We start from the raw sequence: 57,671 nt of genomic DNA on the forward strand, positions 1-57,671 counted from the left end.
CCTGAGCGTGTCTGTCGGCGATGGAGCCAACCCGGTGATCAGCGCCGTGACCGGCACCGAGATGACCGAGGCCAATCAGGGGGCCAAGGATGTGGTCAGCCACATGAGCTTCACCGTGAGTCACGGCGCCGATGCCCTCGATGCGACCAGTTTGAAGTTCGATATCGGTGCCATCCAGCAGAGTCTGGACGGCAAATACAGCAGCCACGGCAGCCCTGTGACCTTCACCCTGGACGCTGACGGCTCCCTGGTGGGCACCAGCGCCGACGGCCGCACCGTGCTGCGCGCCGAGCTGGATCTGGTGGATAACAACGGTAACTGGAGCGTCACGGCCAAGGTGACCCTGAGCGGTGAGCTGGATCATCAGGGCAACGAGTCCCTGGATCTGCCGCTGACCGTGACCCTGACCGACAAGGACGGTGACAGTGTTTCCACCGACTTGCCGCTGGTCATCAAGGATGGCAACGCGCCTGGCTTCGTGGCGGGCAGCGGGGTGAGCCTGGATGAGGGCAACCTCGATGGCAGCAACACCCTGACCGGCACCGGCCACTTCACCGTGGACGCCGGCTCGGATCGGGTGAGCGAAGTGTCGTTTGCCGATATCGCGGAGCAGCCAGCCCTGACCGCGCTGGGCCAGAGCGTGAAATACGAACTGGTGGACGGCGATGCCAGTATCCCGGGCAATCAGATCCTCAAGGGCTATGTGGAAGTCAATGGCCAGCGGGTCGAGGTGCTGCAGGTCGAAATCAGCGGCAAGCTCGACAACGCCGCCAACAACGGCTTCGACTACAAGGTGACCCTGTTCGAAGGGGTGCACCAAGCCAACGGCAGCAGCACGGATCTGCCGTTCAAGATCAATGTCGTCGACAGTGACAAGGGTGCGGGCAACAACGACAGCACCAGCGGCACCCTCAACGTCAGCATCGGCGAGGGGAACAACCCGACCATCACCCTGACCGGGGTGACCCTGAAAGAAGGGCGCTTCGACGGCGCCGCCAGCGGTGCGACTGGCGACGATCAACACGCCACCGGCCACCTGACCATCACCGCCGACTCGGATCCCGTGGTGGACGTGCGGCTGACCCTTTCCGGCCAAGTATTGGATGCGAGCGGCAACCCCATCACCCACAACGGTGAGGCCCTGACCTGGCAGGAAGTGCCGGGCAGCAACGGCCACAGCTTCCAGGCGATCAGCCAAAGCGGCACCCTGGTGTTGACGGTCACCCTGCCGAATGTGCCGGGCCGCATCGAAGCTCACAGCGACGCGACCCTGGACTACCAGGTGACGGTGCACACCAACCTGGATCACGGGGCGAGCGACAACCTCAACCTGAGCCTGCCAGTACAGGTGACCGACAGCGACGGCTCGGTGATCAATGGCAGCACTAACGTGGTGATCACCGATGCCGCCGATCCGTTGATCTCGAATATCGAGTCCGTGCGGGTTGAAGAGGCGGATCTGGATGCGAGCAACACCCAGCACCCCGGCACTACCCCGACCGAAAGCGGGGAGGCCGCAGGGGGCAAGGTGACCATCGGCGCCGGCTCGGACAGGGTTGCCTCCCTCGAGCTGGATGTGGCGGCCTTCAATCAGGCGAATCACCTCACCTCCGGTGGCAAGGAGATCACCCTGGCCGCCCATAGCCCGGGTTGGTATCTGGCGAGCGCCGAGGGTGGCAAGCCGGTGTTCTGGATCCACCTCGACGTCAACGGCAGCTACAGCTTCCATCTGGTAGGCCAGCTCGATCACGGTGCCCAGGGCAAGGATGAGCTCGGCATCGAGATCCCCCTGTATGTGACCGACCATGACGGGGATCGCAGCCCCAACGTGACGGTCGAAGTGCAGGTGCAAGATGACATGCCGATTGGCACCAGCCTGGCCCATAACCTGAGCGAGACCGGCAGCGTCGTAAACGGCGATCTGCTGCCCCCCGCCAACGAGGGGGCCGACGGCGCCAGGGTGGCCTCGGTCACCGTCAACGGTGAGGTGCATGCCATCAACGGCAGCCTGACCCTGGATGTGATGAGCCCGGATGGCAAGCAGGTGATGGGATCCCTGACCATAGGTGAGGACGGCAACTACAGCTTCACACCAAGGCCAGGTTTTGATCACGATGCCGCCAGCCTCAGTCAGCGCATCACCGCCCAGATCGTTGACGGCGATGGCGATACCGCCGAGAGCACCCTGACCCTCAATCTGGAAGACGAGGCGGTGCGCTTCACCGTGAACGGGGCGACCGGGCAGGAGGATCAGGGGGCCCAGGATCCGAGCCAGGGCATTGCCATCAACATGCAGCTGGACATCGGTGACTTCGACAGGGGTGAGCACGTGGATCAACTGCTGATCCAGGCCCCCGCCAACGCACACGGCACCTTCTACTACAACGGGGTGGCGCTCACCACCACGGCCGATGGCAAGTGGTTCATAGTGCCGCCCGAGGCCATGGTTACCAGCGACAACGTTCACTACAGCACCTCGGGTCTGACCTTCGTGCCGGCGGACGACTGGTCGAGCTGGAGCAACAACAAGCAGCCGCTGCACTTCCAGGTACAGGTGGAAGTCGGGGTCACCGAGGGGACCCCACCGCCGGCGATAACTGGAGATCTCGCCATCACGGTGCAAGGCATCGCCGACAAGCCGGAATGGGATGCCAATAGTACGCATCAGCACTACAGCATCGACGAGGATGGCAACGGCATCGCCCTCAATGTGCAGGCCAACCTCATGGATACCGATGGCTCAGAAACCCTGAGCTACCAGATCGAGTGGACGTCCGGCCAGGGCAACCTGACCCTGAACGGCCAGGAGCTCAAGCCTGATGCCAACGGCATCTATACCGTCAGTGCTGGCGACATCAACAAGATCAATGTGGTACCCGGCAAGGATTACAGCGGCGACATCAAGCTCTCCATCACCCCGGTCAGCACCGAGAAGACACCTGTGGTGAGCGGTCAGGAGAAAGCGCTCGGCGACAGCATAGAGCTGGTGATCAACGTCAACCCGCAGGCGGATGACGCCAAGCTGACCGTGCGCGAGATCCAGGGCAAGGAAGACACCCTGCTCAATCTGGGCAGCAAGATAGTCCTCAGCCATCTGGGAGATACCGCGGACGGCTCGGAGCAGATGTTTGTGCGCATCAGCGGCCTGCCCGCCGGCGCCACCCTGCTGCTCGGCGGGGTCGCGGTTGCCATGGATGCGAACGGTTATTACGAGGTGCCCTACGATCGCATCAATGAACTGCAACTGCAGCCGCCGAAGGATAGCAACGTCGACTTCGAGCTCACCATCAAGGGGGTGGTGAAGGACACAGCCACCCTGACCGATGCCAACGGCCAGACTCATGTGGTCGTCAACGAGAAGGAGACGGGTTCCCAGAGCCTGCACGTGGATTTGGTGGGGGTAGTGGACGCCCCACACTTCGATCTGACCAGCACAGGCTGGACCCCGGAAGGTAGCGGCTACAGCATCACCATCGATGAAGATGGCAAGGCACCGCTGAACTTCAAGCTCGAGTCGGGGGAGACGACGGGTGACGGCTCCGAGAGCCTCAACCTGGTGCTGGAGGGCTTGCCGGAAGGGGCCAAGGTATTCGATAACAGCGGTAATGAGGTGACTCTGACCTTCGCCGGTCTGGATGCCCGGGGCAATCCCCTCTATCAGGTCAATGTGTCGAGTCTCGGCAACCTGCAGATCCAGCCTCCGCCCAACAGCACCGCCGATATTCACCTCATCGGCCACGTGGTGGTGACCGAGAACGACGGGGATCACAAGAGCTTCGACGTGCCGCTCACCATCAAGGTGGAGCCCGAGATCGATGCCAGCAACTATGACAAGACCAGTCATGGCCTGGAAGACCAGTATGTGGTGCTCGACTGGCATCCAACGCTGACCGATGGTGCCGAGCAGGTGACGCACCTCAGCCTCTCCGGCATCGAGCCCGGCTACGAGATCTGGATACGCGTGGGTGGTGTCGAAACCCAGCTCAGCGTGAACGGCGGTGTCGTGGACTTGAGCGATGCGGATCTGCAGAGCCTGCTCAGCGGCGGCCAACTGCTGGTACGGGCACCGGAGGACAGCGACAAGGACACCCATATCCAGAGCCACGTGACTGTGACTCAGCATGACGTGGACTCCGGCGCCATGGCCCAGAAGGTGATCGACGGCAACCTGCACGTGGATATCCAGGCCGTGGTAGAGCCCGATGGCAATCTGGTGCAGACGGGCGGGGCGCTGGAGAGCCCGGACGGGCACGATATCCCGCTCAATGGGGTCTTCGCATTCGAGGATCTGGATCCCAGCAGCGTCGAGACCATCGACTATCTGGTGATCAGCGACCTGCCACCGGGCTTCGTGGTGATAGGCGGGATCAACGACGGTTACGGCAACTGGACTGTGCCCCACGATGCCCTCGGCAGTTATGCCTTGCGCTCTCCCGATGGCTTCACCGGCACCGTCAACTTCAAGGTGAGTGCCCAGGTCGTCGACTTGAGCGATGACGGGGATGTGAGCGCCAGCGTGCGCAAGGACTTGAACGCCAGCGCCGACTTCCATGCGGCCACCCATTCGGGTCAAATTGCGGCGGATGTCACCTTCGACAATGTCCAGCACATCACCGGGGTGGAGGATCACAGCGTCGACTTCGGCAACCAGCTCAAGAGCATGATCACCCTGGGCACGGCGGACATCGGCGATGACGAGCTCAGCATCGTCATCACCGGCCTGCCACCCGGCGTGAGCGTGCAGGGGCTCACCTTTGACTTCGTCAACGGCGAGTACCTTATCAAGCTGCCGGGTGGCCTCGGCGATCTCGACAAGCTGACGCTTTCCCTGCCGGAGGACTATGCGGGCGACGATCTGAGCCTGCACGTGCGGCTGGTCAACACCGACACCCTGAGTGGCGATACCAAGACGGCGGATCAGGACATCCGCCTCTCCATCACCCCCGAGGTCGACGTCAATGGCGGCAACGATGGCATGCCGAGCCTGCAGCTCGATGTGAAGGATGTGAACGGTGACGGCCAGCCGGACAACCTGGAAGACACCGAGATCCACCTCGATCTCTCGGTCAAGCTGGCGGACATCAGCCCCTCGGTGGCCAATGGTGGCCTCGAGACGGTAGAGAAGGTAACCGTGACCGTCGATGCCAAGTACGGCCACTTCCTCGATGCCAACGGCAATCCCGTCCAGGCGCTGGTGGTGGATGCCAATGGCCTCAAGGATCTGGTGTTTATCCCCAAGGAGCATTTCAGCGGTCAGGTGCCGCTCGATGTGACTGTGGATATCCTGGATACCGCCACCACTGGCACGGATACCGGCAGCTGGAGCGGACAGGTAGGCTTCGAGGTCAAACCGGTCAACGATCCGGCCAAGATCACCGTGCACGACGTGCAGGGGGGTGAGGATGGCAGCGTCAATCTGGGGGGGGTCGGCGCCGAGCTTATCGACACCGACGGCTCCGAGCAGATAGTGGGGCTGCAGATCACCGGAGTACCGGATGGCTTCACTCTGTCGGCCCCGGCGGTCAACAATGGCAACGGCGTCTGGCAGATACCCGTGGGGACCGATTTCTCCACCCTGACCCTGATCCCGCCGGCCGATTTTAGCGGCAGCGTGGATCTGACCCTGACCGCCTACACCCTGGACAATGGCCTCAGCGTTCCCCTTGGGACCAGCGGCAACTTCACCGTCACCGTCAATCCGGTGGGGGATGCCATCATCGCCGACATTGAAACCAAGGCAAGTGGCATCGAGGGGGACGTGATCACCCTGAACCTGGGGCTGGAGACCCGGGATACCCAGGCTACCGGCGGCAGCGCCGGCAACGTGCACGAGAATGGCCCCGAACAGGTGCGGGTCACCATAGAGGGCGTGCCTGATGGGGCACAGATCCGCCTGCCAAACGGGGTCAATGGCACAGTGGTGGATCTTGGCAACGGTCGCTGGCAGGTCACCACGGATGGTACCAAGCTGGACGCTATCGAACTGGTGACCAATGACGCCAATGGCGCCCTGGATCTTAAAGTCACGGCTCAGAGCCTCGACAACGGCGCCCTCGGCCCCGAGGTCAATGGCACCATTCACGTGGACGTGAGCCCGGTCAATGACGCGCCCATCAACGTCTTGCCAACGGATCCCCAGGTGGCGCAGGAGGATCAGCCCTTCGTCATCCAGGGTCTGCAGGTGAAGGACGTGGATGCGGGCAGCGGCGACATGAAAGTGACCCTGTCGGTGGAGCATGGCACCCTCAATCTGCCATCGGGCAGCGGGGTGACAGTGGTGGGCAACGGTAGCGGCTCTCTGGTGCTGACCGGCTCGCTGGATGCCATCAACGCCCTGCTCAATGGCGGCCTGACTTATCAGGGCAACCCGGATTATCACGGCGGCGACAACCTGACCATGGTCACCAATGACAATGGCAACACCGGCAGTGGTGGGGCGCTGAGCGACACCGACGTGCTGCCCATCGAGGTGCAACCGGTCAACGATGCCCCCGTCAACGTGCTGCCAAGCGATCCCCAGGTGGCGCAGGAGGATCACCCCTTCGTCATTAATGGCTTGCAGGTGAAGGACGTGGATGCGGATGGCGGCGCCATCGAGGTGACCCTGTCCGTCGAACACGGCACCCTCAATCTGCCGGCGGGCAGCGGGGTGACTGTCACCGGCAACGGCACAGGATCCCTGGTGCTGAGTGGCTCGCAAGATGCCATCAATGCCCTGCTAAGCGGTGGCGTCACCTATCAGGGTGAGCAGGACTTCAATGGCCAGGATGCCCTGACCATGGTGACCAACGACAATGGCAACACCGGCAACGGCGGCGCCCTGAGCGACACCGATGTGCTGCCCATCGAGGTGCAACCGGTCAACGATGCCCCGATCAACCAGGTGCCGGACGCCATGCAAGTGAAGGAGGACGGTTCTCTGTCCCTGTCCGGCATCAGCGTCAAGGACGTGGACGCCGGCAGTGCGCCCCTGTCCATGGTGCTGCGGGTCGAGCACGGGGTGCTGACCCTGCTCGGGGCGGCGGGCGCCGTCAATGTGCAGGGGGCGGGGACCAATGTGATCACCCTGGTGGGGTCGCTCGATGATCTCAACGCGCTCATCAATGGCAACCTGCACTACGAGCCGGCCAAGGACTTCTGGGGTCAGGACAACCTGACCATCACCACCTCGGATCAGGGCAACACGGGCGCTGGTGGCGTGTTGACCGATAGCTCCACCGTTGGCATCCAGGTCACCGCCGATGCGGACGATCCGCTCTTGAGCCTGGGGACCCACGACATCCATGCCCTGCAAGGGGCCTGGGTGCCGCTCAATCTCAGTGCCAGTGTGGTCAATCCGGAAACCGGCGAGCTTTCGGTGCGGATCCAGAATCTGGGCAGTGCCCAGGTGGTGGATGAGCACGGCCAGAGCGTAGGCCATGCCGACGGCACTGACTGGCTGCTGCCCATGGATCAGTCGGTACCGCTCTACCTGAGCGGCCTGACTCCGGGGGATCACGCCCTGATCCTGACGGCCGAGTCGAGCGCGGGTGGCAATGTCCTCAGCTCGGCCCAGGAGACCCTCAACATCCATAGCCAGAGCGGTCATGACTTGCTGGGCACGGCTCAGGCGGACTGGTTGTTTGGCTCAAGCGGTGACGACAGGATCCTGGGCGGGCTGGGGGATGACGTGCTGCGCGGTGGCCAAGGCAACGACACCCTGACCGGCGGCGACGGCAGCGATCTCTTCGTGTGGGGCAGCGGTGATGAGGGGACGGCGGGGCAACCGGCCATCGACACCATCACCGACTTCCAGCCGGCCCAGGGGGACAGGATCGATCTGGCGGACCTGCTCAAGGGGGTGACCGACAACAGCGTGGATGGCTTGCTCAATCACCTCTCCGCCTCTGTCACCGCCGGCAGCGGCGGCCTGAGCGATGTCAGCCTGTCGGTGTCGCCGGCGGGGGATGGTCATGTCACCCAGCAGATCACCCTGAAGGACGTGGATCTCAGTGGCTGGAACCTGAGCGGCTCCTCCTCCCACGACATACTGCAGTCCATGCTGGATCAGCACAGCCTGATCATCCAGCACCCTTGATAGAGAGGGGCAGATAAAAAGAGCCGGCAATTGCCGGCTCTTTGTTTTTCTGCGCGATTGTTTTTAGGTTATGTCGTCATTCATTGCTGATATAGAAGGTTACCTGTTCTGGATTGATGGTTGGCAGTGTTTATCCCTTATGTCAGCGCCTGAGCCAGCGGATGGAGCTGGTGTTCACAAGGGGGCAGGTGTGCTCAGCTCGCCTTACCCCTACCCGTCAGGCCAGCGCCTGGGCCAGCAGATGGATGGGGTGCTCGCAACGGAACGGCGTGCTCATCTCGATCTGCCACTTGCAGGTCTCGCAGTCGGTAATGACGAGATCAGGCTTGAGGCGGTTTATCTGATCAAAGAGCCCTTCGCCTATGTCCTGACTGGTCTGGTAGTTCTCCGACTTGAAGCCGTAGGTGCCGGCGATGCCGCAGCACTGGGAGTCCAGTACCGTCACCTTGACTCCGGGAATGGCCCGCAGCAGCTCGAGCGTGTAGATGACGCCCCCCATCTTCTCCATGTGGCAGGGGGTGTGGTAGGCAATGTGCAAGCCCAGCGGCTTCATGGCCGGTTTGTTGCCACGATAGAACTCGTTCCACAGGAAGCGGGTCACCAGGGAGATGCGATCCCGCACCCTGTGGTTGTCCTGCTCCAGCAGGTGGGGGTATTCGTCTCTCAGGGTGAAGCCGCAGGTGGAGGAGGTGGCCAGGAGCGGCATCTCGTTGCCAAGCAGGGTGTTCTCCAGCTGCTGGATGTTGAAGGCGGCCTGGCGCTTGGCCTTGTCCATGAAGCCGTTGGCGATGAGCGGCACGCCGCAGCACTTCTCCCGCGCAAGCAGTTGCACGCCGATATTCATGGCGTTGAGTACCTGCACCAGCTCCTTGCCGAGCTGGGGATGGTTGTAGTTGACGTAGCAGCCGTGAAAGTAGGCAATCTGGCGCTTGTAGCTGGCCTGGTTAGCCTTCTGCTTCTTGTACCAGCCGCGGAAGGTGCCCTGGGAGTACTTGGGCAGATCGCGGTGGGAGGAGACGCCGAGGGCCTTGTCCAGCACCAGCTTCATGGGTTTTAGGCCGGTGGTGAAGTTGACCACGGGCGCCATCAGGGTGGACATGCTGCCCATCAGATCCGTGTGGGAGAGCACGAACTCGCGGATCCCCGGCTTGAAGCCGCCGTACTGGTGCTTGGCCTTGGCGATGATGTCACCGATGCGCACCCCGCTCGGGCAGGCCACCTCACAGCGCTTGCAGTTGGTACAGTGCTTGAGGGCGCTGTCGAACAGCTCGGGGCTCTTGATGCGCAGCCGCTCCCCGTCGGGGCCGGCCTGTTTGGGGCCAGGGTAGGCGGGGTTGGCCTTGGCCACCGGGCAGTAGGCGGTGCAGACGGTGCATTTGATGCACTGATCGAAGGTTTGGTTGGCGTGATCCAGTAGCATGATTTACTCCTCCCTGGCCGGATTGAAAGCACAAGAGACGCGGCAATAGGATGATCTGGCGGACAGTCGACTGTCCGCAGTGGCATAGGGCAGGGCAGTCATCTCAGACCCCCGCCAGAATATGACCGGCGACCTGCCAGCCGGTGGCGACGGCGACCCCGGAGCCCGACCCTTCGCGCACTGGGTCGTAGTGCGCCAGCACGCTGCCGGCGCCATAGAGGTTGCTGAGGGGCTTGCCACCGCGCAGCACCCGCAGCTGGGCGTCGGTCTTGACTCCGAAGCCCAGGAAGGGGTGGTGGTCGAACAGGCGGCGACCGGCCCAGGCGTCGCGCTCCGGCAGGCTCAGCACATCGGCATCGAAGATGGGCTCGCGGATGCCGCCGAGGCGCGATTCGAGCCCCCGGCTGAAGAAGCTGCCGGAGGCGAGCACGAAGTGTTCTGCCTCGAACAGCTGATCGTCGCCGTTCTGGCTATGAACCCCGATCACCCTATCTCCCTCATAGCGGGCGCCCAGCACCCGCTCGCTGGTGAGGAAGGTGCCGCCGAGGGCCAGGAAGCGGCGCTTGAGCGCCTCCTGCATCCGCATGCCGATGAGGGACGGCGGCATGGTGGCGACTTCGCGAATGGTGCAGCCGGTGCGTTTCTCGAGCTCGGCGAGGCGCGGGCCGACCAGCCCCAGGGAGAGGCAGGCGGGCAGCACTATGTGGCGGCAGCTTGGCTCGCCGCATTCCCGTACCATGCGGGTTATCTCGCGGGCGAGATCCGCCAGCAGATCGGGCTGGTCGCCCTTTTGTTTGTCAAACAGGCGGGCTATGTCGGCGGAGCGAAACTCGTGGGGATTGCGGCTGAACTCGGCCAGCTGGGGCAGCCGGATCTCGCCGGTCAGGATCCGGCAGTGGGCGAAGCGAGGCTGAATCGCCAGATTGGCCGCCGCCAGCGCCGGGTGAAAATCGCGAAAACCTTCCAGAGTCGCCAGCAGCAGGCTGTTGGGGACAGGGGCATCGGTGACGCAGGCGCAGGTATCGGGGGAGAGCCAGGTGGCCTTCAGGGTACCGATGGGGGTCAGCCGCTGGTGGTTGTGCTCCTGGCGAAACAGGGCCAGTCCCTCCAGGGCGCAGTGGCGCTGCAGATCCGCGAGGCTCGCTGCTATGTTGGCGAGCCCGACCTTGGCGTAGGGATGATCAGGGTGCGCGGCCAGGAAGGCGGGCAGGGCGGTGCGGGGATCCCCGGGACCGTCCAGCAGATCGACCGAGCCGGAGGAGAAGTGAAGCGCGCTCTGGCCCGAGGCCATCAGCAGGGTGCGCTGGCCCGCCTCGGCCAGACGCAGCGCCGCCGACAGCCCCGCCATGCCACCACCGATAACGATGTTGTCGAATTTCATGATGGCTCTCCTTGAGTCGATGATACGGGCTCGGTGCCGGTCTCCGGGGTGGCGGCAACCAGCTGGGGCGCCGTCCATTCGCCGAGGCCAAACAGCCCCTCGTAGATCCAGTAGGTAAATTCGGTCTCCCGCAGGGCATCCCCCCAGAGCACGGGGCGGGTCCCCTTGTGGCGCTCCTCCAGGAACTGGCGCAGCATGACACAAGCCTCGCGGCCGTCGGCCTTGCCGTACTCCTGCATCAGGCCGGCGGCGCGGTAGGCGCACAGCTCTCCCTGACAGGGGCCCATGCCGAGTCGGGTGCGGCGGCGCAGATCCACCAGGTTGTCCACGTCCAGCTCCCGCAGGGCGTATTCGATTTCGCCCGCGGTCACCATCTCGCACTCGCAGATGAGGGCGTTGGCCTTGGGGTTATCCCGGAAAAACGCGATGACCCGCTCGCCGTGACGATACTGGGCCGAGCCTTCGACCGGGACGCTGAGGCCGGGGGCGGAGACCTTCTCCGGCTCCCGGGAACCCGGCAAGGAGAGCTCGGCGGTGCGGCAGGGCCGGCTGTTGCCAAGCTTGTTGGCGATGAGATCGGTGGCCCACTCGGCCATCAGCCGGTAGGTCATCAGCTTACCGCCGGTGATGGTGTTGAAACCCTTGAGGCCGTCCCGCTCTGCGTGATCCAGCAGCACTATGCCGCGGCTGATGTTGCGGCCGGTCTCGTCGCCGTCTACCGCCACCAGCGGGCGAACCCCGGCGTAGGCGCGCAGCAGGCGGGTGCGGGCCATGATGGGGGCGAGCTTGATCCCCTCGCGCAGCAGCACCTCGACCTCCTGGGGATCCACGCTCAGCTGATCGATCTTGTGGTAATCGATGCGGCTCGAGGTGGTGCCGATGAGGGAGATGGTGTCGCCCGGCACCAGAATGTCCGCATCCGCCGGTTTGCGGGCGCGGTTGAGCACCATCTGGTTGATGCGGTAATCCATGATGAGCAGGGAGCCCTTGGCCGGGAACATGCGGATGCCGAGATCGGCATACTCGCAGATCTGCTGGCCCCAGATGCCGGCGGCGTTGATCACCTCCTGACACTCCACTTCGAACGCCTCGCCGGTGCGAGTGTTGATGGCCCTGACACCGTGGACCCTGTCCTGCGTGCGCAAGAGCCCCAGCACCTTGCTGTGGGTGAAGATGCGGGCACCGTGCTCTTTCGCATCCAGCACGTTGGCGGCGGCGAGGCGGAAGGGATCGACGGTGCCGTCAGGCACACGAATGGCACCGATCAACGCCGGGTTGACGTTGGGTTCGAGGCGCAGCGCCTCGCGGGGATCCAGCTGCTGGGTCGCGATGCCTGCTTGGGCGCAGGCGGCCATGAAGGTGGTTTGAAAGCCGATGTCATCTTCCGGCAGGGTGACGAAGAGGCCGCCGGTGTCCTCGACGCAGTGGCTGGCGATCCGCTTGAGGATGCGGTTCTCCTGAATGCATTCCCGGGCGGATTCCGGATCCGTCACCGCGTAGCGGGCTCCCGAGTGGAGCAGGCCGTGATTGCGGCCCGTGGTGCCTGCGGCGATGTCATCCCGCTCCAGCAGGACGCAGTCGATGCCGCGCAGCGCGCAATCGCGCATGATGCCGGCGCCGGTGGCACCGCCGCCTATGATGACGACTTCCGTGGTTATTCTTTTCATTCTTGACCGTCTCATCTCGTCCAGATGGGGCCAGTGTGGCGCCTTCCAGGTCAAAAATGTTTGATATGGGCCAAGTTAATGTTCGCAAACGCTCACAAATGCCAAGCTAATGAACAAAGTGTGATTGTTATCACAGAGGAAGAACGGAAAAAGGGGCCCGGGGCCCCTGTTCTCTGGCGTCATGACGGCCAGTCTGGTTGTTATTTATGCTGTTAAAATCAGTTTTTCATGTCGTTTTCACCGCCACGGGCGGAGTGCCCGGGATCTTCGCTCATCAGCCGCAGCATTTCTTGTGCTTCTTGCCGCTGCCACAGGGGCAGGGATCGTTGCGGCCCACCCGCAGCGGCGCCGGATCCTGCTCGCCGTCGGTGTAGACCCAGCGCCCCTGATAGCGCACGAAGCGGGAGCGTTCGTGCAAACAGTGGCGCTCATCTCCCTCCACAAACCAGGCCTTGAACTCCACCGTGCCGGCGTCATCGGCTGGGCCGCCTTGGGCGGCGAGGATCTCCAGTCCATCCCAGCGGGTATCGGTCTGGGAGAGCTGCTCCGCCGTCAGTGTTCCCAGGAAATCCGGGTGCCAGCTGTGCACCAGATAGTCGCCAAGCCCCAGCACGAAGGCGCTGTAGCGCGAGCGCATCAGCTGCTCTGGGGTGGTGGCGTGCTGGCCGGCGTGCAGCGCACCGCAGCACTGGGGGAGAGAAAGGGCGGAACCGCAAGGACATTGGCTCATGAGTCAGTTTATCGGGTCGATATAGAAGGTGGCGGGATTGTAGCGAAAGCGGCCCCCCCTCGGCCAGCAGGTCGAACTGGTAGGAACGGAACACCCACATAAAAAAGGCTAAAGGAAGTACAAGATGACTCTGAAACAGAAGATCCTGTTATTGGGCGCTATCCCCGTGCTGCTGATGGCCCTGGTGGTCAACCTCAGCAACTATCTGATTTCCAAGAACGATCTGGAATCTGAACTGGTAGTGGCGCGGGACAAGGCGGTCAAGGAGCGCAAGGAGTTGCTCAGCAGCTACCTGATGCTCGCCAAGACGGCCATCGAAAAAGAGTATGCCGCGCCGGACAGCCCCGAGGCACGTGCGCGAGTGAAGGAGATCCTGCGGCCATTGCGCTATGGCAGCGATGGTTACTTCTTCGTTTACGACTTCAAGGGAGATACCGTGCTGCTGCCCACCCGCCCCGAGGTGGAAGGTAAAAACCGCTGGCAGGACAAGGATGCCAAGGGCACCCTGCTCATTCAGGAGATCATCAAGGCGGCGCAGCAGGGGGACGGTTACTCGGAGTACTGGACCAACAAGCCGTCCCTCGGTCGCGATGCCCCCAAGCTCTCGTTCAACCTGGTGCTCGACAAGTACCAGTGGGTGGTCGGCACCGGCTTCTACATCGATGACATCGACAGCGAGCTGGCGGCCCTGCGCAGTGAACGCGAGAGCAACATGCACGCCTCCCTGCAAACCGGGGTGCTGCTCATCTTGCTGATCCTGGGGGTGACCCTGGCGGCCACCGTGGTGATCAGCAACAGAGTCACCCGGCCGCTGGCGGATGCGGTCTCGGCCCTCAATGACATCGCCGACGGGGACGGGGATCTGACTCAGCGCCTCAAGGTGCAGAGCCAGGACGAGGTGGGCCAGCTGGCCAGCGCCTTCAATCGCTTCGTCGAGCGGATCCAGTCGGTGGTGAGCCAGGTAGGGGAGACCAGCCATCAGCTGCTCGGGGCCGTGGACAAGCTCCATCGCCTGAGCGAGCACTCCGACAAGCAGATGCACGGCCACGGTCGGGAGACGGATCAGGTGGTCACCGCCGTGACCGAGATGAGCTCCACCGCCCAGGAGGTGGCGGCCAGTGCCTCCAACGCGGCCACGGCCACCAGCGACGCGGCCCGGGAGTCCGACGCCGCCCGCGAGGTGGTGGGCAGTGCCATCGGCAGCATCAACCGGCTGGTGGAGGAGGTGCACACCGCCTCCGGGGTCATCGAGCAGCTGGCCCAGGAGACCGGCAAGATAGGCTCAGTGGTGGAGGTCATTCGCGGCATCGCCGATCAGACCAACCTGCTGGCGCTCAACGCCGCCATCGAGGCGGCCCGGGCTGGCGAGCAGGGTCGCGGCTTTGCGGTGGTGGCGGACGAGGTGCGATCGCTCGCCGGGCGTACCCAGCAGAGCACCAAGGAGATCAACGAGATGCTGCAACGGCTGCAAGGCGGGGTGAAGCAGGCGGTGGAGGTGATGCAGGCCAGCGAGGCGCGCAGCCAGGAGACGGTGCAGGAGGCGAGTCACATCGCCAGCTCCCTCGACAGCATGGTGACGGCAGTCGGTACCATCAACGACATGAACATCCAGATCGCCACCGCCGCCGAGGAGCAGCACGCGGTCTCCGAGGAGATCAACAAGAACCTGGTGGCCATCCAGCAGATCGTCAGCGAGCTGACCGAGGCGGCCGGTGAGTCCAACACCACCACCAGGGCCCTGGCGGGGACGGGTGACAAATTGCGTCAACTGGTCTCCCGCTTCCGTTACTAGTCACATTTTTGCCGTCTGGACGTCATTTCCAGACGGCAAATTTGGGGATCGCCGCAGAATGTGGGAAAATCGCGCCATTCGTTCTTTTCGTTAGCCCCATACCCTATGAATGAGATCGTGAAAGGCAGTATCGATTTGATCCGGCAGCTCAACTACGGTCTGGTCTACGCCAGCCTGGAAGAGCACAAGGAACTGTCCCGTACCGATCTGTCCCGTTTGACCGGTCTCTCACCGGCCAGCATCACCAAGATCACCCGCGAGCTGCTTGATGGCGGCCTGGTCGTCACCTGTGGCGAGAGTTCGGTGGGGCGTGGCCGCCGCCAGACCCTGCTGCGCATCAACGAACGTCGCTTCCAGTTTCTCTCCATGCGCCTCGGCCGCGGCTATGTGGACATGGCCCTGTTCGATCTGGCCGGTCACTCCCTGGCCCGCCATCGCCATCTGTTCAGCGAGGAGGAACGTGCCTCCCTGCTGCCCAGCCTGGTGCGGGCCATCGAGGGCTTCCTGCCGAAGAAGGCGCTGCGGCTCGCCTGCATCGCGCTCTGCCTGCCGGGGCAGGTGGAGCGCCACTCCGGCATGGTCAAGCACTTTCCCTTCTACGATCTGCGCAACTGGCCCCTGGGGCCGACCTTGCAGGAGGCGTTCGAGGTGCCCGTGCTGGTGAGCGGTGACGTGCGTACCTGGATCCAGGCCGAGCGGGAGTGGGGCGCCGCCAAGAACTGCGCCGATGCGGTGCTGGTGTTCGTCCACAACGACATAGGGGTGGGCATGGTGGTCAACGGCCAGCTCATCGAGAGCGAGTCGGCCCTGCTCGGCGATCTCAGCCACCTGCAGCTTGAACCCTATGGTCAGCGCTGCTACTGCGGCGGCTTCGGTTGTGCCTGCACCCTGGTGACCAATCAGGCGCTGGAGGCGCAATACCGGGACCTGCGCGAGCGCATGCAGGAGCACGATCTGCCGGCGAGCGTCAACATCCGCGAGCTGTGCGAGCTGGCGCTGGCGGGCAACAGCCTGTGCCAGGACATACTGCATCAGGCGGCGGGCCGGCTCTCCCGGGTGCTCGCCAACCTCATCTGCCTGCTCAACCCGGGCAAGCTGCTGCTGGGGGGGGAGATCACCCGCGCCGATCGATTGTTGTTCCCCATGCTGCACCAGTCCCTGGCCAGCCAGTTGCCGGCCGATTACCTGGTGCGACTGCAAATCGAGTCCACCCACTTCTACGAAGATCCCACCAAGCCCACCTCGGTGCAGGTACACAAGGCCCTGCGTGACGGCAGCCTGCTGCTCGATCTGCTGCGAAGCGACAAGGACGCGTAACACTCTCGCCTGACTGCCACAGGGCTTTGCTGCGGCACCGCAAGGGGCAACCCTGCTGTACGGCCGGTGTAAGAGGCCGCTGGTGATCACTATTGATGCCGGACTGACATGAAAATGGGGCTTCTTCTGGTAGAAACCCCATCGCTGTCTGGGCACAGATCCCCCCGAACTGGCCGAGGCTAGGATTTTTCTTTCTCAGGGGGTGCCTTGTCGGTGGCCTGGTTCTGCAGCTTGATGGCCTCGGTGGCTTTCTGCTTGAGTTGAAGCTGCTCCATCACCAGCTTGTAGGCGATGTAGTACTTGTAGATGTTGCCCACATAGGTGACCGTCTCCGGGCCTATCTTCTCCGCCGCCACGTACTCCACGTTATGGAACCAGACGTTGGGATCCATCCCGCGCTTCTGGGTCTCTGCTCTCAGTCGCGCCACCCGGGCGGGGCCGGCATTGTAGGAAGCGAACGAGAACAGCGCCTTGTCGAGGGCGGTCATGGGTTCGTCGGCGTAGTAGTGATCTATCATCCAGCGCATGTATTTGACGCCGCCATGGATGTTGGGCTCGATCTTACGGATGTCACCCACCTTCAATCCCTTGCCGGTGGTGGGCATGATCTGCATGATGCCGATGGCGCCGACGTGGCTGCGCGCCTTCTGGTTGAGGGCCGACTCCTGATACCCCTGGGCTGCCAACAGTAGCCAGTCCACGTCGTAACGATCCCCATACTCGTGAAACAGATCCACCACCTGCAGGAACTTCTTGCGCTCGGCGTCGGCGGCCGCGCTCTTGACGAACTTGTTCTGCTTGAGGTAGCGGCTCAGGATCTCTTCTCCCGTCGCCTTGCCGCGTAGCGCTTTGATCTGTTCGTTGAGCATGGCGAGCAGCTGGGGGCTCTCCTTGCGCACTGCCCAGGCGATGACGCCGCCATCGCGAAATACCGGCTGCTCGTGGATCTGGATGGCCGGGAAGATCTTCTTCCAGAAGCGGGCCTTGTGTTCATCCATGACGATGAAGGGCAACAAGCCTGCATTGACCATCTCTACCAGATCTTCATCTTCCAGCTCCTCCGAGGCCGGCTTGATGTCGATGAGGGGCTCGCCCGCCGCCTTGCGGGCCTCGTTGTAGGCGACCAGGCTCTCAAAATAGCTGGACGAAGGCCTGACGAAGATGCTCTGGCCCCCCAGATCGGCAGCACTCTCCACCTTGGGAGACTGAGGGCCCGAGATGAGCAGCTCGCGCACGTTCTCTATCAGGGGGTCGGAGAACTCGACACCTTGTTGCTTGCGCTTGTCGGTGATGGTGAGGTTGGCGGCGGCGATGTCGCCCTTGCCCGCGATCAGCGAGGTCAGCAGGGCCTCGCGGGCGACCGGGATGAAGACGATGTGCAGCTTGAGGTGACGCTTGATGGCTTTGTCTTTGCGTAACTGCTCGTTGAGCCGTTTCTCTATCTGCATGAAGGCATCGTAGGTGACACCACGCTGCACTCCCTTGTTGATGAAGTAGCCGGTCTTGTTGTAGGTGGTCAGCACCCGGATGGTGCGTCGCTCCTGCATGGCATCGAGATCCCCCAGCATGGGTTTGGACAACTCTGCGCTGGCAAAGGTCAGGGCGCTGCGATTTTCCTCCTCTGCCGCGGCTTGCTTGGCGGGTTCGGCGCTCCAGGCCGGGGCCAGGGAGCAGAGCGCCCAGATCATGACAATCCATAAGTATTTCATAACGTTCACCTCACTCGTTTTATTGAGTGTAAGCGGCGCCTTGGTGGCCCTTTAGCTCATTGGGTTTGGTAACGAAGAGTTGATAGCACGATTCCCGCTATTCAAAATGGGGGGAAATGCGCACAGAAAAAGAAGGAGCCCTTGGGCTCCTTCTTCCTGTCGACATGCTGGCGCGGCCCGGGTTAAAACCAGAAGCCGATGATAAAGGAGCCCGCCAGGGTCAGCATGACGTTGGCCACCGCATAGGTGCCCGCATAGCCGAGCGCCGGGATGGAGCTGTTGGCTGCTTCGTTGACCACGTCCATGGCCGGGGCGCAGGTGCGGGCGCCGGTGATGGCCCCGAGCAGCAGGGCCGGGTTCATCTTCAGCACCCAGACCCCGAACAGGTATCCCACCAGCACCGGCAGGGTGGTGACCAGCATGCCGGAGAACAGCACCACGGCACCGACCTCGCTCAGGTGATCCAGGATGCCGCCGCCCGCTTTCAGGCCTGTGCTCACCATGAACACGGCGAGACCGAGATCCTTGGCCAGCCGCAGGGCGCCGGGCGGCACATAGCCGACCGTGGGGTGGTTGGCTCTGAGATACCCCATCAGGATCCCCGCCAGCAACAGGCCGACGGCGTTGCCGAGGCCAAACTCGATCTGGCCGAACACCAGGGAGACGGAGCCGATCAGCAGGCCCAGCACGAAGAAGGTGGTGAAGGCCACCAGATCCGTGGTCTGGCTGTGGATGCTGATGAAACCTATCTTGTTGGCCAGCAGCTTGACCCGCTGCTTCTCACCGCTGATCTGCAGCACGTCACCCTTCTGCAGCATGATGTTGCGATCGAACGGCATCTCGATCTGGGAGCGCACCACCCGGTTGAGGAAGCAACCCTTCTCGGTGAGGTTGAGCTCCACCAGATGACGGCCGACCACGGAGTCGTTCTTCACCACTATCTCTTCGGTGACGATCTGCAGGTCCAGCAGATTCCTGTCGAACACCTCTTTGCCGTTGCGGTAGTTGACGTCGAGCTTCTCGTGGCTCTCCGGGTAACCGACCAGGGCGATCTCGTCCCCTTCCTGGATGATGGCGTCGCCATCCGGGCTCGCCAGTATGCCGTTGCGGCGGATCCGCTCGACGTAGCAGCCGGTATGGGGATAGATGCCGGTTTCCCGCAGGGTGCGGCCACCGATCCAGGCGGCGAGCTCGGGACCGACGCGATAGGCACGGATGATGGGCAGGTAGGTCTTGCGGCTCTCGTTGTCCGACAGCCCCCGCTCTCGGGCTATCTTCTGCGCCTCCGTGTTCAAGTCCAGCCGGGCCAGAGAGGGCAGGTAGCGCACCACCAGCATCAGACCCACCAGGCCCACCAGATAGGTCAGCGCATAGCCGATGCCCATGTTGTCGAGCACCGACTGCATGTCCGTTTGGTGGGGCAGGTTGAGCAGACCGCTGCGCAGGGCATCCTGCGCGCCGACCAGGGCCGGGGTCGAGGTCAGCGAGCCCGCGAGGATCCCCGCCGCCATGCCGGGGCCCAGGTTGAAGAACTTGGCGAGCCCCACGGTGAGCAGCAGGGCGGTCAGCAGGATCACCAGGGTGAGGGTGATGTAGTGAATGCCATCGCGCAGGAAGACGCTGAAGAAGTGGGGGCCGGCTTCGATGCCGACGCAGAAGATGAACAGCATGAAGCCGACATTCTCTGTGGTGGCGGTGAATTCAAACCCCATCTGGCCGAACAACAGGGCGGTGAACAGCACCCCTATGGTGTTGCCAATCTGAAAGTTGCCGAGGCGAACCTTGCCCAGCAGCAGGCCAAAGGCCAGTACCACGAACAGCAGCAGGGAGTCGCTTTGATGTAGCAGTGTCACGAAATCTATGGTCATGCCCGGAAAAACCGAGGAAAAAAGTGGGGCCGATATTGTGCAGGATCCCTTATCAAGAGAGAAGTCCAAAAGCGGATTAACAGGCAGTTAAGTGGGCATGCTTCCGCTAAGGAGGGGGCATGCCCCGGCTCCCGGGGGGAAAGACCTCTCTTTCTCACTGCCAGCGCCGCTGTCAATTAGTGATTTCTGCTATCGGGGGGCGAAGGCTCCCGGCCCCTGTGGACAATTTATTACCTGCTGTCTGGGGCGCAACTGAGCATGCTTTTCAGCATTTTTGACTGGTAGGGCAGAACGGCCATGAAGGAGCACTTTTCCCTGTCAGGCAGAGGGTGACCCATGGCACGGGGCATGGCGAAAAAAAGCCGGGGGCAGACTGATCTCAATGTCAGCATCAGACCCATTTAGGGGGGAGGGGAAAAACAGCAGAAAATGGGGGGCGAGGCGTTTCGCCTTGCCAAAGCGGAGACAATCGCTGCCAACCTAGGCGCCCCTTGGCTTTGACTCACTTACCCACAGAATCTGTGGATAACCCTGTTAGTGAAACTTGGCAATCAGGCTGCAGGCCGCGCCAATGCTGGGGTGCAAGGGCTGTTCAAAAAATACCGGTAAAAAAATGTTCCTATAAAAATCATATAGTTATATGCAACAGCAGAAAACGCTGTCGCTCGGGAGAGGGGGATCAAATGGGAGTGTCGCCGTGAGAGACGGCTTGTGCATTAAAATTGGCAGAGGAAAGCACTAAAGTGGATAACTTGCACCGAGGTGGTGAGGAAATTGGCTCCCCCGACTGGACTTGAACCAGTGACATACGGATTAACAGTCCGCCGTTCTACCGACTGAACTACGGGGGAACATCAGGCAAGGAGACGCACTATACAGAGCTCGCTTTTCGAGGTCAATAGCCGCTTGGCAGGCAGAGTGGATACCCAGGCCCGCCAACTCGGGGTACACTTCTCTCTTGCTGTTTTTTGCCGGGAGTCGTGATGAGCAAGTTATTTCAGTTGGCCAGCCAGTTTGAACCGGCGGGGGATCAGCCCGCGGCGATCGCCCGGCTGCTCGATGGCATCGAATCCGGGCTAGCCCACCAGACTCTGCTCGGGGTGACCGGCTCGGGCAAGACCTTTACCATGGCCAACGTGATCGCCACCCTCAATAGACCCACCATGATACTGGCGCCGAACAAGACCCTGGCGGCCCAGCTCTATGGTGAAATGAAGGAGTTCTTCCCCGAGAACTCGGTGGAGTACTTCGTCTCCTATTACGACTATTACCAGCCGGAAGCCTATGTGCCGACCACGGACACCTTCATCGAGAAGGATGCCTCCATCAACGATCACATCGAGCAGATGCGGCTGTCGGCCACCAAGGCGCTGCTGGAGCGGCGGGACGTGGTGATCGTTGCCTCGGTGTCGGCCATCTATGGTCTGGGGGATCCCCAGGCCTATCTCAGCATGATGTTGCACCTCAAAGTCGGGGATGTGATCAACCAGCGGGATATACTGCGCCGCCTCGCCGAGCTGCAATATACCCGCAACGATGTGGCCTTCAGTCGCGGCACCTTCCGGGTGAGGGGGGAGGTGATCGACATCTACCCCGCCGAATCGGACAAACTGGCCCTGCGGGTGGAGCTGTTCGACGAGGAGGTGGAGCGGCTCTCCCAGTTCGATCCCCTGACCGGTGCCATCGAGCAGACGGTGGTGCGCTACACCATCTATCCCAAGACGCACTACGCCACGCCGCGCGAGACCATCCTCGGGGCCATCGATCACATCAAGGAGGAGCTCAAGGGGCGTCGTGAGCAGCTGCTCTCCCTCAACAAGCTGGTGGAAGAGCAGCGCATCAGCCAGCGCACCCAGTTCGACATCGAGATGATGCAGGAGCTCGGTTACTGCTCCGGCATCGAGAACTACAGTCGCTATCTGTCGGGGCGTGCCCCCGGCGAGCCGCCGCCCACCCTGTTCGACTACCTGCCGGGGGATGGTCTGCTCATCATCGACGAGTCCCACGTCACCGTGCCGCAGATCGGCGCCATGTTCAAAGGGGACAGATCCCGCAAGGAGACGCTGGTGGAGTACGGCTTCCGGCTGCCTTCGGCGCTGGACAACCGGCCGCTGAAGTTCGACGAGTTCGAGGCCCTGATGCCACAGACGGTGTTCGTCTCGGCCACCCCCGGTCCTTACGAACTGGAGAAGTCCGGCGGCGACGTGGTGCAGCAGGTGGTGCGCCCGACCGGCTTGCTCGATCCCGAAATCGAGGTGCGTCCGGTCACCACCCAGGTGGACGATCTGCTGTCCGAGATCCGGCTGCGGGTCGCGGTGGAGGAGCGAGTGCTGGTCACCACCCTTACCAAGCGGATGGCGGAAGACTTGACCGAATACCTGGCGGATCACGACGTGCGGGTGCGCTACCTGCACTCGGACATCGACACCGTCGAGCGGGTGGAGATCATTCGCGACTTGCGGCTCGGCAAGTTCGACGTGCTGGTGGGCATCAACCTGCTGCGGGAAGGGCTCGACATGCCGGAAGTCTCGCTGGTAGCGATTCTGGATGCGGACAAGGAGGGCTTCCTGCGCTCCACCCGCTCCCTGATCCAGACCATAGGCCGTGCGGCCCGCAACCTCAACGGCAAGGTGATCCTGTACGGCGATACCATCACCAACTCCATGAAGGTAGCCATCGAGGAGACGGAGCGACGCCGCGCCTTGCAGCATGCCCACAACCTCGAACACGGCATCACGCCTACGGGCCTCAACAAGTCGGTGAGCGATGTGATGGACATGGGCGGCAGCCGCACTGCCGGCAAGGGTGGCAGGGGCAGTCGCAAGGCGGCCGAGCCGCAAGGGGAATACCATGTCCGCACTGCCAGCGAGATCGCCAAGGAGATCAAACGGATGGAAGAGCAGATGTTCCAGCATGCGCGGGATTTGGAGTTCGAGCAGGCAGCGGCCATGCGGGATCAGATCCAGCGCCTGCGCAGCGAGTTGATCGAGAGTTGAGCAAACAGCCGAGCGGCAAGCGCTGGCTCATCTGGCGGCGGCTGCGTCGCCTCTATTTTGGCTTTCGCCACCCGGCTACCCCCTGGTGGGCCAAGGGGCTGGTGATCCTCATCCTGATCTACGGCATCAGCCCGGTGGATCTCATTCCAGACGTGGTGCCGCTGTTTGGCTGGTTCGATGACATCAGCCTGCTGTTGTTGCTGCTCTGGGGCTGGGAGTCCTGTCTGCCCGCCGAGGTTCGGCAGGGGCTGGATGCGCGGGAATAAGCGCCTTGGCATCCCTCTTTATGCCTGGGAATGGCGCTGGGGTAGCATGGGGCCGGATTTTCCAGCTGGGCACGGGCGCCGCTGATTGTGGCTCGCAGGGCATTGGCGTAGACTCCTCGCCGTTCACTTCATGGGTATAAATAAATGGATCTGATCCTGTTCGCGATTGACTTTGTGCTGCACGTTGACGTGCATCTGAAAGAGCTGTTTGAAAACTATGGTGTCTGGGTGTACGCCATCCTGTTCCTCATCATCTTCTGTGAAACCGGCCTGGTGGTGACCCCCTTCCTGCCTGGTGACTCGCTGCTGTTTGCCGCCGGAGCGCTCACCGTGGGAAGTGTGCTGGATGTGCACACTCTGGCGGCTGTACTGATCGTCGCCGCCGTGCTCGGCAACGTGGTGAACTACACCATAGGCCACTTCTTCGGTGAGCAGCTGTTTCGCAATCCGGACTCCAAGATCTTCCGCCGGGATTATCTGGACAAGACCCACGCCTTCTATGCCAAGCACGGTGGCAAGACCATCATCATCACCCGCTTCATGCCGATAGTGCGCACCTTCGCCCCCTTCGTGGCGGGCATGGGGGCCATGACCTACCCACGCTTCCTGGCATTCAACCTGGTGGGTGCCCTGCTGTGGGTCATCAGCTTCGTCTATGCGGGCCACTTCTTCGGCAACCTGCCGGTGGTGCGCCAGAACTTCACGCTGCTTATCTTCGGCATCATCCTTATCTCGCTGTTGCCCATGGTCATCGGCATGGTGAAGGCGAAGCGCAGTGCCGACAAGCCTTGAGAGCACTGGCGGCGCAGCATCATCAAAAAGGGAGCCAGTGGCTCCCTTTTTAGTCTCTGTCGAGATGTAGCAACGGCCCTTGACCAGGTTGCCGATGACCACCACCGCGAACACCAGCAGGTAGGCGGCGAAGATAACCACCAGCCTGATGAGGCGCAGCAGGGAGAAGCTGAGCCTAGGGATGAGTCGCACCGAGTCACGGACGGGATAGAAAAAGGGAGCCAATGGCTCCCTTTTACATCTCTGTCGAGTACATCAGTTGCAGCAGCGGCCTTTGACCAGGTTGCCGACGGCTACCACCACAAACACCAGCAGGTAGGCGGCGAAGATGACCACCAGCCACTGGGGCATGGAGAAACTGAGGAACTGCCAGCTGATCTCGCTGCAGTCGCCATCCGGGAAGAACAGCCAGGGGATCCACTGATCGAGCGGCGCCCAGCTCGGGAAGTCGACGAAGCCTTCGCATACGTTGAAGGGGGAGGGGTTCAGCTGGTAATCAACATGCTTGAGCGCCAGTTTTAGGCCCCAGAAGGCGCTGTAGCCCCACAGCAGCAGTGCGCTCCAACGGACATACCATTTCTGGGGTGCCACCATACCGAGCAGGCCGGCCGCGATCACCCCCAGGATGGCGATCCGTTCATAGATACACATGACACAGGGGTGCAAGCCCAGCACATGCTGGAAGAAGAGGGCACACAGCTCGAACAACAGAGCGGAAGCGGCAAGCAGTCCCCAGGCCAGTCGATGGCTGGCAATACGGCGAAGAAATTCGATCATCTGATTGATCTCACAGAGAAAATAGTGGCTGAATTAGAGCAGAGCCGGATGTAAAAAGAAAGGGTCCGCGAGGACCCTTCCATCATCAGTGTGACAGGGGGACTGGGGTTGGCACAGTGCCGCTTTGCATCAACCAGCCGGCCTGGTAGAACCATTCGGTGGCAGGGGCGAGCAGCTGTTCCACCGCGAAGAAACCCACCAGTCCCAGCACCAGGGTGTAGGGCAGGGCCATCCAGACCATGCGGCCGTAAGAGAGTCGCAGCAAGGGGGCCAGGGCCGAGGTCAGCATAAACAGGAACGCCGCCTGACCGTTGGGAGTGGCGACCGAAGGCAGGTTGGTGCCGGTGTTGATGGCCACCGCCAGCAGATCGAATTGCTCACGGCTGATGGCACCATTGAGCAGGGCTGTCTTCACCTCGTTGATGTAGACGGTGCCGACGAAGACGTTATCGCTGACCATGGAGAGCAGGCCGTTCGCCAGATAAAAGAGGGCGAGCTGGTCCTCTGGCTTGGCGGCAAGCACCCATTGGATCACCGGCTTGAACAGCTGCTGATCGATGATCACCGCCACCACGCTGAAGAAGACGGTGAGCAGCGCGGTGAAGGGCAGTGCCTCATGGAACGCCTTGCCGAGGGCGTGTTCCTCGGTGATGCCGGTGAAGGAGGTTGCCAGCACTATGACGCTCAGGCCGATCAGGCCCACGGCCGCCAGATGCAGCGCGAGACCCGCGATCAGCCAGAGGGCGATCAGGGCCTGGACGACCAGCTTGGCCTTCTCTTGCGGGGAGCGCTGGGCATCTTCGTCACGCTCGTAGGCCTCCATGATGCGGCGCACGGGCTCGGGCAGCTTGGTGCCATAGCCAAACCAGCGGCACTTCTCCACCAGGATGCAGGTAAGCAGGCCACAGATGAAGACCGGGAGGGTCACCGGGGCCATGCGAAGGACGAATTCGCCGAAATGCCAACCAGCCTGTTCGCCGATGATGAGGTTCTGTGGCTCACCCACCAGGGTGCAGACGCCTCCCAGTGCGGTACCGATGGCGGCATGCATCATCAGGCTGCGCAGGAAGGCGCGAAACTCGTTCAGGTGCTGGCGGCTTGGCTCATCAAGCCCGTTGTCATCGTCGTGCAGGCTGCCAGATTCATCCCGTGAGGCCACCTTGTGATAGATGGCGTAGAAACCGGTGGCGACGCTGATCACCACGGCGATCACGGTGAGGGCATCGAGGAAGGCGGACAGAAATGCCGAGACCAGACAGAATGCGAGGGACAGCAGCGTCTTGGAATGGATACGGACCAGCATCTTGGTGAAGACATAGAGCAGCAACTGCTTCATGAAGTAGATGCCCGCCACCATGAATACCAGCAGCAGCAGCACCTCGATATTGGCTACCAGCTCATGCTTGACCTGGTTGGCCGAGGTCATGCCGATGAGCACGGCTTCAATGGCGAGCAGGCCGCCGGGCTGCAGTGGGTAGCATTTGAGCGCCATGGCTAGGGTGAAGATGAATTCGACAACCAGTAACCAGCCGGCCAGGAAAGGATCATAGTGGAAGACGATCGGGTTGATCAGCAGGAATGAGACGATGGCAAGCTTGTACCACTGGGGGGCATTGCCCAAAAAATTCTTTGCAAACGCGCGCCCTAGGCTGATTGGCATGATGATGGTTCTCTGTTTCTGTTGTTGGTATCTGCGTCTATGCAGTCGAGGCATACCCGACCCGAGCATCCGGATAGTCACCCTTATCAAATTGATTGCACATGATTTTAATCAAGGGAGCGATAACTATAAATAAAGGTGGTAGTGATTGCCCAGCTGAGAGGCGTTTTTATCGCCACAAACTAGTCTTGGCTGAAACCCATTGTGTTTTCATATACATGTTTTTAACAAAAAGATCGGGTTAATGTGAGCAGAGGACTGACCTTCTGCTTGCTAGCATGACCGGCTTTGCTATTATTCGTGAGCCTTTTTACGCACTACAACAGAGTCACTACATGGTCATAAAAGCGCAGAGCCCCGCAGGGTTTGCCGAGGAATACATCATCGAGTCCATCTGGAACAATCGCTTTCCTCCTGGATCCATTCTGCCGGCGGAGCGCGAACTGTCCGAGCTGATTGGCGTGACTCGTACCACCTTGCGCGAAGTGCTGCAGCGTCTTGCCCGTGATGGCTGGCTCACCATCCAGCACGGCAAACCGACCAAGGTCAACAACTTCTGGGAAACCTCGGGTCTCAACATCTTGGAGACCCTGGCACGGCTCGATCAGGACAAGGTGCCGGATCTGGTGGCGCAATTACTGTCTGCCCGTACCAACATCTGCACCATCTTTATTCGCGGCGCCATTCGCAACAACCCCGAGCAGGCGGCCGAGATCTTGCGCGCAGCACAAGGGGTTGAAAACTCACCGGAAGCTTACGCAGAGTTCGATTATCGTCTGCATCACCAGCTCTCATTTGCCTCAGGCAACCCTATCTACGCCCTGATCCTGAACGGTTTCAAGGGGTTGTATAGTAGAGTGGGACGTTACTACTTCTCAGACAAGCAGGCGCGCGAGACGGCAGATGCCTATTACAAGGCGCTGCTGGGTCTGGCCGAGACCAAAAATCACGAGGCCGTCTTCATGACAGTGCGTCAGTACGGCATCGAGTCTGGCAAGCTGTGGACTCGCCTACGCCAGGACATGCCGAGCAACTTGTGCGATAACTGAGTCGTTTCTGCAAAGAAAAAACGCGCCATATGGCGCGTTTTTTTATGCCTTGATGTCAGCTGTTTCCCTTGCGTTCCGGGCAACGCCCTATGATGTCGGCGGGCAGCTCCCCGTTATCTTGCTCCAGCACCACATCAAATCCCCATAGCTGATGCAGATGCTTGAGCACCTCGTGGCGTGACTCGCCAAGGGGGATCCGGTTGTGGGGGACATAGCGCAGAGTGAGGGAGCGATCGCCCTTCACCGCCACGTTATAGACCTGAATATTGGGCTCCAGATTGCTCAGGTTGTACTGGGCGGACAGGGCGCTGCGCACCAGCCGGTAGCCTTCTTCGTTATGGATGGCCGACACCTTGAGGTAGTTCTTCAGATCGTCGTCATCGATGGCAAACAGCTTCATGTCGCGCATCACCTTGGGGCTCAGGAACTGACTGATGAAGCTCTCGTCCTTGAAGTTCTGCATGGCAAAATGCAGGGTCTCGACCCAGTTGGTACCGGCATAGTCGGGGAACCAGTATCTGTCCTCCTCGGTGGGGTGCTCACAGATACGGCGCAAGTCGGTGAACATGGCAAAGCCCAGAGCATAAGGGTTGATACCCGAGTAGTAGCGGCTGTTGTAGGGGGGCTGATAGACCACGTTGGTGTGGCTGTGCAGCACCTCTATCATGAAGCGATCGCTGATCTTTCCCTCGTCATAGAGATGATTGAGGATGCTGTAGTGCCAGAAGGTGGCCCAGCCTTCGTTCATCACCTGGGTCTGCTTCTGCGGGTAGAAATATTGACTGATTTTTCTCACTATTCTAACTATTTCACGCTGCCAAGGTTCGAGTAATGGCGCGTTTTTCTCTATGAAGTAGAGGATGTTTTCCTGTGGCTCAGGGGGGTAGCGCCTGTCCTCGACGCCGGAGGCTTTGTGCTGCTTTGGCAGAGTGCGCCATAGCTCGTTGACCTGGGTCTGTAGATAGTCTTCCCGCGCCTTCTGGCGCCGCTTCTCTTCTGCCAGCGAGATCTTCTGGGGGCGCTTGTAGCGATCCACCCCGAAGTTCATCAGGGCGTGGCAGGAGTCGAGCAGCCGCTCGACTGCATCGATGCCGTGTTTTTCCTCGCATTCGGTGATGTAGTTTTTGGCAAACAGCAGGTAATCGATGATGGAGGAGGCGTCGCTCCAGGCCTTGAACAGGTAATTATTCTTGAAAAAAGAGTTGTGGCCATAGCAGGCGTGCGCCATCACCAGAGCCTGCATTGGCATGGTGTTCTCTTCCATCAGATAGGCGATACAGGGCTCCGAGTTGATGACGATCTCATACGCCAGCCCCATCTGGCCGCGTTTGTAGTTGCGCTCGGTATGGATGAAGCGTTTGCCAAACGACCAGTGCTGATAGCCGATGGGCATGCCCACGCTGGAGTAGGCATCCATCATCTGCTCAGCGGTGATCACCTCGATCTGGTTGGGGTAGGTATCCAGCTTGTAAAACCTGGCGACCCTGGCAATCTCCTGGTGATAGATTTCCAGCAGATCGAAGTTCCAGTCAGGACCATCGTCCAACGGCGCTCTTTTTCTCGCGGTTTCTACCATATGACGTCCCTCAAGCCGCTTGCTTCTTGAACAGCTCCCGGAAGACCGGATAAATGTCCTCTACCTTGCGAATATGCTCCATCGCGAAGTGGGGGAATTGACCGGCCACCGCCTCATATTCGTGCCACAGGGTCTGGTGGGCGCGGGTGGTGATCTCGATATAGGAGTAGTAACGCACTCTCGGCATGATGTCGCGCATCAGGATCTCCCGACATTGCGGCGAGTCATCGGCCCAGTTATCTCCATCTGAGGCTTGCGCCGCATAGATGTTCCATTGATTGGAGGGGTAACGTTCGTTGATGATGTCGTTCATCATCTTGAGCGCGCTGGAGACTATGGTGCCGCCGGTTTCCTGAGAGTAGAAGAACTCGTGCTCGTCCACCTCCTTGGCCTGGGTGTGGTGGCGAATGTAGACTACTTCCACGTTTTTGTAAGTCCGGCTAAGGAACAGGTAGAGCAGGATATAGAAGCGCTTGGCCATCTCCTTGGTCGCCTGATCCATGGAGCCCGACACGTCCATCAGGCAGAACATCACCGCCTGGCTGGATGGTACAGGGCGTTTGACGAAGTTGTTGAACTTGAGATCGAAGGTATCGATGAAAGGCACGGCCTCGATCCGCCGTTTCAGTTCACGGATCTCCTTCTCGAGTTGTGCCATTTCGGCAAAGTGATCGTTGGGCTCACTGGCGAGCAGGGCGAGCCGCTCTTCGAGCTCGCGCAGCAGACGTTTCTTGCCCGCTTGCAGCGCCATGCGGCGCGCCAGCGAATTTTGCAGTGAACGCACCACGTTGATGTTGGCCGGCACCCCGTTGGAGGTGTAGCCCGCCCGGTAGGTTTTCATTTCCATCAGCTGGTTGAGCTGGGTCTTCTGCAGCCGCGGCAGCTCCAGATCTTCGAACAGCAGATCCAGATACTCATCTTTGGAGATCTGAAACACGAAGTCGTCAGCCCCTTCCCCCTGATCCGAGGCCTGGCCCTCGCCGGCGCCCTGACCGCCACCCCCTCCCTTGGGGCGGTCAATCTTGTCGCCGGAGACGAACTGGTCGTTGCCCGGGTGGACCATCTCCCGTTTTCCCCCTTGTCCCTGATGGAAATGGGGTTCGCCGATGTCCTTGGTCGGGATGCTGATGCTCTCGCCCTTGTCCACGTCCTGAATGCTGCGCTTGGAGACAGCATCCGAGACCGCTTGTTTGATCTGCTTCTTGTAGCGGCGGATGAAGCGCTGCCGATTGACAGCGCTTTTGTTTTTGCCGTTGAGCCTGCGGTCGATAAAATGCGCCATAACTCCCCCTTGAACCGATCAGGGTCAGGATGACTTGCGTACCCTGAGGTACCATTCGGAGAGCAGGCGCACCTGTTTGCGGGTGTAGCCCTTCTCCATCATCCGTTCGACAAAGTTATCGTGCTTCTTCTGCTCCTCGGCCGAGGTTTTGCTGTTGAAGGAGATAACCGGCAGCAGCTCTTCCGTGTTGGAGAACATCTTCTTCTCGATCACGGTGCGCAGCTTCTCGTAACTGGTCCAGTTGGGGTTACGGCCTGCATTGTTGGCCCGTGCACGTAGCACGAAGTTGACTATTTCGTTGCGGAAATCTTTCGGGTTGCTGATCCCGGCCGGTTTTTCGATCTTCTCCAGCTCGCTGTTGAGTGATGCCCGATCGAACAGCTGGCCGGTCTCCGGGTCGCGATACTCCTGATCCTGGATCCAGAAGTCGGCGTAGGTGACGTAACGATCGAAGATGTTCTGCCCGTACTCAGAATAGGATTCGAGGTAGGCGGTCTGGATCTCCTTGCCGATGAATTCTACGTAGCGCGGGGTCAGATAACCCTTGATGAACTCCAGATAGCGATCGTGCAGCTCCTGCGGGAACTGCTCGCGTTCTATCTGCTGCTCCAGCACGTAGAAGAGGTGTACCGGGTTGGCGGCCACTTCCGCGTGATCGAAGTTGAACACCCGGGAGAGGATCTTGAACGCGAAGCGGGTAGACAGGCCGTTCATGCCCTCATCCACGCCAGCATAGTCGCGATACTCCTGATAGCTCTTGGCCTTGGGATCCGTGTCTTTCAGGCTCTCGCCATCGTAGACCCGCATCTTGGAGTAGAGACTGGAGTTTTCCGGCTCTTTCAGGCGGGAGAGCACGGAGAACTGACCCAGCAACTCCAGGGTCCCTGGCGCGCACTTGGCGTCGGTCAGCTCGCTGTTGAACAGCAATTTCTCATAGATCTTCACCTCTTCCGAGACGCGCAGGCAGTAGGGCACCTTGACGATATAGACCCGGTCGAGGAAGGCCTCGTTGTTCTTGTTGTTACGGAACTGCTGCCATTCGGATTCGTTGGAGTGAGCCAGCAAGATGCCGTCGAAGGGCAGGGCGGAAAGCCCTTCGGTACCGTTGTAATTGCCCTCTTGTGTTGCCGTCAGCAGAGGGTGCAGCACCTTGATGGGGGCCTTGAACATCTCCACGAACTCCATCATCCCCTGGTTCGCCTTACAGAGCGCCCCTGAGTAGGAGTAGGCATCGGCATCATCTTGGGCGTAATGCTCCAGCATGCGGATGTCGACCTTGCCGACCAGGGAGGAGATATCCTGGTTGTTGTCATCGCCGGGCTCCGTCTTGGCGATGGCGATCTGATCCAGAATGGAGGGATTGACCTTCTCCACCTTGAATTTGGTGATGTCACCGCCAAACTCGTGCAGGCGTTTGGCCGCCCAAGGAGACATGATGGGACGCAGGTAGCGGTGCGGGATGCCGTATTCTTTTTCCAGGATCTCGCCATCTTCCTCGATATCGAACAGGCAGAAGGGGTGATCGTTGACCGGCGAGCCCTTGATGCGATAGATAGGCACCTTCTGCATCAAGGATTTGAGCTTCTCTGCGAGGGATGACTTGCCGCCGCCGACGGGGCCCAGCAGATAGAGGATCTGTTTCTTCTCTTCCAGCCCCTGGGCGGAGTGCTTGAGGTAGGAGACGATCTGCTCAATGGCCTCTTCCATACCATAGAAATCTTTGAAAGCGGGATAGCGTGCGACGACGCGATTGGAAAACAGGCGGCTGAGGCGCGGATTGACCGAGGTATCGATCATTTCCGGTTCGCCGATGGCAACTAGCAGTCGCTCGGCGGCGGAGGCGTAGCAGGATTTGTCCTGTTTGCACATATCCAGGAACTCCTGAATGCTGTACTCCTCCTCTCTGGCTTTCTCATACCGCTGTTGATAGTGCTCGAAGATGCCCATAACTTAGCCCTCGTTATAGTCGCTTACCCTGAAAAAGAGTGGATCACTACTTTTGTTCTGTTTGCCTCTTAAGCCTAGTCAACAGCCCCCAGTAATCCATCGCCATCATTGGTTTAAGTTTGCACGGGAGCTTCCCGATCCTTTTGCGGGAAGGTGCAGTCAATGACATACCTATGTTACTGACTGTTAAATTATTTTTGCCATGACAGTGATGCAAATGTCAAAGACATAAAAAATAAATGTTTGTGTGGTAGATGCGGGAATGGAGGGTTTCCCGTGTGGTGAACGCGACAACACAGGCGGCGCAAGGACGGGAGAGGAAAGGGGATAAATGCAGTAACGCTTACGTTAACGTAATGCCTCTTGTTTGGTGTTTAAGCTCTAATTTTTACATTGACGCTACATTGTGACTGCTCTAGATTGGCCCTGTGTCGAGCAGTCATCGCTTTAGCAAGAAAGTGGTTACTGTGCAGATACTAAGCTCTGTTTAAGCACGTTTCCGTTGGCTTGACCCTCGCATCCGCGGGGGTCTTCTTTTTTCGGCACTTGGCAAGGTTGAATCGTCAAGGCGCCGCGGAATAGATCCGTGATACTGCCGCCAGCACCTCGGCGAAGGGATGAGCGGCCAGCTGACCAAAACCTGCCAGGCTTTTTGCCTTGACCCTGGTGGTCAAGGGGGTGGCGATACCGCACAGGAAGCGGGTCAGGATGCGTGGTTCCTGGCTGTGGCACAGCGACACCAGCGGATCGCACCAGGCGCGCAAGCCCTGTTCGTTGGGCAAGCTTGGTGTTGGCAGCGGGGGCAGGACGGCAATCTCACCACGACAGACGGAGCAGTGCCCGCAGCGGCTCGGTGCCTGTTCATCGGCAAAGTAGCTGGCCAGCTCATGGCTAAGACAAGTGGTCGAAGTAAAGAAGCTGAGCAAGGCCTGTAGCCGGGCCAACTCGCTCTGCTCTTTTTGCTCGAACAGGGCGTGCAGCCGATCCGCCAGCGGCGCTATGGCCAGATCCTGATGCAATACCCGATACACCTCCGTCATCTGCTTGCTTTCGAGCTCGATCCAACCCTGCTGCTGTAGATAATCCAGTGCGGCGGCGGCCCGCGACCTTTCTCCCTGATACCCCTGCCAGAGCGCATCGAAGTCCATGGCGCACCAGCTGCGCGCCTGGGGGGCGCAGGCAAACAACTGCTCCAGGAACTGGCGCCGATCCGGATTGAAACGCGCCAGGATCTCTTGCTTTTCCAGCACGAACTTGAAGCGATATTCGGCAAAATAGCTGTAGGCCGGGGCAATGATGCCCGCCATCTCCAGATAGACCAGCAGGGTCTTGAGCGGCAACTGACGGATGTTGGTGTCATTGGAGAGGCGCAGCAAACTGAATTCCCACTCGGCGCCGCTCTGGCGCAGGATCTCGAGCAGGGTCAGGATCGCGGCTCTGTCCGGGGTATCTCCGTAGACGAAGTTCTCCAGCACCGGCAACTGTGCACGGCTGGCCAGCACGGTGCAGCGTGAGGGGAGGCCGTCGCGTCCGGCGCGGCCAATCTCCTGGCTGTAGTTTTCGATGGACTTGGGCAAGTCGTAGTGGATGACCCGGCGGATATCGGCCTTGTCGATGCCCATGCCAAAGGCGATGGTGGCGACGATGCAGTCCAGCTTGCCGGCCATGAAGTCGTGCTGGATCTGGCTGCGCAGGGCTGGATCCAGCCCGGCATGATAGGCGCAAGCCCGGATCCCTGCTCGTTGCAGCAGCTCGGCACACTGCTGCGCCGTGTGCTGCAGGGTGACGTAGACGATGGTGGGCGCCGCGGGATCGCGCCGCAGCTCGTCACTGAGCCAGTGGTCGCGGGCGTTGCCGGCCAGCGAGATGACGCCCAGATCCAGGTTGGCGCGGTAGAAGCCGGTCACCACCAGATCCTCCTTATCGATGCCGAACTTGGCCTGCATGTCCGCCATGACTGCCGGGGTGGCGGTGGCGGTGAGCAGCAGTACCTGGGGGATATTCAGTTCGCGGCGATGGGCCGGCAGCTTCAGGTAGTCTGGGCGAAAGTTATGACCCCATTCCGAGATGCAGTGCGCTTCGTCTACTACCAGCATCGAGAGCGGGATCTGGGCGATGAAGCGGCGAAAACGCTCGTTCTTGAGACGCTCCACCGAGATCATCAGGATCTTGAGCTGGCCGTCGCTGGCCTGTTGCATCACCCGACGACTCTCCTCTGGCGTTTGACTGGAGTCCAGGGTGGCGGCGGCAATCCCCTTGCGTTGCAGGAAGGCGAGTTGATCGTGCATCAGCGCGATGAGCGGGGAGATCACCAGGGTCAGGTGAGGCAGAGCCAGGGCGGGCAACTGATAGCAGAGGGACTTGCCGGCCCCAGTCGGGAAGATGGCCGCCGCACTCTTGCCGTCCAGCAGGCGGCTGATCACCGCCTCCTGACCGGGTCTTAACCGATCGAAGCCGAAGTGGCGGGTCAACAGAGAGGGGATCATGGCAAGGCTCCAGCGCAGACAAAAGAGCGGCATGATACCACTCCTGCTGCCTGTTCTGCCGGGGAATGGACCGACATGGCGACAATTTGACCGCAGTTGATATTGTGTTATCGCATTGTTGCGGATTTTTTGTGAGGTAACCCTGATATTTTTCAGTGATTATGTGGAAAAAAACGGTAGCAGATGGGATATTCCTTGTCCGCAACACCACGCGTACTGGACAGATCCAGAAGAAGGTTTGCCAACGGCACCACCGCCCACAGGCCGGTGCCAATGCGCGCGGCAGGTTGCCAACAGGACTCATAATTCACGCACTTTGAAAGTGCACAGGGACTATTTGATGACACAACAACACCCCCTCATACGACTGGTCAATAGCACCAGTCTGGTTAGCCAGATCCTGGTCGGTCTGGTGCTCGGTATTTTACTCGCCATGCTGATGCCCGAATGGGCCAAGGCGGCGGGCCTGCTCGGTAGCCTGTTCGTCGGCGCCCTGAAGGCGGTCGCCCCGCTGCTGGTGTTCGTGCTGGTGATGGCGGCCATCATAGGTCATAAGCAGGGCCAGAAGACCAACATGAAGCCTATCTTGCTGCTCTACCTGCTGGGGACCTTCCTGGCCGCCGTGGTGGCCGTGATGGCGAGCTTCCTGTTCCCCTCCAACCTGCACCTGGTGGCCAGCAGTGCCGAGATAACCCCGCCGGGCGGCATCACCGAGGTACTGCAGACCCTGCTGTTCAACGTGGTGACCAACCCGGTCAAGGCGCTGCTGGATGCCAACTACATCGGCATCCTGGCCTGGGCCATCGGCCTTGGCATCGCCATGCGCCACGCCGGTGAGAGCACCAAAGCGGTGATCACCGATCTCTCCCACGGGGTCTCCACCATCGTCAAGGCGGTGATCCGCTGCGCGCCCCTCGGTATTTTCGGGCTGGTCGCCTCGACCCTGGCCGAGACAGGTTTCGATGCCCTGTTTGGCTATGCCCAGCTGCTGATGGTGCTGATCGGCTGCATGCTGTTCATCGCCTTCGTGGTCAACCCGCTCATCGTGTTCTGGAAGATCAAGCGCAACCCTTATCCGTTGGTGCTGACCTGCCTGCGCGAGAGCGGCGTGACCGCCTTCTTCACTCGCAGCTCTGCCGCCAACATTCCGGTCAACATGGCGCTCTGTGAGAAGCTGCGTCTGCCGGAAGACACTTATGCGGTCTCTATCCCGCTCGGTGCCACCATCAACATGGCCGGTGCCGCCATCACCATTACTGTGCTTTCCATGGCGGCGGTGCATACCTTGGGGATGGAAGTGGATCTGGCGACCGCCGTACTGCTCTCCGTGGTCGCCACCATCAGTGCCTGTGGTGCCTCCGGGGTGGCAGGTGGTTCCCTGCTGCTGATCCCGCTGGCGTGCAGCCTGTTTGGCATCAGCAACGACATCGCCATGCAGGTGGTGGCGGTTGGCTTCATCATCGGGGTGCTGCAAGACTCCGCCGAGACGGCCCTCAACAGCTCTACCGACGTGCTGTTCACCGCGGCCGCCTGCATGGCCGAGGACGAAGCCCTGCAGGGCGCAGCGCCGCTCTCTCGCGAAGCCTGATAGCCAGTCCATCAAGGCATCGAAAACGCCCTCTCAGGAGGGCGTTTTTTTATGTGTGGCTGTTGGGGCGGTGGACTGCCGTATAAAATGCACAGCCGATGTTGTAGCGGGTGACAGAGCGCCTCAAGCCAGCGTGTTAGCCCCTCAGGCATCCGTACTCAACCAGCATGCAGCGGCATTGGGATGAGAAGTGTGATCCAGGGCCGGGTCAAGTCTGTGGGGGAGGTGAGGGGAAAGAACTCCTGTACCTGCCCGAATGCCATACAGGGTGAGCGCCATAAAAAATGCCAGCCGGTTTCCCGACTGGCATTTTTGATCTCTAGCTATCTATCGACGGCGGGTTTAACCGACCAGCTGGCAGAGGATGGCGGAAATCGTAATCAACCCCATGATCGCCGCAAAGACGTTGCTGATGTGCTCTGATACTTCGCCAACCAAAAGTGAGCGCCATAAAAAATGCCAGCCGGTTTCCCGACTGGCATTTTTGATCTCTAGCTAGCTATCAACGGCGGGTTTAACCGACCAGTTGGTAGAGGATGGCGGAGATGGCAATCAACCCCATGGTCGCCACGAAGACGTTGCTGATCTGGCCCTGATACTTCGCCATGGCGGGGACACGCTTGATGGCGTACATCGGCATCAGGAACAGTATGGTGGCGATGATGGGGCCGCCCAGGGATTCGATCATGCCGAGGATCGAGGGGTTGATGATGGCCACGGCCCACAGGGTCAGGATGAAGAAGGCGATGATGAACAGCTCGACCTTCTTGCTGTTTGGCTGCTTGCCGCTGCTGCGCATCTGCTGGGTGATCATGCCCTTCAGACCTTCACGGGCACCCAGGTAGTGGCCGAAGAAGGAGGAGACGATGGCGACGAAGGCGACCAGCGGACCGAAGTAGGAGATGATCGGGCTCGAGTGCTGGTTAGCCAGGTAGGAGAGCACGGCGATGTTCTGGGACTTGGCTTCCGCCAGCTGGGCCGGGGTCAGGCTCATCACGCAGGAGAACACGAAGAACATCACGAAGCCGAGCAGGATGAGTGCGGTGCGCTTGAGGATGGCATCGGACTTGGCGACGGCGTTGTCACCGTAGTCGCGGCGTTGGGCCAGGGCGAAGCTGGAGATGGCCGGGCTGTGGTTGAAGGAGAACACCAGCACCGGGATGGTCAGCCACAGGGTGGTCGCGAAGTCCTTGGTGGAAGGCACCTGGGCCAGGGCGGCACCTGTCCAGTCCGGGATCAGATAGAGGGAGATGCCCGCCAGGATGGCGATGAGCGGGTACACCAGCATCTCGGTGACCTTCAGCATCAGTTTCTCACCGGCCAGCATGACCGACATCATCCCCATGATCAGCACGATGGAGAGGATCCAGCGCGGAGGCGCCGTCATCTGCAGCTGGTTGACCAGGAAGCTTTCCACCGTGTTGGTGATACCCACCCCGTAGATCAGCACGATCGGGTAGATGGCGAAGAAGTAGAGCAGGGTGATTAATTTACCGGCGCCGATGCCGAAATGCTCTTCCACCACCTGGGTGATGTCGGCATTGGAGTTCTTGGAGGAGAGCACGAAGCGGGCCAGCCCACGGTGAGCCAGATAGGTCATGGGGCCGACCAGCAGCGCCATCACCACCAGCGGCCAGAAGCCGCCCATGCCGGCGTTGATGGGCAGGAACAGGATCCCGGCGCCGACGGCGGTGCCGAACAGGCTGATCACCCAGGTAGTGTCTTGTTTGCCCCAACCGCGCGATTGGACCGAGCCGATTCCCTGCTCTTTTGAGGCTGCAACTTCCTGTGCGCCAGTGACCGTATTGGACATGTCTCTCACCCCGAATAGTGGTTTTAATTAGTCGGCGAAAGAATACTTTTTTTTTAATCAAAAATGTTGATCGGATTCACCTTTGTGATGGCAAAACGCGTATTTTCTTATGGAAATGTGATCAAAAGAATAAAAAATCAAAAATTCTTTATCATATGCAATGTTAGTTGAGTGTTAACTGAATGATTTTCCAACTCGCGGTGTTAGCAGTATGTTATTTTGACAGGTGCTGGGCAAGCTGGCGGATCATGCTGGCGGTGGCCCCCCAGATGAAGGATTGTTGCCAGGGGATCCAGTAGATGGTGTGGCGCTTGCCGGCTCTGGGAATGGTCAGGGCTATGTGGTTGGCCGGATTGAGCACATGACTGAGGGGCACCTCGAAGGCCTGCTCGACCTCGTCCGGGCTCAGGGTGAGCTGATAATCGGCATCCACCATGGCCAGCACCGGCAACACATCGTAGAGGGAGATGGTGTTGAGGGGGGTGAGGCTGCCGATGACATGGATCTGGGAGGCGGGGATCCCGAGCTCCTCCTGGGTCTCCCGCAGCGCCGTGTGGATCAGACTCTCATCCTCGGGATCCTGGCGCCCGCCCGGGAAGCTTATCTGCCCCGGATGGTGGCGCAACTGTGCACTGCGGCGGGTCAGCAATAGCTGCAGCCCGTCGGGTCGCTCCACCAGGGGAAGCAGGACGGCCGCCGGTTTGAGCCCGGCCAGCATCAGTCGATGGGCCGGGGCCGGGCGTTGCAGCAGGAAGCGGGTCAGCAGATCGGCGCTGTCTATCTCGATATCCATCTCGAGGCGTGGTTCCTTATGGTCTGCGGGCATCGGCATCATGAGCCCAGCGCATCCAGCAGCGGCAGGATGCGAGCCACCTTGTCATAGGTCTCCTGATATTCGCTGTCCACCTCCGAGTCGGCGATGATGCCGCCCCCCGCCCAGCAGTGCAGCCAGCCGGCTTCCGCTATCAGAGTGCGGATGCAGATGCTGGTATCCATCCGGCCGTGCTGGCTCAGGTAGCCGATGCTGCCGCAGTAGGCGCTGCGCCGCACCGGCTCCAGCTCCTCGATGATCTCCATTGCCCGGATCTTGGGGGCGCCGGTGATGGAGCCGCCGGGGAAGCAGGCCCGCAGCAGATCCACTCCCTGCCAACGGGCATCCAGCTTGCCGTGTATGGTGGAGACCAGATGATGCACGGCGGGGAAGGATTCCACCGCAAACAGATGTGGCACGCAGACCGAGCCGGGACGGCTCACCCGGCCGATGTCGTTGCGCAACAGATCCACGATCATCAGATTCTCCGATCTGTCCTTGTCGGCGCCGGCCAGCTCCTCGGCTCTCTTTTGGTCGATAACGGGATCGCTGTGACGGGGGCGGGTGCCCTTGATGGGCTTGGTCTCGATGTGGCGGCCATCGAGCAGCAGGAAACGCTCAGGCGAAAGGCTCAAAATGGCGCTATCCGGCAGGCGAATAAAGGCCGAGAAGGGGGCCTTGTTGGCCGCGCTGAGGGCGAGATAGGCCGCCCATTCATCCCCCTGATAGGGCGCGCTGAAGCGCTGGGTCAGGTTGATCTGATAACAATCCCCCGCCGCCAGATAGGCCTGGATCCGTGCAAACTTGTCGCCATATTCGGCCCGGCTCATGTTGCTCTGCCAGGGGCCGGTCAGCGAGAACGGCATCTGAGAGGTCGACGGGGAGGCGCTGTGCGCCTCGAGCCAGCGTAACCGACGGGTGAGCCCGGCCTCGTCCCCCCAATGTACCAGTTGCCAGCGGTTGGTGGCGATCTCCCGCAGCAGCGCCCAGTCATAGATCCCCACCGCCATGTCCGGCAACTGGATATCCGCCTCTGCCTGCGTGGGCAGCCGTTCGAAGCGCCGCCCCAGATCGTAGCCAAACAGGCCGAGCGCGCCGCCGATAAAGGGCAGCTCGCTCTGCTCCTGATCCAGCGGCCCCAACAGGGCTTGTTGCGTGCTGGCGAGCAGGCTGAGGGGATCCTCATCCTGATGCTCGGTCGCACCTGCACGCTGAATAAGGGTGCTGGCTCCCCGGGTCTCCAGGGTGGCGAGTGGATCGGCGCTGAGGATGTCGAAGCGGTTATCTGCCCCTTGGGGGCCGGCTGACTCCAGCAACATGGCCCAGGGTTGGTGTTGCAGCCGGGCAAACAGGGCGTGCAGCGATGTTTGTGGATCGAAATGGTGGATATGCAGTCTTGGTTTCATTTTTTGTTACACAGGCAACAGTTTGCACCCAGCTCCCTAGCCGGTACGGGTGCCCAAGCGTATCATGGCGGCCGGCATTTTCAGAAAACACCGTTATAAAAACACGCCGTTGTCTGCCGGCTCTGTGCGCACCCGCCGCCCGCCGAAGGCTCGGCTCATATGGAAGCCCTCGCTCGGCCTGACCGAGACGAGGACCAGTGAGGATGATATGAGCATCATTAAAAAACAGGACTTTATCGATTCCATTGCCGACGCCCTACAATATATCTCTTTCTACCACCCCCTCGATTTCGTCCAGGCCGCCAAGGCCGCCTATGACCGTGAGATCAACCCGGCCGCCAAGGATGCGCTGGCCCAGATCCTGATCAACTCCCGCATGTCCGCCGAGGGTCATCGCCCCCTGTGCCAGGACACCGGCATCGTCACCTGCTTCGTCAAGATTGGTATGAAGGTGCAGTGGGACAGCGACATGACGGTCCAGGAGATGGTGGATGAGGGCACACGCCGCGCCTACACCAACCCGGACAACCCCTTGCGCGCCTCGGTGCTCGCCGATCCGGCCGGCAGTCGCAAGAACACCAAGGACAACGCCCCGGCCGTGGTGCACATCGACATGGTGCAAGGCGACAAGGTGGAGGTGAGCATCGCCGCCAAGGGCGGTGGCTCCGAGAACAAGTCCAAGATGGTGATGCTCAACCCCTCGGACGACGTGGTCGAGTGGGTGCTGAAGACGGTGCCGACCATGGGGGCCGGCTGGTGCCCGCCCGGCATGCTGGGGATCGGCATCGGCGGTACCGCCGAGAAGGCCGCCGTGCTGGCCAAGGAAGCCCTGATGGAGCACATCGACATTCAGGAGCTGATCGCCAGGGGTCCCGAGACCACCGAAGAGAAGCTGCGAGTCGAGCTCTACGACAGGGTCAACAAGCTGGGGATAGGCGCCCAGGGCCTGGGCGGCCTCACCACCGTGCTGGACGTGAAGGTGAAGTCTGCCCCGACTCACGCCGCCTCCAAGCCGGTGGTGATGATCCCCAACTGCGCCGCCACCCGTCACGTTCACTTCGAGCTGGACGGCTCTGGTCCGGCCGAGCTGATCCCGCCGAAACTGGAAGACTGGCCGGAGATCACCCGCGAGTCCGGTGGCAACGTGCGCCGTGTCAACGTCGACGGCATCACCAAGGCTGAGCTCGCCAGCTGGAAGAGCGGCGATACGGTGCTGCTCTCCGGCAAGATCCTGACCGGTCGCGACGCGGCCCACAAGCGCATCGCCGACATGCTCAAGAATGGGGAAGGGTTGCCGGAAGGGGTCGACTTCACCAACCGCTTCATCTATTACGTGGGCCCGGTCGATGCGGTCCGTGACGAGGTGGTTGGCCCGGCTGGCCCCACCACCTCCACCCGGATGGACAAATTCACCGACATGATGCTGGGGGAGACCGGCCTCATCGGTATGATTGGCAAGTCGGAGCGCGGTCCCAAGACGGTGCAGAGCATCAAGGAGCACAGGGCCGTCTACCTAATGGCAGTCGGCGGCGCCGCCTACCTGGTGGCCAAGGCCATCAAGAAGGCGCGAGTGGTGGCCTTCGCTGATCTGGGGATGGAGGCCATCTATGAGTTCGAGGTTGAAGACATGCCGGTGACGGTAGCGGTCGACTCCCTTGGCAACAACATCCACGAGACGGGCCCGGCTTACTGGTCGGCCAAGATTGCCGAGCTGGACGTCAAGCTCTCCTGATCCCCATTGTGGGAGCAATCCTGTCTTGATGGCAGAATGACGAAGTAACGCTGTGTTGTCTGGTGACAAGTGCGGCGAAAGAGGCGACCTCAGGGTCGCCTCTTTTTCATGTCTCGTGTTTTGTGTCTGAAAGCTCAGTCGCTATCGATGAAGAGGGGAGGACGTGATCACGGCATCTTCAGAAAGCGCCTCTTCGATACGAGGCAGTGCAACAAATGCAATGCTCAATGATTGAGGTAGATGTCCTGCCCGCCGTAGCAGAGGGGGCCGCTCTGGACAGGGAGAGGCGCATCTTTGGGGTTGAAGAAGCGAGTCAACACGCCGGTGCGTTGGCCCAGGGTATCCAGCTTGAGGCGATCGAGCGCTATCTGCTCGGGTAACCAGGTCAGCACGGCGGCGCAGTGGCCGTTGCCCAGGCTTTGCTCCAGTACCCTCTGCCAGTTTTTGATCTTGGCGCCGTGCACCACCAGTATTCGGGCGGGGTTGATCCCCTGTGCCTGCCACTGCTCGGCCACGGGCAGCCCCGGCGGTGCGATGAGCAGGATCCAGCCGCTATCGCCTTGGCTCAGCCGCCCCAGCTCGCCAAGCAGCGGCGCTTCATCAAGATCACCAGCCAGTCGAGGCTCATGCTCCAGCTTGCCCTGATGGCGGGTGGGCCAAGGATTGATCAGGCCGACAGAGGGAGAGGAGGGGAGGTGACTCAGGGGCTGGCTCATATTAGTATCCTGTATGAATAACCATGCTGTATGTGTATACAGTAGTTCTATCTCATGTCGGTGACAAGTCATTTGTGGTTAAAAATGTGAGCGGATTAACAAGGCGATGAGCTACTTGATTGAATGAAAAGGATATTTTTATCAAAGATGAGGTGGGTGTTTTTTGCACTATGGACAAAGCAAGGGCAGGCGCTCATGGTTATACAGTCTGTATGGGAAGAGGAGAGACCAAGATGGATGTCAGCACCTTGCAACGGCTGGATGCCAATATTCTGCTCGGGATCATCAACGAGAAGCTGCGGCTGGAGTGCGATGGTCTGGAAGAGTTGTTGGCCTACTACGACATGACAGAGGATCAGCTGGCCACGCGTCTGCAGCAGATTGGCTATCACTATGATCCCATGAGCAACCAGTTCAAGGCCCATGGTTAATTCGCTCACGAAGTGTGCCCCAACTGGGGCACCTTCCTTTTATTGCCTGACGGATGCCCCGAACATTGAAACCGGTTTCAGCGCCCGCAGTGCTCGGCGTTATTTTCACGTATTTTCAGACGTGTGCAATCACTGAAAACCTATTCATGAGAATATCTTGGCAATTAATTATTAACTGCATGATTTTTATCTGTATTTTTATTTCATTCAGGTGAATTTAAGGAAAGGGTTTTCATGCTTTAACTGTCATCTTTATGCGTTAAAGTGTGACTCACGTTAACTTTTAAACCAACGGCTTTAGCTAGTATGCCCACGCCGGAACATATTATGAGATAACAACAGCGCCGGTCCCGAATGGGATAACAATTTTTATTTGTAACGAAGGAAAATGGTTTATGGCTACCAAGAAGAAGACAGACCAGGATCTCCAACTGGATAAAGATCAGCTCAAGGCGAGTATCGTGCGTCACCTGCGTTCTACCTTGGGGACAAGCGAACAGAAAGCCTCGCCAGAAGCGTGGTGGAAAGCGACCGCCGCCGCCGTCAACGAACAGGTGTACGAACGCCTGACCCGCACTCAGCAGACGCATTTCAAGAAAGATACCCGTGCCATTCATTATCTCTCTGCCGAGTTCCTGATGGGGCGCCTGACCTCCAATAACCTGCACAACCTCTCCTTGTATAAGACCTGCGAAGAGGCACTGGGTGAACTCGGTCTGGAACTGACCGACCTCTGTGAACAAGAACCCGACATGGCGCTCGGTAACGGTGGCCTGGGCCGCCTGGCCGCCTGCTTCATCGATTCCCTGGCCACCCTGAACTACCCGGCGGTCGGCTACGGCATCCACTACGAACACGGCCTGTTCCGTCAGGAAATCCAGGATGGCCGCCAGATCGAGCGCCCGGATTCCTGGCGTGAATATGGCAACCCCTGGGAGATCTGCCGCCCGGAATCCGTGCAGGAGATCCCGCTCTATGGCTACGTCGAGACGGTGTTCGGCGACAATGGCGGCCTGAAGAAGGTGTGGCACGCCGGTCGCAAGATCAAAGGGGTGCCTTGGGATATCCCCGTGGTGGGCTTCGGTGGCCATACCGTCAACATACTGCGGTTATGGGAATCCCGTGCCTCCGAGTTCTTCGACTGGGATGTGTTCAACGCTGGCGGTTACATCGACTCCCAGGCGGAAAAAGCCCAGGCCGAGACCATCTCCAAGGTGCTCTACCCGAACGATGACACCGATGCGGGCAAAGAGCTGCGCCTGATCCAGCAGTACTTCTTCTGTGCCTGCTCCATCAAGGACATCATGCGCCGCTACAAGCGCGCCCATGGCAGCGACTTCACCAACTTCGCCGCCCAGATCGCCATCCAGCTCAACGATACCCACCCGACAGTGGCCATCCCCGAGCTGATGCGGGTGCTGGTGGATGAAGAGGATCTGACCTGGGACGCCGCCTGGTCCATCTGCTATCGAGTGTTCTCCTACACCAACCACACCCTGCTGCCAGAGGCGCTGGAGAAGTGGTCGGTCAGCCTGTTTGAGAAGGTGCTGCCCCGTCACCTCGAAATCATTTATGAGATCAATGCCCAGTTCCTGAACAAGCTGGTCGAGCCCAAGTGGCCGGGGGACGATGCCATCAAGGCCAAGCTCTCCATCATTGAGGAAGGTGCTGTGCGCAAGGTGCGCATGGGCAACCTGTGCGTGATCGGTTCCTCCAAGGTCAACGGCGTGGCCGAAATCCACTCCAAGCTGGTGAAAGAGGATCTGTTCCCCGAGTTCGCCGCGCTCTGGCCGGAAAAGATGTGCAACGTCACCAACGGCGTGACCCCACGCCGCTGGCTGCTGGCCTGCAACCCCGAGCTCGCCGAGCTCTACAACGAAGTGGTGGGCAAGGAGTGGCCGTTGCAGCTGGACAAGCTGCGCGCCGTCACCCAGTTTGCCGACGACGAGGCGTTCCAGCAGCAGTTCATGCGCATCAAGCGTCACAACAAGGAGAAGCTGGTCAAGGTGATCAAGGCCGAGACCGGAGTCGATGTCAGCGCCGAAGCCATCTTCGACATCCAGATCAAACGCCTGCACGAGTACAAGCGCCAGCAGCTGAACCTCATCCACATCATGGCGCTCTACCGCCGCTTGTTGGCAAACCCGGACTACGACATGCACCCGCGGGTGTTCATCTTCGGCTCCAAGGCGGCGCCCGGTTACCGCCTGGCCAAAGACATCATCTACGCCATCAACAAGCTGGCCGAGCGGGTCAACAATGACGCCCGCATCCAGGGCAAGCTGAAGGTGGTGTTCATGCCGAACTACCGCGTGAGCCTGGCCGAGAAGCTGATCCCGGCGGCCGATGTCTCCGAGCAGATCTCCACCGCCGGTTACGAGGCGTCCGGTACCGGCAACATGAAGATGGCACTGAACGGCGCCATCACCATAGGGACGCTGGATGGGGCCAACATCGAGATCGCGGAAGAGGCGGGCGCAGAGAACTGCGCCATCTTCGGTCTGAACGTGGACGAGGTGAAAGCGTTGAAGACGCGGGGCTACAACCCCTATGACTTCTACTATGCCAACTCCGAGCTCAAGGCGGTGCTGGACTGGTTCGATACTGACTACTTCACACCGGGTCGTCCGGGCGAGCTCTCCTCCATCAAGCGCTCCTTGCTGGAAGGGGGCGATCCTTACCTAACGCTGGCGGACTTTGCCGCCTACTCGGATGCGCACAAGTTGATCGATACCTGGTACCGGGATCCGGCGCTCTGGGCCAAGAAGGCGATCATCAACTCGGCCACCATGGGCAAGTTCAACTCCGACCGCTCCATCCAGGATTATGTGGACAGGATCTGGAGCCTGAAGAGCTGCAACGTGGGCTGATAAACGCTCGATATGAAAGAACCCCGCATCGCGGGGTTTTTTTATGCCATCTAGCCAGCCTGGAGAGCTCAACGCTTGTCGACGATCTCGGTGCCGACCGGCACGCGCTTCCTGCCGGTGATCATGGCCCTGATCAGATCGCCCCGGGTCAGGCGATCGAGGACGATGACCGCCAGCACATGGATGAAGATGGCCATCTGCAGCGCCTTGGCAAAGAACTCGTGCAGTTCTTCCATGAGGTCCTCACCAAACAGCGACTCATATTCTGTCATGATCCCGGTGACGGCGGTCCCCACCAGACAGGTCAATAGCAGCAGTACCATCAAGGCGCCCAGCGGATTGTGGCCGGCATAATAGGGATGTTTCCCCTGCAAGGTGGCCTGCAGGTAGCGGGTGATGCGGGCCGGGGTCGGAAACCACTGGGCAAACCTGGCGTAGTCTGAGCCGACAAATCCCCACAGGATGCGCAGCACCAACAATCCAGTCAAAGCGTACCCGACATAGCGGTGATTGCGCTCCCCCTCTTCCAGGATGAACAGGTTGAGCACGCACAGCAGGACTGTGGCCCAGTGAAACACCCTGATCAGGGGATCCCATACCCTGATGGCCTTGCCGCTTTCCATCGCTTTCTCCATGATTTTTTCCTCATACCGGCTTTCCATGCGCCTGTTGCCGTAGCGCCGTTGCCCGCATCATGGAGGCACTTTCTTAAGGCCGCGTTAATGTCCTGAGCGTGTGGGCAGGAAGGACGCTGGTAGGTGCTTTACCGGGACGGGGACGGCCCGTGGCAAGGGGAGCGAGTGACATGCTAGGGGAAAGAAAAAGCAGAGCCCCGACGATGCGGGGCTCTGGTGTTTCAACGGTTCAGGGGCTTGACCTGTCAGCACTGACAGGCTCATGCGCCAGCCAGTGGATCAGTGCAGTATATCGCCGAAGCAATAGGCCAGCAGGGTCAGGATGACGGTGAACACCAGGTTCAGCACCAGGCCGGCCCGCATCATCTCCCGCTGCTGGATGTGGCCGCTGGCGAAGACGATGGCATTGGGCGGCGTGGCCACCGGCAGCATGAAGGCGCAGGAGGCGCCGATGGCGATCAGTACCGACATGACGATGGGAGAGACCCCCAGCGCCTCGGCCACCCCGGCAAACAGCGGTACCAGCAGGGCGGCGGTGGCGGTGTTGGAGACCAACTCGGTCAGGAACACCACGAAGGTGGCCAGACACAGCAGTATGACGAAGACCGGCATGGTGGCGAGGGTGCTGGAGAGGTGCTCCGCCAGGAAGGCATTGGCTCCGGTCTGCTTGAGGATGGAACTTAAGGTCAGGCCACCGCCGAACAGCAGCAGCACGCCCCAGTCGGTGTTCAGGTTGATGTCATCCCAGCTGGCGACCCGGCTGACGGCGATGGCCAGGATGGCGCCCATGGCGATCAGGGTGTCGAACTGGGGAATGCCCCCCAGCGCAGCGGCGATGGGCTGGGAGCCTATCCACAGCAGCACGGTGGCGAGGAAGATGAGCAGGGTCACCTTGCGCTGGCCGGTCCACTCTATGGTGACCTGCTCGGTGCTGACCTGGTGGGAGAGATTGGGGCGCATCACCAGATAGAGCAGGCCGATGCCGACCGGCATGAAGATAAGCACCACCGGAATGCCGAATTTGAGCCAGTCGGTGAAGCCGATGCCCATCTGGGCGGCAGCGATGGCGTTGGGGGGGCTGCCCACCAGGGTACCTATGCCACCGATGCTGGCGCTGTAGGCGACCCCCAGCAGGACGAAGACCAGGGTGCGGCGTTCCTTGTGGACGTCCAGTCCCTTGAGCATGCCGAGGGCCAGCGGCATCATCATGGCGGCGGTGGCGGTGTTGCTGATCCACATGGAGAGGGCGGCCGTGATGGTGAAGAGCACGATGGCAGCCCAGCCGAGATGGCCCTTGGCGAGCTGCATCACCTTGGCGGCGATCTGGGTATCCAGCCCCTGCTTGGAGAGCGCGGCAGCCAGTGCGAAGCCACCGAAGAAGAGGAACAACACGGGGTTGGCGAAGTCGGTGAGCGACTTGCTCATGTCAAACACCCCGAGCAGGGTGGCGAGCACCGGGATGGCGATCGCCGTGATGGTGATGTTGACCGCTTCGGTGAGCCAGAGGATGGCGATGAAGATCAGGATGCCGAGGCCCTTGTTGATCATGGGATCAAACGGGAGCCAGGCGAGCATGGCACAGAGCAGCAGGACGTCCAGGATGACGATCCCGGCCTTGATGTCCAGCCAACGTGGTGGGGCAGAGGGTAGGGCAGATGTATGCATGTTGTTTTCTCGGTTAATTTATGGTTGTTGTTGTGTTGCCGAGATTACATTTCTCCCCCCGTATGAAACAGGGGGAAGTGGTCAAAGCATGTGGCGACTCACAGAGTAAAGTGCAAACGGATCTGATATTAAACAGAATTTAAACATTTTGGTTTCATTTGGCCTGGGCCGTGACGGAAAGCAGCCACTCCTTGAGCAGGCTCTTTGGCAGGGAGCCGCTGCGTTGGGCCAGCACCTGACCGCGCTGGAAGACCATCAGGGTCGGGATGCTGCGAATGGCGTAGCGGCTGGCAATGGCCGCCTCTTGCTCGGTATCGAGCTTGACGAAGCGGAGGTGCGGCTCGAGTTCTCGGGCCATCTCCTGAAACAGAGGAGCGAACTGCAGGCAGGGGCCGCACCAGCTGGCCCAGAAGTCGACAACGACCGGAATGTCGGAGCCGATCAAGGTGTCAAAGTGAGCCATGCGCCCCACCACCGGGGTGCTGCCGAACAGGGGAGCGCGGCAACGACCGCAGCTCGCGTTTGAATCCATTTTCTCCCTGGGCAGGCGATTGCGGGTAAAGCACTGGCTACAATAGGTAGTGATAAGTGACATAATTGCTTCCTTAATTCATGGCTCGGCAACATCTTTATTGCATTGGTAGAGCAGACTAACGGTAACATAGCGGTCAGTTAATTTTCACAGTTGGCGATCTGTCGTGATGTTCTGTCACCGGATGGCTGACCATGACAAGAGAATCGAGACGGGATGAAGAGTGTTGCACGCGTCAATCGTGTTGTCCTGAGCCTTATCATCGTATCGCTGCTGGCGTTTTCGACCTATTGCTGGCAGTTGCTCAGCCAGCAACAACGGGCCTCCGAGCTCAGCGGGGCCGCCGAACTGGTGTTGAACCGGATCAACACCGACACCGTTTATCTGCTGGGGCGCGAAAAGGCGAGCGACGGCAGCGTGCAGCAGCGCCTGAGCCTGTTGTCAAACAGTCTCGACAAGTTCGTGAGCCTGGTGCGTGAAGATCCGGGCTCAGCCGATGATCCCAAGTCCCTGGCGCTGCAGCGTGACATCGATGGCTATCTGCTGGATCTTGCCAAGCTCTACACCATGGAGATGACCATCGAGTATCTGGAGCCTCGCTTCCAGAGCCAGCTCAAGTCGCTGATGGCCAAGGTGGCGGTCGAGTCGGCGGAGTACCGCGATCTCACCGAGTTGCTCAGGCTGAGCCACTACCTCAGACGCAGCTGGGACATGAATGAGCAGCGCCAGTTGCTGGCGTTGCAACAGCGCCTCACCGAGACCTATTCCCAGCTGCCCCCGATCCTGGCCATCACACAGCTCAGCCAGGAGCTCAACCGCCAGGTGATCGACTACCATCGCCTGCGTAACCAGATCATCGAGATGAAGGGGCTGGGATCGCTGCCCCTGTGGAAGAAAAGCAAGCTGGAGCTGGCCTCATCCCTCAAGAGTCAGTTTTATCTGATGGTGCTGGGCGGCGCCCTGCTCTGCTTCTCGCTGGTGGCCGCGACGCTGTGGCGCCGCAACCAGAAGCTGAGCGAGCTGTCCCGTCACGCCGAACTGCTGGCCCAGGCCAAGAGTGACTTTCTGGCCAACATGAGCCACGAGATCCGCACCCCCATGAATGCGATCATCGGCTTTAGCACCCTGGCGTTGCAGACCGAGCTGGATCAGCAGCAGCGGGATTACCTCAGCAAGATCAAGTCTTCGTCAGACACCTTGTTGCTGCTTATCAACGACATTCTGGATCTGACCAAGGTCGAGTCCGGCAAGCTGACACTCGAGGAGATCGACTTTGATCTCAGCGAGCAGCTTGACTCCCTGGCGGCCATGTTTGCCGATCTGGCGGAGCGCAAGCAGATCGAGGTCATCATCAACAAGTCGCCTACCGTGCCCGACTTTTTGCGCGGCGATCCCCTGCGCCTCGGTCAGGTGTTGGTCAACCTGGTCAACAATGCCATCAAGTTTACCGAGCGAGGGGAGGTCGAGGTGGCCATCACCCTCGCCAGTCAGCACCCCATGCGGGTGTGTTTCAGCGTGCGCGATACCGGTATCGGCATAGCGCCAGAGAAGCAGTTGCAGCTGTTTCAGCCTTTCACCCAGCTGGAGGCGGGCAACACCCGCAAATACGGCGGCTCCGGGCTTGGGCTCAACATCTCCCAGCGGCTGGTGGGGCTGATGGGGGGGGAGATCAGGGTGCAGAGCAAGCCTGGGGTGGGGTCCACCTTCATGTTCGAGATCCCCATGTCCCAGGCGGTCTACGGCGTGTCCGGGCGCCGGGTCTTCTTCGAGCAGCAGCCCCTCATCCTGATCATGGATGACAACGAGCTGGTGCTGGAGCTCGCCAAGGACATACTGAGCCGGGCCGGCGCCACCGTGCTCACGGTTAACAGTATCTCCCGCGCCCGCCAGGCGCTGAAGGAAGATGGGCACCATATCCGGCTGGCGATCCTCGACTGGCGCATGGGTCAGGAAGACGGCCTGGATCTGGCGCTCGAGATGTATCAACACAGCCAGTGGCGACGGTTGCCCATCCTGATGACCAGCGCCTGGTCCAGGGAGGGCTTGCACGGTCGCATGGAGAGCATGGGACTGACCCATTTCCTGGCCAAACCCATGACCGAGAATGCCCTGCTGGCCAAGGCGGATGAGTTGCTCAATGGCAGCTCCCACGACAGCAACGTGCGCCAGGCCGAGGCACAAGGGGATCAACAGCATTTTCGCGATCTGCTGCACGGTACCCGGGTGCTGCTGGCGGAGGACAATCGCGTCAACCAGCAGCTCATCATGGAGTACCTGCGCCGGGTCGAGGCCCTGGTCACCGTGGTGGACAACGGCCGCGAGGCGGTGGAACGGGTGGCGGAGCAGCCCTTTGACGTGATCCTGATGGACTTGCAGATGCCGGTGCTCGATGGGCTGGATGCGACACGCCAGATCCGCAAGATGGTGGACAAGCACGATGTGCCTATCATCGCGCTCACCGCCAGCGCCATGCCCGGTGACAAGGAGCGTTGCCTCGGGGTCGGCATGAATGGCTATGTCACCAAGCCGGTCAGCAAGCTGGATCTCTACAATAACCTGCTGCAGTGGGTGAGGGGGGCCAATGGCGAGCGACGGGCCACCCTCGAGGTCAAGCCGCCGGATCTGATGGGGGTGCTGGATCTGGAGGATGCGCTGCGTCGGCTGGAGCAGGACAGGGAGGCGCTGCAGATCCTGTTCAAGCTGTTCTTGTCCGAACACAAGGACGATCTGTGGGACATCCGCTCCGCCCTGCGCCGTCAGCAACCCGAGGTGGCGTGCCGTCTGTTGCATACCCTCAAGGGGGTGTCGGCCAACATCTCCGCCTCGCGCCTGCAACTGCTGGCCGGTGAGCTGGAGTGGCGGTTGCGGTTGCAGCAGGAGGAGTTGACCGAGGCCGAGCTTATCCATCTTCAGCAGGTGTTCAATCAGACCCGGGAGGAGGTGTCCCACTTCCTGCTGACCGGTGAGCAGCCAGAGTCTGCCGCGCCACTGTTCGAGCCGCGGGACAAGCGGTTCTGAGCCGGCGAAGATAGCAACCGTTCTCATGCCGGCCACTTCAGGCTATGATGACCGATTCTCATCGCCCCCACCTCGGGGGCGATTGTATTGAGCTTCTCTCAAGATCAATGGCGGCCGCTGCGGCGCCGCAAGCAAGGACAACAATGTGAGCGTATTTTTGCGGCTGGGCTGGTTCTTCAAGGATCAGTGGCGGCGTTATCTCATCGCCATCTCCCTGTTGATGATGGTGGCGCTGCTGACCGTGATCCCTCCCAAGGTGGTGGGCTGGGTAGTGGATGGGGTGGCCAAGGGAGATCTCGATAACGGCACCCTGGTACGTTATCTGGTGGGATTGCTGGGGCTTGGCATCGTCATCTACCTGCTGCGCTATGTGTGGAGGGTCATGCTGTTTGGTGCGTCCTATCGGCTCGCCTATGTGCTGCGCAACCGGCTGTTCAGCCACTTCACCCGCATGAGCCCGGATTTCTATCAGCGCCATCGCACCGGCGATCTGATGGCCCACGCCACCAACGACATTCAGGCGGTGGAGATGACGGCCGGGGAAGGGGTACTGACCCTGGTGGACTCCTTCATCGTCGGGATCCTGGTGCTCTCCATCATGTGCAGCCAGTACTCCTGGCAGCTGACCTTGCTCTCCCTGTTGCCCTTGCCGGTGATGGCGTTCTTCATGAATCGCTTCGGTACCCAGATCTACAAGGAGTTCAAGGCGGCGCAAGGGGCCTTCTCCCGCCTCAACAACAAGACCCAGGAGGCCCTCTCCGGCGTGCGGGTGCTCAAGTCCTATGCGGTGGAGTCCCTGGAAGACAAGGGCTTTGCCGAGCTGACCCGCCAGGCGGGGGAGTGCAACATGGCGGTGGCCCGCATCGATGCCAAGTTCGATCCCGTGATCTACCTCTGCATAGGTTGCTCCTATTTCCTGGCGGTGGCGGGCGGCAGCGCCCTGGTGCTGCAAGACAAGCTGACCCTGGGGGAGCTCACCAGCTTCACCATGTACCTGGGGCAGCTCATCTGGCCCATGTTCGCCATCGCCTGGCTGTTCAACATCATAGAGCGCGGCAGCGCCGCCTATTCCCGCATCGAGAGTCTGCTGGCCGAGCGCAGCGACATTCAGGATCCCGCGGCGCCGCAGCCCCTCACGGCCAGCTTCCCCCTCTGCATGAAGGGGGTGGATTACCGGCTGGAGCAACGCAGCCTGCTGCAGGGGATAGATTTCAGCCTGCAGCAGGGCGGCATGCTCGGGGTGGTGGGACGCACGGGGGCGGGCAAGAGCTCGCTGCTCAAGCTGCTGATGCGGCTGGCCAACCCCAGCGCCGGCCAGATCACCATGGGCGGCGTGCCCATCCAGCAGCTGGCGCTGGCCGATCTGCGCAGCCAGTTTGCCTACGTGCCCCAGGAGCCCTTCCTGTTCTCCACCACCATCGCCGCCAACATCGCCCTCGGCCGGCCCGAGGCCAGCCAGGAGGAGATCGAGCGGGTGGCCCGCATCGCCTGCGTGCACGATGACATCAGCCGCTTCCCCATGGGCTATGCCACCGAGGTGGGCGAGAAGGGGGTGACTCTCTCCGGCGGCCAGAAACAGCGCCTCGCCATCGCCCGTGCCCTGCTGCTGCCGGCCCCTATCCTGGTGCTGGACGATGCCCTGTCGGCGGTGGATGCCCATACCGAGAAACAGATCCTGCAGGCGCTCAAGGCCCATAGACGCACCCTGATCCTGATCAGCCACCGCATGACGGCGGTGGAGCAGGCGGACGAGATCCTGGTGCTGGAGCAGGGCCGCGTCAGTGAGCGGGGTCGCCACGGCGCCCTGATGGCCCACAACGGCTGGTACGCCGACATGGTTCGCTATCAGCGCCTGGAGCAAGACGTGGAGGAGAGCCTGTGAGTTTGATGATGAGACGAGTGGTTCCCCTCATCCCCAACCCTTCTCCCACGAGGGGAGAAGGGAGCAAAGAGTGTCAATTCCTTGGGAACGCTGCGCTGGAGGCAAGTCTGTGAATCCAACCATTAAACGCCTGCTGGCCTACTGTGCCCGCTATCCTCGCTGGCTCATCCAGGCGGGGATCTGCCTGCTGCTGGCGACCGGTGCCGAGGTGGCGGGGCCGCTGCTGATCAAGCTCTTTATCGATGACTATCTGGCGCCGCGCCAGCTGGTGTGGCCGGCCATTGTGGCGCTCGGAGCGGGTTATCTCGGTCTGCAACTGCTGTCGGCCGCCGGTTTCTACCTGCAATCCCTGCGCTTTAACCGCATCGCCCAGGCGGTGGTGCAGACCCTGCGCGAGCAGGTATTCGCCACCGCCATCCGGCTGCCGGCCCGCTATTTTGACAAGCACAGATCCGGTTCGCTCATCTCCCGCATCACCAACGACACCGAGGCCATCATGAACCTCTATGTGCAGGTGATCGGGCTGCTGGTGCAAAAAGTGGTGCTGCTGTGCGGCATCCTCCTCTCCATGGCACTGCTGGATCTGCGGCTGATGCTGGTGTGCGCGACCCTGTTGCCGGCGGTCGGTGCCGTGATGTGGCTCTACCAGAAACTGAGCGTGCCCGTGGTGCGGGCCACCCGCAGCCTGCTGTCCGACATCAACAGCCGGCTCAACGAATCCCTGCAGGGGATGCCGGTGATCCAGGCCATGGTACAGGAGCGGCATTTCGCCAAGGCCTTTGCCGAGGTGAACCAGCAGCACTGGTCGGCGCGGCTCAAGAGTCTGAAGATCAACGGCATCCTGCTGCGCCCGCTCATCGATCTCTTCTACATGATGGTGCTGATCGGGCTGCTCGCCCTGTTCGCCCACGAGGGCCTGAGCGCCGGCGGCGCCATCCAGGTGGGGGTGCTCTACGCCTTCATCAGCTATCTGGGGCGGATGATAGAGCCGCTCATCGAGATGACCAACCAGCTCAACCAGTTGCAGCAGGCCATGGTGGCGGGGGAGCGGGTGTTCGCCCTGTTGGACGAAGCCCGCGAGAGCACCGCCGGGGAGAGTCAGCCACTGCAGGGGCGGGTCAGCTTCGAGCGGGTGAGCTTCTCCTATGACGGCCAGCAACAAGTGCTGCGGGAGCTGAGTTTCAGTACCAGACCCGGCCAGATGCTGGCGCTGGTGGGCCACACCGGCAGTGGCAAGTCCACCATCATCAGCCTGCTGATGGGCTTCTATCCCATCGGCGGCGGGCAGATCCGTTTCGATGATCACCCCCTGGAGACGCTGTCACTCGCGGCGGTGCGCCGCAGCATCGGCCTGGTGCAGCAAGATCCCTTCATCTTCGTCGGGACCCTGGCGGAGAACCTGCGGCTCGGCCGTGACGGCATCCTTGATGCGCAGCTCTGGCAGGCGCTCGAAGAGGTGCAACTGGCGGCCTTTGTGAAGAGCCTGCCCCAGGGGATCGAGACCATGATGGAGGAGGGGGGCAAGAACCTCTCCGCCGGTCAGCGCCAGCTGCTTTCGTTTGCCCGGGCGCTGGTGGGGGATCCGCGCATCCTCATCCTGGACGAGGCGACCGCCAGCGTGGATTCCCAGACCGAGCTCGCGCTCTCCCAGGCGCTGTCGGCGGCGCGCCGTGGCCGCACCACCATCGCCATCGCCCACCGGCTCTCCACCATAGTGGATGCGGACGAGATCCTGCTGCTCTCCCGCGGTCAGGTCAACGAGCGCGGCACCCACGGCGAGCTGATGGCGCTGGGGGCACACTATGCCCAGCTGTTCGAGATGCAGAGCCAGGGCGCCTGGCTGGAAGAGAAGCGGGCCTGAGCCCGTTCATGAGATAAAAAACAGCCGGCAGATGCCGGCTGTTTTGTTTGGCAAGACCTCAGACCGTGGCCTTGCTGCGGGTCACCAGCTTGGGTTGCAGGGGCGGGAAGTCGTCGTTGAAGAAGGTGTCGGCCTCTTCGATCTGCGCCTTGCGCTGCTTCTGGATGAAGTTGTCGAAGTCGCGCTTGATCTCCGGATCCTTGAGCGCCTCGTAGTCGAATACGTTGGCCGCGTAGAGGTAGTTGAAGTAGATGTCCACGAACTCGCTGCTGGCACAGGCGGAGGTGAACTTGCTGTTCTGGCGATCGAAGTTGATGCGGTACTGCTTGATCTTGGGCACATAGACCAGCTCGCTGCCCACCTTGAACACCTCGACCGTGATGCCCACCGTGATGGTCTTGTAGAAGTCCTTGTTGTTCTCGACCCCGAAACGAATGGCATCCCCCTGCTTTTGCAGGAACTTGTTGAAGCTGGCCAGCGCCGTGGTCCCCTGACTCACCACCACATCCATGATGAAGTTGATGAAGTCGGTGGCGATGCTGATCCCCTTGATGTGGCGGCTGTAGCTCTGCTGATCGATCTTGCTCGGTCCCATCAGCGGGATCTTGGACAGCGCCTTGGCCCAGAGATCCGCGTCCGTCTTGTACTGATCCCCGTAGGCCTCGGCGTAGCGGTTGATGTAGGCGGTGACCACAGAGGTGATGGCAATGAGATAGGCCTTCTGCTCCGCCAGCTTGGCCATGACGGCGGGATCGTCCAGCAGCTCGTTGGCCACGATGAACTCCACCAGTCCGTCTTTATCGGCGTAGGGGTCGTTGCCCACCGCCTTGACGGTGGGCAGATTCACGTCGTTGAAGAAGGCCTCGGCCTCGGCGAACTGCGCCTTGCTGCTCAGGCGGTTGGCGGGGGCTTCGCGCACCAGCTGGCAGAGCACCAGCTCGGCCTCGTAGTCGGATGCACGCAACTGCGGCAGCTGATCCTGGTTACCGAAGGTCTTCTTGTAGGCGAGGTTGAAGTCGATCAGCACCGAGCTGCAGCCGCAATCCATGGCGAAGTCGACGTTGTAGCTGAGCGGCCCCGAGGGCAGCGGCTTGCTCATCTTGCCCTTGGCCGCCAGGTTGGCGTAGCACCTGAGGTACTCCCGGCCAAACAGCTCGTAGGCACGGTTATTGTTGAAATTGAGCTGGAAGGTACCGGCGCTCTCGCCCCCGTTGAACAACTGCTGATTGTTACCCATCTCTCTCTCCTTGTGCTGTGCGAAAAGGTAGCCCGGCGCCCACTGGCCATTCACGAGCCAGCACAGCCTAGCGAGGGATGGGGCAGATGGTTACTGTGACTTATGTCAGTGGCGGCAGAAGGAGGGCGGGCTAGCGTCGGTGGGGGAGACAATAGTCGTTAACTTTCATCCGGCTAGGGCTGTCATCAGGCTGACACAGTGGCGCCGCCCCTTGAAAAAACGGGGCGATGGGGGCCAAAGATAATGCCCATCCGGACCGGGGCGCCCCATTTTGCCATTTACCAAACGAATGTAATCCCTCTTTTCATTTGGATAATAAATGCCTTGGGGCGGGTAAAACGCTCGTTAGTTGCCCTCGCTGGGACGATTGGAGGCAGGAGTGTGCCTATGTCGGCGCTGTTTTTAGCCGCTCGGGGCGTCAAGAGCTGAGGGACGGGCGGTGGCTGGCTCGCAGAGCCGCTGATCGGATGCACGGGGTGCGAAATGGGTGCTTGTCTATTGGGGGAGATGCTGGCAACATTTCGGTCACAATCACTCATCGGATCAGTTCGCATATGGATTTGCAACGCTTCAAGGCCAACCTCGCCCTGCGCCTCTTCGCCTGGCGCTACATTCCCGTCATCGGCTTCTGTGCCCCCGTCATCGAGCAGATGGACGCCAAGGCGCTGCGCATCCGCATTCC

General features: G+C 60.7%; 34 protein-coding genes, 1 tRNA gene and 2 pseudogenes (1 of these 37 running past the window's edge). 15 read left to right on the forward strand and 22 right to left on the reverse strand.

Annotated elements, in window-relative coordinates; translation table 11 throughout:
* Position 1: 1 nt before the first annotated feature.
* Positions 2 to 8,077, forward strand: a pseudogene (locus tag MM194_RS14590) (type I secretion C-terminal target domain-containing protein); the annotation flags it as partial.
* 217 nt (positions 8,078 to 8,294) lie between these two features.
* Here MM194_RS14590 and glpC read toward each other — a convergent pair.
* The 4 genes from glpC to MM194_RS14610 all read right to left on the reverse strand — a co-directional run bounded on the left by glpC (position 8,295) and on the right by MM194_RS14610 (position 13,275).
* Positions 8,295 to 9,497: an anaerobic glycerol-3-phosphate dehydrogenase subunit GlpC gene (gene glpC / locus MM194_RS14595; protein WP_241343964.1), complete on the reverse strand. Its 1,203-nt coding sequence runs from the start codon at positions 9,495 to 9,497 to the stop codon at positions 8,295 to 8,297.
* A gap of 103 nt (positions 9,498 to 9,600) precedes the next feature.
* Positions 9,601 to 10,878, reverse strand: coding sequence for a glycerol-3-phosphate dehydrogenase subunit GlpB (glpB, locus tag MM194_RS14600; RefSeq protein WP_033130051.1), 1,278 nt, complete (start codon positions 10,876 to 10,878; stop codon positions 9,601 to 9,603).
* On the reverse strand, positions 10,875 to 12,545 hold the full coding sequence (gene glpA, locus MM194_RS14605) for an anaerobic glycerol-3-phosphate dehydrogenase subunit A (protein ID WP_241343965.1): 1,671 nt from the start codon (positions 12,543 to 12,545) through the stop codon (positions 10,875 to 10,877). The genes glpB and glpA overlap by 4 nt, the downstream gene beginning before the upstream one ends.
* Before the next feature lie 274 nt (positions 12,546 to 12,819).
* Entirely contained in the window at positions 12,820 to 13,275 is a 456-nt protein-coding gene (locus tag MM194_RS14610; RefSeq protein ID WP_241343966.1) for a YchJ family protein, read from the reverse strand.
* A gap of 124 nt (positions 13,276 to 13,399) precedes the next feature.
* On the opposite strand from MM194_RS14610, the gene MM194_RS14615 reads away from it, so the two are divergent.
* Both MM194_RS14615 and MM194_RS14620 read left to right on the forward strand, forming a co-directional pair.
* Positions 13,400 to 15,067: a methyl-accepting chemotaxis protein gene (locus MM194_RS14615; protein ID WP_033130049.1), complete on the forward strand. Its 1,668-nt coding sequence runs from the start codon at positions 13,400 to 13,402 to the stop codon at positions 15,065 to 15,067.
* Between the two features lie 105 nt (positions 15,068 to 15,172).
* Entirely contained in the window at positions 15,173 to 16,384 is a 1,212-nt protein-coding gene (locus MM194_RS14620) for an ROK family protein (protein ID WP_033130048.1), read from the forward strand.
* A gap of 179 nt (positions 16,385 to 16,563) precedes the next feature.
* Here MM194_RS14620 and MM194_RS14625 read toward each other — a convergent pair whose 3' ends face one another.
* From MM194_RS14625 to MM194_RS14635, 3 genes are all read right to left on the reverse strand, one after another.
* Positions 16,564 to 18,093 carry a lytic transglycosylase F gene (locus MM194_RS14625; RefSeq protein ID WP_241343967.1) on the reverse strand — a complete coding sequence of 510 codons (1,530 nt, stop codon included), beginning with the start codon at positions 18,091 to 18,093 and terminating at the stop codon, positions 16,564 to 16,566.
* 182 nt (positions 18,094 to 18,275) lie between these two features.
* Complete coding sequence (locus MM194_RS14630) at positions 18,276 to 19,961, reverse strand: aspartate:alanine antiporter (protein WP_241343968.1); 1,686 nt, start codon at positions 19,959 to 19,961, stop codon at positions 18,276 to 18,278.
* A 775-nt stretch (positions 19,962 to 20,736) separates the two neighbouring features.
* Positions 20,737 to 20,812, reverse strand: a tRNA-Asn gene (locus tag MM194_RS14635).
* Positions 20,813 to 20,944: 132 nt separating this feature from the next.
* On the opposite strand from MM194_RS14635, the gene uvrB reads away from it, so the two are divergent.
* The 3 genes from uvrB (at position 20,945) to MM194_RS14650 (ending at position 24,015) form a co-directional block, all read left to right on the forward strand.
* Positions 20,945 to 22,957 carry an excinuclease ABC subunit UvrB gene (uvrB, locus tag MM194_RS14640; RefSeq protein WP_241343969.1) on the forward strand — a complete coding sequence of 671 codons (2,013 nt, stop codon included), beginning with the start codon at positions 20,945 to 20,947 and terminating at the stop codon, positions 22,955 to 22,957.
* Complete coding sequence (locus MM194_RS14645) at positions 22,954 to 23,223, forward strand: DUF1232 domain-containing protein (RefSeq protein WP_033129647.1); 270 nt, start codon at positions 22,954 to 22,956, stop codon at positions 23,221 to 23,223. The genes uvrB and MM194_RS14645 overlap by 4 nt, the downstream gene beginning before the upstream one ends.
* Positions 23,224 to 23,367: 144 nt before the next feature.
* Complete coding sequence (locus MM194_RS14650; protein ID WP_033129646.1) at positions 23,368 to 24,015, forward strand: DedA family protein; 648 nt, start codon at positions 23,368 to 23,370, stop codon at positions 24,013 to 24,015.
* Positions 24,016 to 24,084: 69 nt separating this feature from the next.
* Here MM194_RS14650 and MM194_RS14655 read toward each other — a convergent pair.
* The 3 genes and pseudogenes from MM194_RS14655 to nhaB all read right to left on the reverse strand — a co-directional run.
* Positions 24,085 to 24,192: pseudogene (locus MM194_RS14655) on the reverse strand (disulfide bond formation protein B); the annotation flags it as partial.
* A 78-nt stretch (positions 24,193 to 24,270) separates the two neighbouring features.
* Positions 24,271 to 24,792 carry a disulfide bond formation protein DsbB gene (dsbB, locus tag MM194_RS14660; protein ID WP_033129645.1) on the reverse strand — a complete coding sequence of 174 codons (522 nt, stop codon included), beginning with the start codon at positions 24,790 to 24,792 and terminating at the stop codon, positions 24,271 to 24,273.
* Between the two features lie 85 nt (positions 24,793 to 24,877).
* Positions 24,878 to 26,452, reverse strand: a complete 1,575-nt coding sequence (nhaB, locus tag MM194_RS14665) for a Na(+)/H(+) antiporter NhaB (protein ID WP_241343970.1) — start codon at positions 26,450 to 26,452, stop codon at positions 24,878 to 24,880.
* A gap of 335 nt (positions 26,453 to 26,787) precedes the next feature.
* Here nhaB and fadR point away from each other — a divergent pair, with 335 nt between their 5' ends.
* Entirely contained in the window at positions 26,788 to 27,501 is a 714-nt protein-coding gene (gene fadR / locus MM194_RS14670; RefSeq protein WP_033129643.1) for a fatty acid metabolism transcriptional regulator FadR, read from the forward strand.
* A 55-nt stretch (positions 27,502 to 27,556) separates the two neighbouring features.
* On the opposite strand, the gene MM194_RS14675 is transcribed toward fadR, so the two are convergent.
* The 4 genes from MM194_RS14675 to MM194_RS14690 all read right to left on the reverse strand — a co-directional run bounded on the left by MM194_RS14675 (position 27,557) and on the right by MM194_RS14690 (position 34,792).
* Positions 27,557 to 29,077: a SpoVR family protein gene (locus MM194_RS14675; protein WP_241343971.1), complete on the reverse strand. Its 1,521-nt coding sequence runs from the start codon at positions 29,075 to 29,077 to the stop codon at positions 27,557 to 27,559.
* Between the two features lie 10 nt (positions 29,078 to 29,087).
* Positions 29,088 to 30,359: a YeaH/YhbH family protein gene (locus tag MM194_RS14680; RefSeq protein ID WP_241343972.1), complete on the reverse strand. Its 1,272-nt coding sequence runs from the start codon at positions 30,357 to 30,359 to the stop codon at positions 29,088 to 29,090.
* A 24-nt stretch (positions 30,360 to 30,383) separates the two neighbouring features.
* Entirely contained in the window at positions 30,384 to 32,306 is a 1,923-nt protein-coding gene (locus tag MM194_RS14685; RefSeq protein ID WP_042638034.1) for a PrkA family serine protein kinase, read from the reverse strand.
* 563 nt (positions 32,307 to 32,869) lie between these two features.
* The gene (locus MM194_RS14690; protein WP_241343994.1) at positions 32,870 to 34,792 is read right to left on the reverse strand and encodes a RecQ family ATP-dependent DNA helicase; all 1,923 of its coding nucleotides are present in this window, start codon (positions 34,790 to 34,792) and stop codon (positions 32,870 to 32,872) included.
* A gap of 340 nt (positions 34,793 to 35,132) precedes the next feature.
* Between MM194_RS14690 and sstT the strand changes: the two genes are divergently transcribed.
* A complete protein-coding gene (gene sstT, locus MM194_RS14695; RefSeq protein ID WP_241343973.1) occupies positions 35,133 to 36,380 on the forward strand; it encodes a serine/threonine transporter SstT in 1,248 nt (415 codons plus the stop codon).
* A 514-nt stretch (positions 36,381 to 36,894) separates the two neighbouring features.
* On the opposite strand, the gene MM194_RS14700 is transcribed toward sstT, so the two are convergent.
* From MM194_RS14700 to pabB, 3 genes are all read right to left on the reverse strand, one after another.
* On the reverse strand, positions 36,895 to 38,193 hold the full coding sequence (locus MM194_RS14700) for a serine/threonine transporter (protein WP_241343974.1): 1,299 nt from the start codon (positions 38,191 to 38,193) through the stop codon (positions 36,895 to 36,897).
* A 214-nt stretch (positions 38,194 to 38,407) separates the two neighbouring features.
* The gene (locus MM194_RS14705) at positions 38,408 to 38,974 is read right to left on the reverse strand and encodes a CoA pyrophosphatase (RefSeq protein WP_033130506.1); all 567 of its coding nucleotides are present in this window, start codon (positions 38,972 to 38,974) and stop codon (positions 38,408 to 38,410) included.
* A 50-nt stretch (positions 38,975 to 39,024) separates the two neighbouring features.
* Positions 39,025 to 40,323: an aminodeoxychorismate synthase component I gene (gene pabB, locus MM194_RS14710; RefSeq protein WP_241343995.1), complete on the reverse strand. Its 1,299-nt coding sequence runs from the start codon at positions 40,321 to 40,323 to the stop codon at positions 39,025 to 39,027.
* A gap of 295 nt (positions 40,324 to 40,618) precedes the next feature.
* On the opposite strand from pabB, the gene MM194_RS14715 reads away from it, so the two are divergent.
* Positions 40,619 to 42,142 carry a fumarate hydratase gene (locus MM194_RS14715; protein ID WP_033130501.1) on the forward strand — a complete coding sequence of 508 codons (1,524 nt, stop codon included), beginning with the start codon at positions 40,619 to 40,621 and terminating at the stop codon, positions 42,140 to 42,142.
* A 224-nt stretch (positions 42,143 to 42,366) separates the two neighbouring features.
* Here the strand turns inward: MM194_RS14715 and MM194_RS14720 are convergent, their stop codons facing one another.
* Positions 42,367 to 42,858 (reverse strand): cell division inhibitor, encoded by a 492-nt coding sequence (locus MM194_RS14720; RefSeq protein ID WP_033130500.1) that lies wholly within the window; start codon positions 42,856 to 42,858, stop codon positions 42,367 to 42,369.
* A 233-nt stretch (positions 42,859 to 43,091) separates the two neighbouring features.
* Between MM194_RS14720 and MM194_RS14725 the strand changes: the two genes are divergently transcribed.
* Positions 43,092 to 43,289, forward strand: coding sequence for a DUF4250 domain-containing protein (locus tag MM194_RS14725; RefSeq protein ID WP_005323525.1), 198 nt, complete (start codon positions 43,092 to 43,094; stop codon positions 43,287 to 43,289).
* A 395-nt stretch (positions 43,290 to 43,684) separates the two neighbouring features.
* Positions 43,685 to 46,159 carry a glycogen/starch/alpha-glucan phosphorylase gene (locus MM194_RS14730; protein WP_241343975.1) on the forward strand — a complete coding sequence of 825 codons (2,475 nt, stop codon included), beginning with the start codon at positions 43,685 to 43,687 and terminating at the stop codon, positions 46,157 to 46,159.
* 68 nt (positions 46,160 to 46,227) lie between these two features.
* On the opposite strand, the gene MM194_RS14735 is transcribed toward MM194_RS14730, so the two are convergent.
* The 3 genes from MM194_RS14735 to trxC all read right to left on the reverse strand — a co-directional run bounded on the left by MM194_RS14735 (position 46,228) and on the right by trxC (position 49,054).
* On the reverse strand, positions 46,228 to 46,794 hold the full coding sequence (locus MM194_RS14735) for a cytochrome b/b6 domain-containing protein (RefSeq protein WP_238566411.1): 567 nt from the start codon (positions 46,792 to 46,794) through the stop codon (positions 46,228 to 46,230).
* Between the two features lie 279 nt (positions 46,795 to 47,073).
* Entirely contained in the window at positions 47,074 to 48,459 is a 1,386-nt protein-coding gene (locus tag MM194_RS14740; protein ID WP_241343976.1) for a DASS family sodium-coupled anion symporter, read from the reverse strand.
* A 154-nt stretch (positions 48,460 to 48,613) separates the two neighbouring features.
* The gene (gene trxC / locus MM194_RS14745) at positions 48,614 to 49,054 is read right to left on the reverse strand and encodes a thioredoxin TrxC (RefSeq protein ID WP_241343977.1); all 441 of its coding nucleotides are present in this window, start codon (positions 49,052 to 49,054) and stop codon (positions 48,614 to 48,616) included.
* A 153-nt stretch (positions 49,055 to 49,207) separates the two neighbouring features.
* Here trxC and MM194_RS14750 point away from each other — a divergent pair, with 153 nt between their 5' ends.
* The 3 genes from MM194_RS14750 to MM194_RS14760 all read left to right on the forward strand — a co-directional run bounded on the left by MM194_RS14750 (position 49,208) and on the right by MM194_RS14760 (position 55,752).
* The gene (locus MM194_RS14750) at positions 49,208 to 52,009 is read left to right on the forward strand and encodes a response regulator (RefSeq protein ID WP_241343978.1); all 2,802 of its coding nucleotides are present in this window, start codon (positions 49,208 to 49,210) and stop codon (positions 52,007 to 52,009) included.
* Between the two features lie 145 nt (positions 52,010 to 52,154).
* Positions 52,155 to 53,891, forward strand: coding sequence for an ABC transporter transmembrane domain-containing protein (locus MM194_RS14755; RefSeq protein WP_241343979.1), 1,737 nt, complete (start codon positions 52,155 to 52,157; stop codon positions 53,889 to 53,891).
* Between the two features lie 109 nt (positions 53,892 to 54,000).
* Positions 54,001 to 55,752: an ABC transporter transmembrane domain-containing protein gene (locus MM194_RS14760; RefSeq protein WP_241343980.1), complete on the forward strand. Its 1,752-nt coding sequence runs from the start codon at positions 54,001 to 54,003 to the stop codon at positions 55,750 to 55,752.
* Positions 55,753 to 55,810: 58 nt separating this feature from the next.
* Here the strand turns inward: MM194_RS14760 and MM194_RS14765 are convergent, their stop codons facing one another.
* Positions 55,811 to 56,989, reverse strand: a complete 1,179-nt coding sequence (locus tag MM194_RS14765; protein ID WP_241343981.1) for a hypothetical protein — start codon at positions 56,987 to 56,989, stop codon at positions 55,811 to 55,813.
* A 554-nt stretch (positions 56,990 to 57,543) separates the two neighbouring features.
* Here MM194_RS14765 and MM194_RS14770 point away from each other — a divergent pair.
* Positions 57,544 to 57,671, forward strand: partial view of a DUF4442 domain-containing protein gene (locus MM194_RS14770; RefSeq protein ID WP_033131293.1) — the 5' portion only. The gene runs 346 nt beyond the window's last position; 128 of the gene's 474 nt are visible here — the first part of the coding sequence; the start codon lies at positions 57,544 to 57,546; the stop codon falls past the right edge of the window.

The organism is Aeromonas sp. MR16 (assembly GCF_022549315.1).
Taxonomy (GTDB): Bacteria; Pseudomonadota; Gammaproteobacteria; order Enterobacterales; family Aeromonadaceae; genus Aeromonas; species Aeromonas aquatica.

Excerpts from the sequence above, each read along its gene's own strand:
- glpC (WP_241343964.1), bottom strand. The coding sequence starts at position 9,497 with ATGCTACTGGATCACGCCAACCAAACCTTCGATCAGTGCATCAAATGC.
- glpB (WP_033130051.1), bottom strand. The coding sequence starts at position 10,878 with ATGAAATTCGACAACATCGTTATCGGTGGTGGCATGGCGGGGCTGTCG.
- glpA (WP_241343965.1), bottom strand. The coding sequence starts at position 12,545 with ATGAAAAGAATAACCACGGAAGTCGTCATCATAGGCGGCGGTGCCACC.
- MM194_RS14610 (WP_241343966.1), bottom strand. The coding sequence starts at position 13,275 with ATGAGCCAATGTCCTTGCGGTTCCGCCCTTTCTCTCCCCCAGTGCTGC.
- MM194_RS14615 (WP_033130049.1), top strand. The coding sequence starts at position 13,400 with ATGACTCTGAAACAGAAGATCCTGTTATTGGGCGCTATCCCCGTGCTG.
- MM194_RS14620 (WP_033130048.1), top strand. The coding sequence starts at position 15,173 with ATGAATGAGATCGTGAAAGGCAGTATCGATTTGATCCGGCAGCTCAAC.
- MM194_RS14625 (WP_241343967.1), bottom strand. The coding sequence starts at position 18,093 with ATGAAATACTTATGGATTGTCATGATCTGGGCGCTCTGCTCCCTGGCC.
- MM194_RS14630 (WP_241343968.1), bottom strand. The coding sequence starts at position 19,961 with ATGACCATAGATTTCGTGACACTGCTACATCAAAGCGACTCCCTGCTG.
- uvrB (WP_241343969.1), top strand. The coding sequence starts at position 20,945 with ATGAGCAAGTTATTTCAGTTGGCCAGCCAGTTTGAACCGGCGGGGGAT.
- MM194_RS14650 (WP_033129646.1), top strand. The coding sequence starts at position 23,368 with ATGGATCTGATCCTGTTCGCGATTGACTTTGTGCTGCACGTTGACGTG.
- dsbB (WP_033129645.1), bottom strand. The coding sequence starts at position 24,792 with ATGATCGAATTTCTTCGCCGTATTGCCAGCCATCGACTGGCCTGGGGA.
- nhaB (WP_241343970.1), bottom strand. The coding sequence starts at position 26,452 with ATGCCAATCAGCCTAGGGCGCGCGTTTGCAAAGAATTTTTTGGGCAAT.
- fadR (WP_033129643.1), top strand. The coding sequence starts at position 26,788 with ATGGTCATAAAAGCGCAGAGCCCCGCAGGGTTTGCCGAGGAATACATC.
- MM194_RS14675 (WP_241343971.1), bottom strand. The coding sequence starts at position 29,077 with ATGGTAGAAACCGCGAGAAAAAGAGCGCCGTTGGACGATGGTCCTGAC.
- MM194_RS14680 (WP_241343972.1), bottom strand. The coding sequence starts at position 30,359 with ATGGCGCATTTTATCGACCGCAGGCTCAACGGCAAAAACAAAAGCGCT.
- MM194_RS14685 (WP_042638034.1), bottom strand. The coding sequence starts at position 32,306 with ATGGGCATCTTCGAGCACTATCAACAGCGGTATGAGAAAGCCAGAGAG.
- MM194_RS14690 (WP_241343994.1), bottom strand. The coding sequence starts at position 34,792 with ATGATCCCCTCTCTGTTGACCCGCCACTTCGGCTTCGATCGGTTAAGA.
- sstT (WP_241343973.1), top strand. The coding sequence starts at position 35,133 with ATGACACAACAACACCCCCTCATACGACTGGTCAATAGCACCAGTCTG.
- MM194_RS14700 (WP_241343974.1), bottom strand. The coding sequence starts at position 38,193 with ATGTCCAATACGGTCACTGGCGCACAGGAAGTTGCAGCCTCAAAAGAG.
- pabB (WP_241343995.1), bottom strand. The coding sequence starts at position 40,323 with ATGTTGCTGGAGTCAGCCGGCCCCCAAGGGGCAGATAACCGCTTCGAC.
- MM194_RS14715 (WP_033130501.1), top strand. The coding sequence starts at position 40,619 with ATGAGCATCATTAAAAAACAGGACTTTATCGATTCCATTGCCGACGCC.
- MM194_RS14720 (WP_033130500.1), bottom strand. The coding sequence starts at position 42,858 with ATGAGCCAGCCCCTGAGTCACCTCCCCTCCTCTCCCTCTGTCGGCCTG.
- MM194_RS14725 (WP_005323525.1), top strand. The coding sequence starts at position 43,092 with ATGGATGTCAGCACCTTGCAACGGCTGGATGCCAATATTCTGCTCGGG.
- MM194_RS14730 (WP_241343975.1), top strand. The coding sequence starts at position 43,685 with ATGGCTACCAAGAAGAAGACAGACCAGGATCTCCAACTGGATAAAGAT.
- MM194_RS14735 (WP_238566411.1), bottom strand. The coding sequence starts at position 46,794 with ATGGAGAAAGCGATGGAAAGCGGCAAGGCCATCAGGGTATGGGATCCC.
- MM194_RS14740 (WP_241343976.1), bottom strand. The coding sequence starts at position 48,459 with ATGCATACATCTGCCCTACCCTCTGCCCCACCACGTTGGCTGGACATC.
- trxC (WP_241343977.1), bottom strand. The coding sequence starts at position 49,054 with ATGTCACTTATCACTACCTATTGTAGCCAGTGCTTTACCCGCAATCGC.
- MM194_RS14750 (WP_241343978.1), top strand. The coding sequence starts at position 49,208 with ATGAAGAGTGTTGCACGCGTCAATCGTGTTGTCCTGAGCCTTATCATC.
- MM194_RS14765 (WP_241343981.1), bottom strand. The coding sequence starts at position 56,989 with ATGGGTAACAATCAGCAGTTGTTCAACGGGGGCGAGAGCGCCGGTACC.